Source organism: Streptomyces sp. NPDC057702 (assembly GCF_042799315.1).
Classification (GTDB): domain Bacteria; phylum Actinomycetota; class Actinomycetes; order Streptomycetales; family Streptomycetaceae; genus Streptomyces.
The window spans coordinates 123677-181347 of the sequence record NZ_JBHVJC010000009.1 but is presented as its reverse complement, the minus strand read 5'-3'; the positions used below and the strand labels follow the sequence as shown (position 1 = coordinate 181347).

General features: G+C 73.3%; 36 protein-coding genes (1 of these 36 cut by a window edge). 19 read left to right on the top strand and 17 right to left on the bottom strand.

Annotated features, from left to right (window positions below):
• The 7 genes from ACFVFR_RS09160 to fabG form a co-directional block, all read left to right on the top strand.
• Nucleotides 1-2405 carry the 3' portion of an SDR family NAD(P)-dependent oxidoreductase gene (locus tag ACFVFR_RS09160; RefSeq protein WP_383699066.1) on the top strand. The gene continues 9523 nt to the left of window position 1, outside the view, so only the last 2405 of its 11928 coding nucleotides appear in the window; the start codon falls outside the window, past its left edge; its stop codon occupies nucleotides 2403-2405.
• An 8-nt stretch (nucleotides 2406-2413) separates the two neighbouring features.
• Nucleotides 2414-10807, top strand: coding sequence for an SDR family NAD(P)-dependent oxidoreductase (locus ACFVFR_RS09155; protein WP_383699065.1), 8394 nt, complete (start codon nucleotides 2414-2416; stop codon nucleotides 10805-10807).
• Nucleotides 10804-15723, top strand: a complete 4920-nt coding sequence (locus tag ACFVFR_RS09150) for a beta-ketoacyl synthase N-terminal-like domain-containing protein (protein WP_383699064.1) — start codon at nucleotides 10804-10806, stop codon at nucleotides 15721-15723. Before ACFVFR_RS09155 ends, ACFVFR_RS09150 begins: the two co-directional genes overlap by 4 nt.
• A gap of 41 nt (nucleotides 15724-15764) precedes the next feature.
• Nucleotides 15765-17030 (top strand): hydroxymethylglutaryl-CoA synthase family protein, encoded by a 1266-nt coding sequence (locus tag ACFVFR_RS09145; protein ID WP_383699063.1) that lies wholly within the window; start codon nucleotides 15765-15767, stop codon nucleotides 17028-17030.
• On the top strand, nucleotides 17027-17788 hold the full coding sequence (locus tag ACFVFR_RS09140) for a polyketide synthase (RefSeq protein ID WP_383699062.1): 762 nt from the start codon (nucleotides 17027-17029) through the stop codon (nucleotides 17786-17788). Before ACFVFR_RS09145 ends, ACFVFR_RS09140 begins: the two co-directional genes overlap by 4 nt.
• A gap of 93 nt (nucleotides 17789-17881) precedes the next feature.
• Nucleotides 17882-18124, top strand: a complete 243-nt coding sequence (locus ACFVFR_RS09135; protein WP_383699061.1) for a phosphopantetheine-binding protein — start codon at nucleotides 17882-17884, stop codon at nucleotides 18122-18124.
• Nucleotides 18121-18864, top strand: coding sequence for a 3-oxoacyl-[acyl-carrier-protein] reductase (gene fabG, locus ACFVFR_RS09130; RefSeq protein ID WP_383699060.1), 744 nt, complete (start codon nucleotides 18121-18123; stop codon nucleotides 18862-18864). The genes ACFVFR_RS09135 and fabG overlap by 4 nt, the downstream gene beginning before the upstream one ends.
• A 56-nt stretch (nucleotides 18865-18920) precedes the next feature.
• Here fabG and ACFVFR_RS09125 read toward each other — a convergent pair whose 3' ends face one another.
• The 5 genes from ACFVFR_RS09125 to ACFVFR_RS09105 form a co-directional block, all read right to left on the bottom strand.
• Entirely contained in the window at nucleotides 18921-19811 is an 891-nt protein-coding gene (locus ACFVFR_RS09125; protein ID WP_383699059.1) for a universal stress protein, read from the bottom strand.
• Nucleotides 19812-20001: 190 nt separating this feature from the next.
• Nucleotides 20002-21582, bottom strand: a complete 1581-nt coding sequence (locus ACFVFR_RS09120; RefSeq protein WP_383699058.1) for a S41 family peptidase — start codon at nucleotides 21580-21582, stop codon at nucleotides 20002-20004.
• Nucleotides 21579-23132, bottom strand: a complete 1554-nt coding sequence (locus ACFVFR_RS09115) for an amidohydrolase family protein (protein WP_383699057.1) — start codon at nucleotides 23130-23132, stop codon at nucleotides 21579-21581. Before ACFVFR_RS09115 ends, ACFVFR_RS09120 begins: the two co-directional genes overlap by 4 nt.
• Complete coding sequence (locus ACFVFR_RS09110; protein ID WP_383699056.1) at nucleotides 23132-23899, bottom strand: hypothetical protein; 768 nt, start codon at nucleotides 23897-23899, stop codon at nucleotides 23132-23134. The genes ACFVFR_RS09115 and ACFVFR_RS09110 overlap by 1 nt, the downstream gene beginning before the upstream one ends.
• Nucleotides 23900-24370: 471 nt before the next feature.
• Nucleotides 24371-25567 (bottom strand): serine hydrolase domain-containing protein, encoded by a 1197-nt coding sequence (locus tag ACFVFR_RS09105; protein WP_383699079.1) that lies wholly within the window; start codon nucleotides 25565-25567, stop codon nucleotides 24371-24373.
• Nucleotides 25568-26015: 448 nt separating this feature from the next.
• On the opposite strand from ACFVFR_RS09105, the gene ACFVFR_RS09100 reads away from it, so the two are divergent.
• Nucleotides 26016-26807, top strand: a complete 792-nt coding sequence (locus ACFVFR_RS09100) for a BTAD domain-containing putative transcriptional regulator (RefSeq protein ID WP_383699055.1) — start codon at nucleotides 26016-26018, stop codon at nucleotides 26805-26807.
• Between the two features lie 65 nt (nucleotides 26808-26872).
• Here ACFVFR_RS09100 and ACFVFR_RS09095 read toward each other — a convergent pair whose 3' ends face one another.
• Nucleotides 26873-27817 carry a beta-ketoacyl-ACP synthase III gene (locus ACFVFR_RS09095; protein WP_383699054.1) on the bottom strand — a complete coding sequence of 315 codons (945 nt, stop codon included), beginning with the start codon at nucleotides 27815-27817 and terminating at the stop codon, nucleotides 26873-26875.
• A 393-nt stretch (nucleotides 27818-28210) separates the two neighbouring features.
• On the opposite strand from ACFVFR_RS09095, the gene ACFVFR_RS09090 reads away from it, so the two are divergent.
• The 6 genes from ACFVFR_RS09090 (at nucleotide 28211) to ACFVFR_RS09065 (ending at nucleotide 39847) form a co-directional block, all read left to right on the top strand.
• Nucleotides 28211-29098 (top strand): TauD/TfdA dioxygenase family protein, encoded by an 888-nt coding sequence (locus ACFVFR_RS09090; RefSeq protein ID WP_383699053.1) that lies wholly within the window; start codon nucleotides 28211-28213, stop codon nucleotides 29096-29098.
• Between the two features lie 65 nt (nucleotides 29099-29163).
• On the top strand, nucleotides 29164-30366 hold the full coding sequence (locus ACFVFR_RS09085) for a cytochrome P450 (protein WP_383699052.1): 1203 nt from the start codon (nucleotides 29164-29166) through the stop codon (nucleotides 30364-30366).
• Between the two features lie 4 nt (nucleotides 30367-30370).
• Complete coding sequence (locus ACFVFR_RS09080) at nucleotides 30371-30856, top strand: acyl carrier protein (RefSeq protein ID WP_383699051.1); 486 nt, start codon at nucleotides 30371-30373, stop codon at nucleotides 30854-30856.
• A 69-nt stretch (nucleotides 30857-30925) separates the two neighbouring features.
• On the top strand, nucleotides 30926-37390 hold the full coding sequence (locus ACFVFR_RS09075; protein WP_383699050.1) for an SDR family NAD(P)-dependent oxidoreductase: 6465 nt from the start codon (nucleotides 30926-30928) through the stop codon (nucleotides 37388-37390).
• 4 nt (nucleotides 37391-37394) lie between these two features.
• Nucleotides 37395-38840 carry a polyketide synthase gene (locus ACFVFR_RS09070; protein ID WP_383699049.1) on the top strand — a complete coding sequence of 482 codons (1446 nt, stop codon included), beginning with the start codon at nucleotides 37395-37397 and terminating at the stop codon, nucleotides 38838-38840.
• Nucleotides 38841-38977: 137 nt separating this feature from the next.
• Nucleotides 38978-39847, top strand: a complete 870-nt coding sequence (locus ACFVFR_RS09065; protein WP_383699048.1) for an alpha/beta fold hydrolase — start codon at nucleotides 38978-38980, stop codon at nucleotides 39845-39847.
• A gap of 70 nt (nucleotides 39848-39917) precedes the next feature.
• Here the strand turns inward: ACFVFR_RS09065 and ACFVFR_RS09060 are convergent, their stop codons facing one another.
• From ACFVFR_RS09060 to ACFVFR_RS09050, 3 genes are all read right to left on the bottom strand, one after another.
• Nucleotides 39918-42338: an ATP-binding cassette domain-containing protein gene (locus ACFVFR_RS09060; RefSeq protein ID WP_383699047.1), complete on the bottom strand. Its 2421-nt coding sequence runs from the start codon at nucleotides 42336-42338 to the stop codon at nucleotides 39918-39920.
• A 99-nt stretch (nucleotides 42339-42437) separates the two neighbouring features.
• Complete coding sequence (locus tag ACFVFR_RS09055; protein ID WP_383699046.1) at nucleotides 42438-42851, bottom strand: VOC family protein; 414 nt, start codon at nucleotides 42849-42851, stop codon at nucleotides 42438-42440.
• 10 nt (nucleotides 42852-42861) lie between these two features.
• Nucleotides 42862-43305: a helix-turn-helix transcriptional regulator gene (locus ACFVFR_RS09050; RefSeq protein WP_383699045.1), complete on the bottom strand. Its 444-nt coding sequence runs from the start codon at nucleotides 43303-43305 to the stop codon at nucleotides 42862-42864.
• 776 nt (nucleotides 43306-44081) lie between these two features.
• Here ACFVFR_RS09050 and ACFVFR_RS09045 point away from each other — a divergent pair.
• The 4 genes from ACFVFR_RS09045 to ACFVFR_RS09030 all read left to right on the top strand — a co-directional run bounded on the left by ACFVFR_RS09045 (nucleotide 44082) and on the right by ACFVFR_RS09030 (nucleotide 47865).
• The gene (locus ACFVFR_RS09045) at nucleotides 44082-44237 is read left to right on the top strand and encodes a hypothetical protein (RefSeq protein ID WP_383699044.1); all 156 of its coding nucleotides are present in this window, start codon (nucleotides 44082-44084) and stop codon (nucleotides 44235-44237) included.
• A 226-nt stretch (nucleotides 44238-44463) separates the two neighbouring features.
• The gene (locus ACFVFR_RS09040; protein WP_383699043.1) at nucleotides 44464-45729 is read left to right on the top strand and encodes a hypothetical protein; all 1266 of its coding nucleotides are present in this window, start codon (nucleotides 44464-44466) and stop codon (nucleotides 45727-45729) included.
• A 26-nt stretch (nucleotides 45730-45755) separates the two neighbouring features.
• The gene (locus tag ACFVFR_RS09035) at nucleotides 45756-46268 is read left to right on the top strand and encodes a hypothetical protein (protein WP_383699042.1); all 513 of its coding nucleotides are present in this window, start codon (nucleotides 45756-45758) and stop codon (nucleotides 46266-46268) included.
• 487 nt (nucleotides 46269-46755) lie between these two features.
• Entirely contained in the window at nucleotides 46756-47865 is a 1110-nt protein-coding gene (locus ACFVFR_RS09030) for an ABC transporter substrate-binding protein (RefSeq protein ID WP_383699041.1), read from the top strand.
• Nucleotides 47866-47984: 119 nt separating this feature from the next.
• Here the strand turns inward: ACFVFR_RS09030 and ACFVFR_RS09025 are convergent, their stop codons facing one another.
• Nucleotides 47985-49112 carry an IMP dehydrogenase gene (locus ACFVFR_RS09025; protein ID WP_383699040.1) on the bottom strand — a complete coding sequence of 376 codons (1128 nt, stop codon included), beginning with the start codon at nucleotides 49110-49112 and terminating at the stop codon, nucleotides 47985-47987.
• A 303-nt stretch (nucleotides 49113-49415) separates the two neighbouring features.
• Nucleotides 49416-49799: a hypothetical protein gene (locus ACFVFR_RS09020; RefSeq protein ID WP_383699039.1), complete on the bottom strand. Its 384-nt coding sequence runs from the start codon at nucleotides 49797-49799 to the stop codon at nucleotides 49416-49418.
• 505 nt (nucleotides 49800-50304) lie between these two features.
• On the opposite strand from ACFVFR_RS09020, the gene ACFVFR_RS09015 reads away from it, so the two are divergent.
• On the top strand, nucleotides 50305-50856 hold the full coding sequence (locus tag ACFVFR_RS09015; protein ID WP_383699038.1) for an FABP family protein: 552 nt from the start codon (nucleotides 50305-50307) through the stop codon (nucleotides 50854-50856).
• A gap of 22 nt (nucleotides 50857-50878) precedes the next feature.
• Here the strand turns inward: ACFVFR_RS09015 and mnhG are convergent, their stop codons facing one another.
• The 6 genes from mnhG to ACFVFR_RS08985 are packed head-to-tail and all read right to left on the bottom strand — an operon-like array spanning nucleotide 50879 to nucleotide 57188.
• Nucleotides 50879-51223, bottom strand: coding sequence for a monovalent cation/H(+) antiporter subunit G (gene mnhG, locus ACFVFR_RS09010; RefSeq protein WP_383699037.1), 345 nt, complete (start codon nucleotides 51221-51223; stop codon nucleotides 50879-50881).
• Entirely contained in the window at nucleotides 51220-51531 is a 312-nt protein-coding gene (locus tag ACFVFR_RS09005) for a monovalent cation/H+ antiporter complex subunit F (RefSeq protein ID WP_383699036.1), read from the bottom strand. Before ACFVFR_RS09005 ends, mnhG begins: the two co-directional genes overlap by 4 nt.
• Nucleotides 51528-52142, bottom strand: coding sequence for a Na+/H+ antiporter subunit E (locus ACFVFR_RS09000; RefSeq protein ID WP_383699035.1), 615 nt, complete (start codon nucleotides 52140-52142; stop codon nucleotides 51528-51530). The genes ACFVFR_RS09005 and ACFVFR_RS09000 overlap by 4 nt, the downstream gene beginning before the upstream one ends.
• Nucleotides 52139-53728 carry a Na+/H+ antiporter subunit D gene (locus tag ACFVFR_RS08995; RefSeq protein WP_383699034.1) on the bottom strand — a complete coding sequence of 530 codons (1590 nt, stop codon included), beginning with the start codon at nucleotides 53726-53728 and terminating at the stop codon, nucleotides 52139-52141. The genes ACFVFR_RS09000 and ACFVFR_RS08995 overlap by 4 nt, the downstream gene beginning before the upstream one ends.
• On the bottom strand, nucleotides 53725-54294 hold the full coding sequence (locus tag ACFVFR_RS08990; protein WP_383699033.1) for a Na(+)/H(+) antiporter subunit C: 570 nt from the start codon (nucleotides 54292-54294) through the stop codon (nucleotides 53725-53727). Before ACFVFR_RS08990 ends, ACFVFR_RS08995 begins: the two co-directional genes overlap by 4 nt.
• On the bottom strand, nucleotides 54291-57188 hold the full coding sequence (locus ACFVFR_RS08985; protein ID WP_383699032.1) for a Na+/H+ antiporter subunit A: 2898 nt from the start codon (nucleotides 57186-57188) through the stop codon (nucleotides 54291-54293). The genes ACFVFR_RS08990 and ACFVFR_RS08985 overlap by 4 nt, the downstream gene beginning before the upstream one ends.
• Between the last annotated feature and the right edge of the window lie 483 nt (nucleotides 57189-57671).

Sequence of the window (57671 nt, the reverse complement as noted above, 5' to 3'; positions counted from 1 at the left end):
GCGTCCACCACGCCTTGGAGGACGCCGGCTACAGCCGACGCTCCCTCACCGGCAAGCCCGTCGGCGTCTACGTCGGCGTGATGTACGAGGAGTACCAGCTCTACGCGGCCCAGCAGCAGTTGCGCGGTGAGCTGGTCACCCTCACCGGCAGCGCCGCCTCGATCGCCAACCGCGTCTCCTACCAGTACGGCTTCCACGGGCCCAGCCTGGCCGTGGACACCATGTGCTCCTCGTCGCTGGTCGCCCTCCACCTGGCCGCCCAGAGCCTGCTGTCGGGCGAGTGCGAGGCGGCGATCGCCGGCGGCGTCAACCTCTCGCTGCACCCCAACAAGTTCCTCATGCTCGGCAGGCACCACTTCGCCTCGACACGCGGCCGGTGCGAGTCCTTCGGCGACGGCGGCGACGGCTACGTGCCCGGCGAGGGTGTGGGCGCCGTCTTGCTCAAGCCGCTCGCCCGGGCCGAGGCCGACGGCGACCACATCTACGGCGTCATCAAGGGCACCGCCGTCAGCCACGACGGCAAGACCAACGGCTACACCGTCCCCAACCCGCACGCCCAGACCGCCGTCATCCGGCGCGCGCTGGAGCGGGCCGGCGTCCAGGCCGACCAGGTCTCGTACGTGGAGGCGCACGGCACCGGCACCCGGCTCGGCGACCCCATCGAGGTCTCCGCGCTGACCAAGGCGTTCGGCGCTGAGTCCACCGAGGCACGCCGCTGCTACCTGGGCTCCGTCAAGTCCAACATCGGCCACTGCGAGAGCGCCGCCGGCATCGCCGGCGTCAGCAAGGTGCTGCTCCAGATGCGCCACGGACAGATCGCCCCGTCCCTGCACTCGACCACCCTCAACCCGGATATCGACTTCGCGGCCACCCCCTTCACGGTCCCGCAGGAGGTCACCGCCTGGGAGTCGCCCACCGGCCCGCGCGTCGCCGGCGTCTCCGGCTTCGGCGCGGGCGGCACCAACGCCCACGTGGTCATCGCCGAGTACCAGCCACCCACCACCCCCACCCCCGCCCCCGAGACCGCGAGCGGACCGCTGCTCGTGCGCCTGTCGGCCCGACGAGAAGACCAACTGCGCGCCGTGGCCCAGCGGTTGCTGGACTGGTCGCGTGACCACCGACTGAGCGCGGCCGAGCTGGCCGACGTCGCGTACACCCTCCAGGTGGGCCGCGACGCCTACGAGGAGCGCATCGGCTTCGTCGTCAGCAGCCAACACGACCTGGAGAGGGGCCTGGCCGACTTCCTGGCCGGCCACCGCGCCCCGCACCAGGGCACCGTCGAGACCCCCGTGCCCGCGCCGCGCGGCGCGGCCGGCGACGCGCTGCGCGACCAGTACGCGGCGGGAGAGTACGCCGCGCTGCTCGACCTGTGGGTGGGCGGCCAGGACCTGGACTGGGAGGCGTTCACCGCGCCCGGCACCCGCCGCCGGCGCAGCCTGCCGACCTACCCCTTCGCCCGCCCCCGGCACTGGCTGCCCCCCAAGGACACGGCCGTGCCGCTGGCCGCGCCGACCGGCGCGCCGGCCCCCGAGCGGCTGGCCCCGCTGCTGCACCACAACCGCTCCTCCCTGTTCGAACAGCGCTTCACCACGACGTTCACCGGCCACGAACCCTTCCTGGACGGCCACCGCGTCGCCGGCCGCCGCGTGCTGCCTGGCGCCGTGACGCTGGAGATGGCACGGCTGGCCGGGACGCTGAGCCTGGAGCGGGAGGTGCGCGCGGTACGCGACGTGCTGTGGCGACACCCCATCGAGGTCGGCGAGGAGCCCGTCGAGGTGAGCGTGCGCCTCCTCCCACACGAGGACTTCGTTCTGGTCCGGGTCGGCCTGGACCACGGGCCACAGGCCGCCCGCGTGTGCGTGGAGGCCCGGATCGACCTGACGGACGCGCCGCACCAGGCCCCGGCCGACGCGCCCCCGCTCGACCTGGCCGACGTCCTCGCCCGCTGTGACCGCCAGTTGACCGGCCCGGCCGGCTACGCGGCCATGGCGGCGGCCGGCCTGGACAACGGACCGGCCTTCCAGGTCATCGAGGAGGTGCTGTACGGCGACGGCGAGGCGGTGGCCCAGCTCGCGCTGCCACCGGCCGCCGACCGCGACGAAGCCGAGGTCCTGCGCCCCGCGCTGGTCAACGGCGCCTTCCAGGCCGTCATCGCGCTGATGGCGGACCCGGCGGGACACGAGCGCGAGAGGCGACTGCTGCTGCCCTTCTCGGTGGCCGCCGTCGACGTCCGCGGGCCGCTACCCGAGGAGTGCGTCGCCTACCTGCGCCGCCTGGGCGACACCCCGCCCGGCGCCGGCGTCGACCGCTTCGACATCACGCTGACCGACCTGACCGGCAAGGCCCTCGTGGTCGTGAAGGACTACGCCCTGAAGTCGTTCGTGACCGGGGCCGAAGACAGGTGAATGAGGAAATGACCGAGCACGTCCGGCACTGGACCCCCCAGTGGCAGCCCACCCCGCCAGCGCCCCCCGGGTCCGCCGACGCGCCCAGCGCCAGCGGCCACATCCTGGCCCTCGCCCCGCGGGACGAGGCCGAAGCGGCCCTACGCCAGGCCGTGGCACGCCAGGCCACCGGCGCCACGCTGCGCGTGGTGCGCACGGCCGACCACCTGGTCCCGGCCCTGCGCGAGGGCCCCGCGCCCACCCGCGTGCTGATCTGGCACGGGCCCACCGCGCCCCGGCACACCGGTGACGTCACGGTCGCGCACGCCGCCGAGCGGGAGTACGTCCTGCTGCACGAGCTGACCCAGGCGCTGCTGCGTGAGCGCGCGGAGCACGACGTCCGCCTCGTCCACGCCTTCACCGAGGACGCGGACGGCGACAGCCCGCACTACGCCGCCGTCGGCGCCTTCGCCCGGGTGGTCGCCCTGGAGAAGCCCGCCTTCGACTACCGCAGCGTGGCCCTGACCCCGCGCCCGGCCGACGCGGCGGCGGCCACCGTACTCGCCGAGTTCGACCAGCCGGCCGGGGCGAGCCAGATCCGCTACGACGGCGAGCGCCGCACCGTACGCGGCCTCGCCGCGCTGCCCACCCCGACCGGCGCGCTGCCCGACCCGGTACGGCCCGGCGCGACCTACCTGATCACCGGCGGCCTGGGCGGTCTCGGACTGGTCTTCGCCCGCGAACTGGCCCGCCGCGCCCCGGTGCGCCTGGTCCTCAGCGGGCGTGGCCCGCTGGACGAGCGGGGCCGGGCCGCGCTGGCCGACCTCACCCGCGAGGGCGCCCAGGCCCGGTACGCGCGGGCCGACGTGAGCTCGGCCGAGGGCGTGGCGACGCTGGTGAGCCAGGCCCGCGACGCCTTCGGGCCGCTGTCCGGCGTCCTGCACTCGGCGGGCGTCATCCGCGACTCCTTCCTGCTGCGCAAGACCCGCGAGGAGGCGGCGGCCGTCCTCGCCGCCAAGGTCACCGGCACCGCCCTGCTGGACGAGGCGCTGCGCGGCGAACCGCTCGACTTCTTCGTCCTCTTCTCCTCGCTGGCCGGCACGCTCGGCAACCTCGGCCAGGCCGACTACGGCTTCGCCAACGCCTACCTCGACCACTACGCGCACCGCCGAGAGGCGCTGCGCCGGCGCGGTCTGCGCACCGGCCGCACCCTGGCCGTCGGCTGGCCGCTGTGGGCGGGAGTCGGCGCCATGCACGCCGGGGACGCCGCCGAGGAGCGGGCCAGGACGGAGCTGGGCCTGCACCCGCTGACCCCGGACGAGGGCGTGAGCGCCCTGTTCACCGCGCTGGCCGGCGACGCGCCGCAGGTCGTGGTGGTCAAGGGCGAGCCGCGCACCTGGGAGCTGCTGGAGTCGGCGACCGGGCGCCCCGCGCCCCGGCCGCGCACCGGCCCCGCCGCGCCGTCCGCCACCCAGACGGCGGAGCCCGGCGCCGACCCGGTGCTGCGTGGCCGCACCCGTGACCACCTGGTGCGCCTGGTCTCGCGCTTCACCAAGCTGCCGACCTCCGAGATCCGACCCGAGGTCTCCTTCGGCCGCTACGGCGTCGAGTCGATCCTGATCATCAGCATGACCCAGGAGCTGGAGGAGGACCTGGGCCCGCTCGCCAAGACGCTGTTCTTTGAATACGACAACGTCAACGAGCTCACCGACCACCTCGTGCGCACCAAGGGCGCCCGACTGAGCGCCCTCTTCGGGCTGGCCGCGACCACCCCCACCCAGCCCGCCGTGGCACCGGTCCCGGTCGCCGCCCCCACCCCGGCCCCCGCGCCGACCGCCGCCACCCCGGCCAGGACGCTGACCGGCAAGTGGGCCCTGCTCACCGGGCGCGGCCGGGCCGACCAGCCCGCCACCGCACCCCCCGCCCCCGCCGCCACCCCGGAGCCGGCCGCGCCGCGCGCACCCGCCGCGCGGCCGGCCGCCGCGCGGGACATCGCCATCATCGGCCTGGCCGGGCGCTACCCGGGCGCCGCGGACCTCGACGCCTTCTGGGAGAACCTGCGCACCGGCGCGAACAGCGTCACCGAGGTCCCGCACCGCCGCTGGGACCACAGCGCCTACTACAGCCCCGAGCGCGGCAAGCCGGGCACCACCTACAGCCGGTGGGGCGGCTTCCTGGACGGCGTGGAACTCTTCGACCCGCTGTTCTTCAACATCCCGCCCGTCGAGGCCGAGTTCCTCGACCCGCAGGAGCGCCTGTTCCTGGAGACCTCCCACCAGGTCATCGAGGACGCCGGCTACGCCCCGGGCGCGCTGGCCGGCAAGAAGGTCGGCGTCTACGCCGGCGTCATGTTCGGCCTCTACCAGCTCCTGGCCACCGACAAGCACGGCGGCTGGCTCAACGGCAACTCCTCGTACGCCTCGGTCGCCAACCGCGTCTCGTACTTCTTCGACTTCCACGGGCCGAGCATGACGGTGGACACCATGTGCTCCTCGTCGCTGGTCGCCATCCACCAGGCGTGCGCGGCCATCCGTGGCGGCGAGTGCGAACTGGCCCTGGCCGGCGGCGTCAACGTCATGTCCCACCCGGCCAAGTACCTCCAGCTCGGCCAGGGCGGCTTCCTCTCCAGCGACGGCCGCTGCCGCGCCTTCGGCGAGGGCGGCGACGGATACGTGCCCGGCGAGGGCGTGGGCGCCGTCCTCCTCAAGCCGCTGGACCAGGCCCTGGCCGACGGCGACCACGTGTACGCCGTCATCAAGGGCTCGGCCGTCAACGCGGGCGGCCGGACCAGTGGTTACTCCGTACCCAACCCGCACGCCCAGGCCGAGGTCATCAGCGAGGCGCTGGCCCACGCCGACGTCGACCCGCGGTCGATCTCCTACGTCGAGGCGCACGGCACCGGCACCTCGCTGGGCGACCCCATCGAGATCACCGGCCTGACCAAGGCGTACCGGAAGGCCACCCAGGACCAGCGGTTCTGCGCGATCGGCTCGGTCAAGTCGAACATCGGTCACCTGGAGTCGGCGGCCGGCATCGCCGCCCTGACCAAGGTGATCCTGCAACTGCGGCACCGCCAACTGGTGCCCTCGCTGCACGCCACGCCCCTGAACCCGCTGATCGACTTCGCCGAGACGCCCTTCACCGTCCAGCGCGACCTGGCGGACTGGCAGGCCCCGACCACACCCGACGGCCGGGAGCTGCCGCGCCGCGCGGGCGTCAGCGCCTTCGGCGCCGGCGGCACCAACGCCCACCTCGTCATCGAGGAGGCCCCGGCGCCGTCCCGACCGGCGCGCCAGGAGGCGCCGCGCGAGCAGCTCTTCGTGCTCTCCGCGCAGCAGCGCGAGGGCCTGACGAGCGCCGCCCAGCGACTCCTGGCCCACCTGGACCGTCACGCCACCCCCGCCCCGGCCGCCCACCAGCCGGCGACGGCCCAGGCACCCACGGCCCTGACACCCGAGACGGCGCGCGCCGAGACCCGCGCGGCGGTCGCCCACGCGCTGGGCCTGCGCCCGGCCGACATCGACGACCAGGAACCGTACGCCGACCAGGGCCTTGGCGCCTACGAACTGGTCGCCTGCCACGAGCGGTTGCAGGAACGACTGGGCCTGGCCTTCCCGGCCCAGGTGCTCCGCGAGCGGCCCACCGTGGCCGGTACCGCCGCCCACCTGGTCGACCTGTACGGCAGCGGACCCCTTGCCGCGCCCGAAGCCCCGGCGGCCGCCGCGCCCGCGCCGTCCCTGGCCGACCTGGCGTACACCCTCCAGACCGGGCGCGAGGCGATGGCCGAACGGCTGGCCGTGCGCGCCGGTGACCTGGACGGCCTGCGCCGGGGGCTGCGGGACTTCCTGGCGGGCCGCGCGGACGCCCCGGGCGTGTGGTCCGGCTCCACCGAGGACCACGACCGCCGGCTGCACTCGCTGCTGCACCACGACGTCACCCAGAAGTACACCCGCCAACTGCTGGCCGAGGGCCGGTTGGACGAGACCGCCGAGATGTGGGTCATGGGCGCCGACGCGGACTGGGCACCGCTGTGGCAGGGCCAGGCCCGGCGACGACTGCCGCTGCCCACCTACCCGTTCGCCCGCGAGGTGCACTGGATCGTCCCGGTCGGTCCGAACGACCCGCTGGTGCCCGCCTCGGCGCTGGTCGGCGCCCCGGGCGGCCCACCGGCCGCCCCCGCCGCGCCGCTCGCGCCCGCCGGGCCGGTGGCCCCGCGCCAAGCCGAGGCCGCCGCGCCGCGGGCCGCGCCGCTCAGTGGCGCGGAGTTGCACGCCGCTGTCCTGGCGGACGTGCGGCACCGCTTCTCCGACGTGCTCAAGATCCCTATCGACCGGCTCCGGGCCCACACGACGTTCGAGGACTACGGCGTCGACTCCGTCCGGATCACCCAGCTCAACCGGGCCCTGGAGGCGTACTACGGCCCGCTGCCCACCTCCCTGCTGTTCACCTACAAGGACCTGGAGTCCCTGGCGCGTCACCTGGCCACCACCGACGCCGCCCGGGAACTGGGCCGCCCGGCCCCCCGCGCCGCGATCGCGACACCGGCCGCGCCGGCCCCCGCCGCCCTCGTACCGGCCACCACGGCGACCGGCTCCCACGCCGCGACCGGCTCCGGGGACATCGCCATCGTCGGCCTCAGCGGGCGCTACCCGCAGGCGCCGGACCTGGCGCGGTTCGCCGAGAACCTCGCCGCCGGCAAGGACGCCATCACCGAGATTCCCACCGAGCGCTGGGACCACCGCGACTTCCCTGACATCGACTGCCGCTGGGGTGGCTTCCTCGACGACGCGTTCGCCTTCGACCCCGCCTTCTTCAACCTCTCGCCCGGCGCCGCCGCCTACATGGACCCCCAGGAGCGGCTGTTCCTGGAGGCCGTCTGGCACTGCCTGGAGGACGCGGGGCACACCCCCGAGTCCTTCGCCGACCCGCACGCCGGCGACCGGCGCGGCAACGTCGCCGTCTACGCCGGCGTCACCTTCAACGAGTACGGCCTGCACGGCGCGGCCGACCTGGCCGCCGGCAAGGACGTGCCGATCGACTCGCAGCTCTACTCGGTGGCCAACCGCGTCTCCTACCTGCTCAACCTGCGCGGCCCCAGCCTGGTCGTGGACACCGCCTGCTCCTCCTCGCTGTACGCCATCCACCTCGCCTGCGAGGCGCTGCGCCACGGCGAGGTCGAGGCCGCCATCGCCGGCGGCGTCAACCTGAGCCTGCACCCCAGCAAGTACCTGACGCTGGGCATGTTCAACTTCCTCTCCGCCGACGGCCACTGCAAGAGCTTCGGCGAGGGCGGCAACGGCTACGTGCCCGGCGAGGGCGTGGGCGCCGTCCTGCTCAAGCCGCTCGCCCGGGCCGAGGCCGACGGCGACCACATCTACGGCGTCATCAAGGGCACCGCCGTCAACCACGGTGGCAAGACCAACGGCTACACGGTGCCCAACCCGGTCGCCCAGGCCGAGGTCGTGCGCGCCGCGCTGACCAGGGCCGGCGTCGAGCCGGGCAGCGTCAGCTACCTGGAGGCCCACGGCACCGGCACCTCGCTGGGCGACAGCATCGAGATCGAGGCGCTGGCCACCGCGTTCGACGGCTTCCCCGACGACGGGCGGCACTGCGCCATCGGCTCGGTCAAGTCCAACATCGGCCACCTGGAGGCCGCCGCCGGCATCTCCCAGGTCACCAAGGTCCTGCTGCAGATGCGCGAGGGGCGGCTGTTCCCCAGCCGGCTCAACTCCGAGCGGCTCAACCCGAACATCGACTTCGACCGCACCCCCTTCCGGGTCCAGCTGGACGCCGAGCCCTGGCAGCCCCCGCAGGGCCAGCCGCGCCGCGCCGGCGTCAGCTCCTTCGGCGTGGGCGGCGTCAACGTCCACCTGGTCCTGGAGGAGTACACCGCCCGGCCCCGCCCGGCGGCGCCCACCAGCGGCCCCCACCTGGTGCCGCTGTCCGCGCGCGGCCCCGAGGCACTGGCCCGCTACGCCGCCGACCTGCACACCCACCTGGAGGGCGCGGCCCCCGACGCGCTGCCGGAACTGGCCGACGTGGCGTACACGCTCCAGGTCGGCCGCCGGCCGCTGGCGCACCGGGCCGCCTTCCTCGCCACCGACCTCGCCGACCTCGCCGCCCAGCTCAAGGGCTTCGTGGCCGACGGGCGGGTGGCCACCGAGCGGCTCGACACCGTCGCCCGGCAGTGGGTCGACGGCGAGGAGGCGGACTTCGAGGCCGCCTGGCGCGGGCGCCCGGGGCGCCGGGTCCCGCTGCCCGGCTACCCCTTCGAGCGCGATGCCCACTGGCTGTACCAGAGCCCCTTGCGGGTGGCCGCCGAACCGGCCGCCGCGCCGCCGGAGGCGGCCGACGCGCTGCCCGACGGCGTGGACCACGCGTTTCTGGGCCAACTGGCCGAGGCGTTCCGGGGCGAGCGCGCCGAGCTGATGGCCGGCTACCTCCAGCGCCGCGTCGCCACCCTGCTCGGCTTCGCCGAGGGCAAGCTGCCGGAGACCGACCGCGGCTTCTTCGAGCTGGGCATGGACTCCATCACCTCCACGCAGCTGCACAACCTGCTGGAGCAGCTCTTCGGCCACAGCCTGGACCTGCAACTCATCTTCAACTACCCGACCATCAACGACGTCGGTGGCTACCTGCTGGGCCTGCTGGACCAGGCCGGCGACCCGCGCGCCGCCGAGCCGCCCACGACCCCGGACACCGACGAGGACGCCCCCGTGTGGCTGTTCACCCGGGACTGGGCCGAGACGGACACGGCCGCCACGACCGAGGCCGGAGGCACCGTCGTCCTCCTGGACACCGGTGACAAGCTGCGGACGGCCCTGCTGGGCCTGCCGGCCACCCAGCGCCCCGAGCGCGTGATCCTGGTGCGCCCGGGCGAGCACGGGTTCCGCTCCACCGGGCCGGACGAGTTCGAGCTCGACCCGCTGGCCAGGGCCGACTACGAGCGCCTGCTCGACGCGCTGGCCGAGCGCGGCGCCCGCGTGGAGCGCGTCATCCACAACTGGTCGGCCCCCGCCTCCGACGCCGACCCCGACCGCGTCGAGGCCGCCCTGCACCACGGCGTCTACGCCCTGACCGCCCTCAGCCAGGCCGTGCTGGCCAAGCTGCCCGGTCAGCGGGTGCGCCTGGTCTACGCGTACGCCACGCGCGGCGGCGCCGCCGCGCCCGAGAGCCAGGGCATCGGCGGTTTCCTGCGGGCCGTGCGCATGGAGAGCCCGCTGCTGGTCTACAAGTCGCTTGAGTTCACCCGGGCCAACCTCAGCCGGGCCCGCGCGGCGGCGGCCCTGCTCGCCGAGTTCGGCCACGACGACCAGGACGTGGAGCTGCGACACAGCGGCAGCCGCCGCTGGACGCGCTGCTTCCACCCGGTCCCCGCCGGCGAGATCGAGGCCGCCCGGCCCCGCTTCGGCGACGGCGGCCGGTACCTGGTCACCGGCGGCCCCGGCGGCCTGGCCGGGCTCTTCGCCCGCTACCTGTGCGAGGAGCACCAGGCCACCGTCGTCCTGGTCGGCCGGCGCGAGGCCACCCCCGAGCGGCTGGCCGAGCTCGCCTCCTGGGGCGGCGATGGGGCCGGCGCGCACTACCTGCGCGCCGACATCGGTGACCGGCAGGCGGTCGCGGACCTGGTCGCTGAGGTGCGTGAGCGCTTCGGCCCGGTCACCGGCCTGATCCACTCGGCCGGCGCGCTGCGCGACGGCTCGCTCCAGAACAAGCGCCCCGAGGAGATGGCGGAGGTCTTCCGGGCCAAGGTGTTCGGCACCCGCCACCTGGACGAGGCGCTGCGGGACGAGCCGCTGGAGTGCTTCGTGATGTTCTCCTCGCTGGCGGCCGTCCTGGGCAACTTCGGACAGAGCGACTACTGCTTCGCCAACAGCTATCTGGACGCCTTCGCCGAGTACCGCGCCAAGCAGTGCGAGCGCGGCGAGCGCAGCGGTCACACCCTGTCGCTGAACTGGTCCTTCTGGCGTGACGGCGGCATGGAGACCAGCGACGCGATCCTGACCTGGATGCGCAACCAGTTGGGCACCGTCGTCCTGGAGGGCCCCGAGGGCTGGCAGGCGCTGCGTACCGCCGTCGGCCTGGGCCACCCGCAGGTCGTCACGGTCAAGGGCGACATCGCGAAGATCACCCGCATGTTGGGGGTCCCCGAGCGCGAGGTCGAGGCGACGCTGCCGGTCGGCGCGCCCGAGCTGCCTGGCGCGGCGGCCCCGGCCGGCGTGCCGGAGCCGCAGGCGCCCGCGGGCCCCGCGCCCGCCGCCCCGGCCACCGGGCTCGCCGTCGACGACGGCCCCCCGGGAGCGGGCGGCTTCGAGGGCTCGGACGACTCGTCCGATCTCGACGGCATGGGCGAGGACGACCTCGTCGCCCTGCTGCGGAAGGAAATCGAGCTGAGTGAGAACGAGGGGCTGGATGTTTCATGAGTGAGCAGGCCAAGAGCAGCACCACCGAGGTACTGAAACAGTCCGTCCTGACGATCCAGAACCTGCGCCGCCAGTTGGCCCGCAGCCGTGCGGCGGCCCAGGAGCCGGTCGCCGTGGTCGGCCTGGCCTGCCGCTTCCCCGGCGGGTGTGACACCCCCGAGCGGTTCTGGGACTTCCTGCGCGCAGCCGGCGTCGGCGTGCGCGACGTGCCCGAGGGCCGCTGGCCGGTCCAGGAGCACTACGACCCGACGCCCGGCAAGCCCGGCAAGATGTACATCCGGCAGAGCAACTTCCTGGCCGACGACGTCTCGACGTTCGACGCCCGGTTCTTCAAGATCTCGCCGCTGGAAGCCAACGCGATGGACCCCCAGCAGCGCCAGTTGCTGGAGGTGTGCTGGGAGGCGTTGGAGAACGCCGGCCAGCATCCGGAACAGCTGCGCGGCAGCTCCACCGGCGTCTTCGTCGGGATCTCCAGCAACTCCGAGTACGCCCAGCTCGTGCGCGACTCCGCCGACGTCAACGAGTACATCGGCACCGGCACCACCTCCAGCATCGCCTCCGGACGCATCTCCTACGCGTTCGGCTGGAACGGCCCCGCCCTGTCCGTGGACACCGCCTGCTCCTCGTCGCTGGTCGGCCCGCAGCTGGCCGTGGACGCGCTGCGACGCGGGGAGTGCGACACGGCACTGGCCGGCGGCGTGAACATGATGCTCTCGCCCGGCGTCATGTCCTCGCTGTGCATGATGAACGCCCTGGCCGCCGACGGCAGATCCAAGCCCTTCGACGCCTCGGCGGACGGCTACGGCCGGGGCGAGGGCGTGGGCATGGTCGTCCTCAAGCGCCTCTCGGACGCCCAGCGCGACGGCGACACCGTCTACGCCCTCATCCGGGGTGGCGCCATCAACAACGACGGCGAGAGCAGCGGCCTGACCATGCCCAACGGCCAGGCCCAGAAGGCCGTCCTGGCGCGGGCGTTGGAGAACGCCGCAGTGGCCGCCGAGGCCGTCGACTACCTGGAGACGCACGGCACCGGCACGCTGCTCGGTGACCCGATCGAGATCGACGCCATCCACCACGTCTACGGCCACGAGGCGCGCCCGCTCACGCTCGGCGCGGTCAAGGCCAACATCGGCCACCTGGAGGCCGGCGCCGGCATCGCCAGCCTCATCAAGACCGTGCTGTGCCTGCACCACGGCGAGATCCCGCCCATCGCCGGACTCAGCGAGCTCAACCCACGCCTGACGCCGCTCAGCGACTCCTTCACCTTCCCGCGCACCACCCTGCCCTGGCCGGCCGACCCCGACCGGCCCCGGTACGCCGGCATCAGCGCCTTCGGATTCAGCGGCACCAACGCGCACCTGATCCTCTCCGAAGCCCCCCAGGGCACACCGGAGCGCGTGCCCGAACACCCGCCGCTGGCCTCCTCGTTGCTGACCCTCAGCGCCACCGACGAGGAGAAGCTGGTCCGCCAGATACGCGACTTCGACGCCTACCTGGCCAGCGACCCCGACGTCCCGGTCGAGGACCTGTGCTTCACGGCCAACGCCTGTCGCACCGCGTTCACCCACCGCGCCGTCTTCCTCGGCACCACCGCCGCCGAACTGCGCGCGGGCTTCGCCGCCGTGCTCGCGGCGTACGAGGAGGAGGGGACGCTCTACTCGGACACCTCGGTCATCCTGGGCAGCAGCCACGGCCGGGACCGCTGGAACGCCAAGCGCACCCTGTTCACCCAGCACGCCGGCGGCCGGGCCTTCGCCGCGCGGACCGACGAGAAGATCCAGCCCAAGCTGGCCTTCCTCTTCCACGGCGACACCGGCCACACGGTCGAGGTCGCCCGCGCCCTGGCCGCCGCCTTCCCCGTCTTCCGGGGGGCGCTGGCCGAGTGCCTGACCCACTTCGAGGGAGCCTGCGGCCCCCAGCTCGCCGCGCTGACCACCGAGGGCGCCGCGCCCGCGACGCCGCAGGCCGCCCAGGCGTGGCTGTTCGCCGCCGAGTACGCCCTGTGCCAACTGCTGGCCTCCTACGGCGTCCTGCCCGAGATCACCTTCGGCGAGCGCACCGGCTCCCTGGTCGCGGCCGTCGTCTCCGGCGTGCTGAGCCTGCCGGCCGCGGTCGAGCACCACGTGGCGCTGGACGCGGCGCGCCGCTCGGCCGAACCGGTCGCCTTCGCCCGGGTGCTGCTGGAGCGCGAGACGTTCGAGGAGGTCATGCGCGACTGGCAGGGCCAGGCCCACCTGTCGGCCGTCTACGGCCCCGGCGAGCGCGTGCTGTCCGCCGCTCCCACGGCGCTGCGCCAGGTCACCGACGCGCTGGCCGCCGCCGGCGCCGAGATCGTCCCCGAACCGGACGCCACCTGGCCCTCGGCCGCCTACGAGGACCGGGCCACCACCTGGCGGCACGCCGTACGCGCGGCGGCCTACCAGCAGCCCGCCAGCCGCTACCAGTCGCCGCACACCCTCCAGACCAGCCACAACCCCGAGGCGCTGCGCGCCGACTTCCACGACCACGCCCTCACCTCCCCGATCCGCTACGACGAGGGCCTACGGGAGCTGTACGACCAGGGCTACCGGTTCTTCGTCGAACTGGGCGCGCCGCGCACCGCGGAGGTCCTGGAACGCGAGGACGTCGTGGTGCTGCGGCTGACCGACCGGGCGGCGGCACTGGACTCGCTGCTGCGGGCGCTGGCCCGGCTCTCCTGCCTGGGCTCCTCGCTGACCTGGCGGGACCACTACGCGGGCCGCGGCCGGCGCAAGCTGATGCTGCCCAACTACCCCTTCGAGTCCACCCGGCACTGGCTGGCCCACTCCGGCACCGACCAGGACACGGCGGAGCTGACCGGGCGCCTGGGCGGACGCCTGAGCCGGGAGGGCCTGCGCGGCGAGGAACTGGGCCTGCCGGTGCGGCAGAAGCAGTACCTGTACACCTTCGCCCACCAGAACTTCCCCGAGCTGGTGGACAACTCCGGTGTCGTGCACGTGGGGTACTACCTGGAGATGCTGCGGGCCGTGCTGGCCGAGCGACACCCGGGCCGGCTGTGCCGGGTGCGTGACATGCGCTTCACCGCCCCCCTCATGGTCTTCGCCGAGGAGACCAAGGAGGTGCTGCTGGTCCTGGACCCGCGCGAGTCCGGCGACGGCTCCTTCGACTTCCAGTTCCACAGCAAGGAGGCCGACGCGGCCCAGTGGAGTCTGAACGTCCACGGCGTCGTCGGCCCGACCGACGAGAGCACCACCACCGACGCCGCCCCGCTGGAGGTGGCCGCCATCCAGCGCGCCAGCCGCCGCGTGGTGCCCCGCGAGGAGTTCTACGAGCCGCTGGAGCAGGACCGGGGCTTCTACTTCGGCCCGGCCGTGCGCTACGTGGACGGGGCCTGGTGGCGCGAGGGGAACGAGGTGCTCGTCAGTTTCGCCGCGCCCCAGGGGGCCACCGCCGACCGTGACTACGCCCTGGGCTTCCACCCCGGCGTCCTCGACAGCTGCGCCCAGACCTGCAACTACGTGGCCGTCGAGCGCACCCCCGGCGGGCGTAAGTACATGGTGGCCGAGATGGACGAGGTCGTCCTGGGCCCCTGCTCGTCGGCCGAGGGCCTGCACGCGAGCGTGGCCGTCCCCGAGTTCGACGCGGACCGCCAGGAGATCACCGGCAGCATCCGCCTGGTGGACGCCTCGGGCACCACGGTCGCCTCCGTCGGCCACATCCGGCTCAAGGAGTTCGACGAGAAGAAGCTCGGCGAGCTCAAGGCCATGATGGACGCCGCCACCCTGGACAAGGAGGGCGAGGACCGCGACTTCCTCCAGCGCTACGGCTACGCGAACGCCGAACGCAAGCGGGAGATGGTCCTGGAGTACCTGGGCCGGCTGCTCGCGCACATCCTGGAGATGGAGCCCGAGGAGGTCGACCCCGACCAGGCGATGAGCGACTTCGGGCTGGACTCGATGACGGGCCTGCGCTTCTTCCACAAGACGGGCACGCTGCTGTCGGTGGACATCTCCTTCGCCGACCTGGTCCAGAGTGACACCCTGCGCGACCTGGCGGGCAACCTCACGGACCTGCTCCCCGGCGGCAGTGGGCTGCGCGCGGCACAGACCAAGCCGTACGAGGACAACCTGACCCCCGCGCACTGGGTGCACCGCTACCAGCCGGCGCCCGAGGCGAAGGTGCGGCTGTTCTGCTTCCCCAACGGCTACCGGGACGCCGACCTGTTCGATGACTGGCGCGAACACCTCGGTCCGGAGGTCGACGTGTGCGCGATCAAGCTGCCGGGGATGGACACCAAGCGGCTGGACGAGCGCGCCCCCTCCGACATCGACGCGTTCATGCGCACCATGGAGCGGGTCGTCGATCCCGCGCTGCTCGACCTGCCCTGCGCCACCTTCGGTCACAGCTGGGGCGCCCTGTTCTCCTTCCGGCTCTCCCAGCGGCTGGGTCTGAACCCGAGCGCCCGGCTGGTCAAGACCTTCGTCTCGGGCTTCGCCGCCCCCAGCGGACCCAACCCGAGCATCCAGGACATCCTGGATGAGCTGGCGAAGAACGGCATGAAGCAGATCCCCACCTACGAGGAGATCCGCCAGGACCCCGAGGCCGTCGAGGTCGTCGTCCGTGCCTACGGCGACGCCTGGAGCTACGGCGAGGTCGAGACCCGGGCGACGCTGCCGCAGCTGCTGGCCGCGTGCAGCCTCATCGACCGCTACACCTACGACCCCCACGAGACCTTCGCCGCCCCCGTCACGGCCTTCCACGGCGTGGACGACTGGGTGGCGTCGGAGGAGACCAAGCTGTGGGAGGGGCTGACCACCGGCCCCTTCCTCCTGCACACGATGGCCGGCGACCACCAGTTCATCGACGCCCACCAGTCCCAGAGCCGTCTGCTGGCCATCATCCGGCAGGAACTCCTGGACGCGGTGGGCCGGTCATGAGCGGTGGGTTGGACGGGAACGTGAAAACGAGGAGAGAGACTATGCGACCGCGCGCGGCCGGCATCGAGGCGATCAACTTCTACGGGGGTTCGGCCTATCTCGACGTACAGACCCTGGCCGAGTACCGGGGGCTGGACAACGAGCGGTTCGAGAACCTGCTCATGCGAGAGAAGTCGGTGGCCCTGCCCTACGAGGACCCGGTCTCCTTCGCGGTCAACGCCGCCAAGCCGATCGTGGACGCCCTCAGCCAGGAGGAGCGGGACAGCATCGAGGTCCTGATCACCTGCACCGAGTCCGGCATCGACTTCGGCAAGTCGCTGAGCACCTACGTACACGACTACCTGGGCCTCAGTCGTGGCTGCCGGCTCTTCGAGGTCAAGAACGCCTGCTACGCGGGGACGGCCGGCTTCCAGAACGCCGTCAACTTCGTCCTCTCGCAGGTCTCCCCGGGCGCCAAGGGCCTCGTGGTGACCACCGACATCTCCCGCTTCAAGGCCACCGAGGGCGGCGAGGCGCTCCAGGAGGACTGGTCGTTCGCCGAGCCCAGCGGCGGCGCCGGGGCCATGGCCATCCTGGTCAGCGACACCCCGCACGTCTTCAGCGTCGACGTCGGAGCCAACGGCTACTACGGCTACGAGGTGATGGACACCTGCCGCCCCGTGCCGGACAGCGAGGCGGGCAACGCCGACCTGTCCCTCATGTCCTACCTGGACTGCTGCGAGGCGGCCTACCGCGCGTACGCCACCAAGGTCGAGGACGTCGACTACGCCTCCACCTTCGACTACCTCTCCTTCCACACCCCCTTCGGCGGCATGGTCAAGGGCGCCCACCGCACGATGATGCGGCGCATGTGCAAGGCCCGGAACCCCGCCATCGAGGCCGACTTCGAGCGCCGGGTGCTGCCCGGCCTGTCCTACTGCCAGCGGGTGGGCAACGTCTTCGGCGGCACGGTCTTCCTCAACCTGCTCGGCACCATCGCCCACGGCGACTTCAGCACCCCCAAGCGGGTGGGCATCTTCTCCTACGGCTCCGGCTGCTGCTCGGAGTTCTACAGCGGCGTCGTCACCCAGGACAGCCAGGAGCGGGTGCGGGCGATGAACACGAACAAGACCCTGGACGACCGGTACGAGCTGAGCATCGAGCAGTACCTGCGGCTGACCAAGGAGAACGAGGTCATCGAGTTCGGCACCCGCAACGTCGAGCTGCGGCTTGACCTCGTCCCCGAGATCCTGGACACCGTCTCCGGCACCGGCCGCCTCTTCCTCAAGCGCGTCAACGAGTTCCACCGGGAGTACGCGTGGGTGTGAGCGACGTCGTCACGGTGACCGAACCCCGCCCCGGGGTCGCCCAGATCACCATGGCCGACCAGGAGAACAAGAACACCTTCACCGGCGACCTGCTCGCCGGCCTGGGCCGGGCGTTCCAGCGGATCGAGGCCGACGAGCGGTACAGGGCGGTCATCCTCACCGGCTACGGCAGCTTCTTCTGCTCGGGCGGCACCCGCGAGGTGCTCCTCGACATCCACGCGGGGGAGTCGACCTTCCAGGCCAAGGACGACGGCGTGCCCAACGCGTACTCCCTGCCCCTGGAATGCCCGGTCCCGGTCATCTCCGCGATGCAGGGACACGCCATCGGCGGCGGCCTGTCCATGGGCCTGTTCGCCGACTTCGTGATCCTGTCGCGGGAGAGCATCTACACCGCGAACTTCATGAAGTACGGTTTCACTCCCGGCTTCGGGTCGACCCGTGTCTTCCCCGCGAAGCTGGGTCTGGCCCTGGCCCAGGAGTTCCTGCTCACCGGCCGCACCTTTCGGGGCGCGGAGCTGGCCGAGCGGGGCGTGCCCTACCCGGTGCGGCCCCGCAAGGACGTCCTCCCGGCGGCGCTGGAGCTGGCCGAGAGCCTGGCCGAGAAGCCCCGGCGCTCGCTGGTCCTCCTCAAGGAGCACCTCGTCCGCGAGCTGCGCGAGCAGCTTCCGGGGGTGATCGAGCGAGAGTTGGCGATGCACGAGGTCACCTTCCACCAGCCCGAGGTCAAGGAACTCCTCCTGAGCCGCTACGGCGCCTAGCCGGACCAGCACGCCCCACCCGCCGCGTCAGCGGCACGTCAGCCCGGCCGCGCCAGCGGCCCGCACCACGCACAGCGCGAGAGAGAAGAGAGCATGACGCAGGACGAGATCTTCAAGGCCCTGATTTCCGTCTTCTCGGAGATCATCCCGGAGGTTGACCTGAGCGGGGCCACCCCGCGGGACAGCCTGCGCGACCTGGGGGCCAACTCGATCGACCGGGCCGACATCATCACCGAGACCATGGAGGCCGCCGGCGTCTCGCTGCCCATGGTGAGGTTCGCCGACGCGCAGAGCATCGGTGACATCGTCCGCGTCATCGACGAGGCCCGCGCGTGAGCGGGCCACTGGCCGGCAAGGTGGCCGTCGTCACCGGCGGCTCCCGTGGCCTGGGCCGGGCCACCGTACTCCGGCTGGCCCGGGGCGGCGCGAACGTGGCCATCGTGTACGCCAACGACGAGGCCAGCGCGAAGGAGACCCAGCGCGAGGCCGAGGCGCTGGGCAGCACGGCGCGGATCTACCGCTGCGATGTGGCCGTCTCCGAGCAGGTCAGCCAGACGGTGAAGGCGATAACCGGCGAACTGGGCCCGGTCGACATCCTGGTCAACAACGCGGGCATCATCCGCGACGGGCTGGCGGTGTCCATCAAGGACGAGGACTTCGACGCGGTCCTGGACACCAGCCTCAAGGGCGCCTTCTACTTCATCAAGAGCTGCTACTTCGGCTTCATCCGCCGTCGCACCGGCTCGATCATCAACATCTCCTCGGTCGCCGGCGTCTTCGGCAGCGCGGGACAGGCCAACTACGCCTCGGCCAAGGCCGGGCTCATCGGTCTGACCAAGACGATCGCCAAGGAGCTCGGCGAGCGCAACGTGCGCTGCAACGCCGTCGCCCCGGGGCTGATCAGCACCGACATGACCGAGCACCTCCAGGACGACACGCAGCGCCTGGGCCCGGTGCCCATGGGCCGCTTCGGCCGCCCGGAGGAGGTCGCCAACCTGGTGGCCTTCCTCGCCAGCGAGGAGAGCTCCTACATCACCGGCCAGGTCGTGTGCGTCGACGGCGGCATGGCGATGTGAGCGCGGCGCCCCGCGCCGGGCTCTGGCCCGGCACGGGGCGCACGCCCGCGCCCCGCTCAGTCGTGCGGGACGACCGCGACGGGGCAGCGGGCGTGGTGCAGTGCGGCGTGCGCCACCGAGCCGATCCGCGTACCGACGGGGGAGCGGCGCACCCGCCGCCCGACCACCAGCAGCCGCGCGTTCCCGGTCTGCGCGAGCAGCACCTGACCGCCGCTGCCGATCTCGACGTGCTCCACCACGGGCACGTCGGGGAACTCCTTGCGCCACGGCGCCAGCGCCTCGGTCAGCTGCTCCCGCTCGTAGGGCTCAAGACCGCCCGCCTCGTCCGCCAGGCGCAGCGTGTCGGGGCGTACGGAGTAGATGGGCGGCAGGCTCCAGGCCCGTACGGCGCGTACCGTCAGGCCGTGTGTGGCGGCGGCCTCGAACGCGAAGCGCAGGACCGCGTCGCTGTCCTCGGCCGAGCCCTGCTGGCCCACCACGACCTCGCCGCCTCTCGTCTCCTGCCCGTCGGCCCCCGCCGCCTCATCCTCCTCGGGGGCCCGGACCGAGACGACCGGGCGGGTAGCGCGGGCGATCACCTGCTGGGCGTGCGAGCCCAGCAGGAAGCCCAGCAGCGCGCCGTGCCCGCGCGTGCCCAGCACCAGCGTGTGCGCGTCCGCGCCGGCCTGCTCCAGCGCCGGCACGGGCTCGGCGTCCAGGACCTCGGCGACGATCGACAGGTCCGGGTGGCGGGCGGCCAGGCGCTGTTCGACCTCGCGCACCAGGTTCCGCGCCCACGCGGCCTGTTCGTCCGCGGCGCTGGCCACCGGCGTGGTGAGCGGCTCCCAGTGCCAGGCGTGCACCACGCGCAGCGGCAGCCCGCGGCGCACGGCCTCGTCGGCCGCCCAGTCGGCGGCGGCCAGGCTCTCTGGCGAGCCGTCCACTCCCGCGGTGATCGGACGAGTCATGGTCGGCCTCCATAGCGTTCGACGTACGAGAGCGGGCCCGCCCTCGTGATCAAGCATCGCAAACGCCGCTACCCGCAGGTCAGGGCCGTTAGTCCCGGTGGGCTGACGACATGTGGTAAGTCTCAGCGCGCCGCCGTGCGGTGCCCGGCCGTGGCGGCGCCCTGCACCGCCCGTGGCCGGCGGGGCGTGCTCAGGCCAGCAGCGCGGTGGCCGCGGCCAGCAGGTCCTGGTTGTGCTCGGTGACATCGCGCCGGGTCAACGCGTGCGACGCGTCCGCCTGTACGCCGAGGTCCTCCAGCGGTACGTCCACGTTGCCCCGGGCCCGCGTGGCACGCCGCAGCGCCACGCGGAAGCCCGCCCCGCGCGGCAGCTCCCCCAGCAGCTCCGGCAGCCACACCCGCAACAGCTCGTGCGTCCACACGTTGGCCCCGCCGGCTCCGGTGCGGCGCGCGGTTCCCAGCACCGGGCCGAGGCCGTTGTCCTGGAAGCCGGCGGCGAAGATGTCGGCCGCCGAGTACGAGAGCGCGTCGGTGATCAGCACCGTGGGGCCGGCGTAGCGCGGCAGGTCGGCGGTGAGCGCCTCGGGGTCGGTCAGCGGGAAGCCCTGCGAGTACACCTCGCCGGTCTCCACGGCCGCGCGAATCGAACTCGTCCAGGTCCGGAAGTCCGAGTGCGCCCGCGCGAGCGTCAGCGCGGCCCGCGTGGTCGGCAGCGAGAAGCTGACCGGGGTCACCGGCCGCTCGCTCAGCACCTGCAACGCGGACTCCGCCGCCGGGACGTGCCCGCCGGGGTTGCCCCGGATGTCCACGACCAGCCCCGCCGTGGGCGCGCGCGCCGCGATCTGCGCCACCTGCTCGGCGAAGGACCGGGCGCCGGGCACGTTGAAGGAGAACACGCGCAGGTACCCGTACGAGCGACCGCGCAGCCGCAGCGTCCGGTGGGCCAGCACGCCGCGCGGGGTACGGGGGGCCGAACGCCGCGCCGGGGCCGGGGCGAACAGGCCACGCTTGACCTGGCGGGCGGTCTCGCTGCCGACGTCGATGCCCAGGCTGGTGCCGAGTGTGGGAACGGGGTCCTGAGCCCGCCCCGCCTGCCACTCGGCCGCCCGCACTCGCCACGGGACGCGCGTCTCGCGCCGGCGCCCGGCCCGGGTGCGGTAGGAGAGCAGCACCTCGCGCTCGTCGGGCGGCGGGCTGGTGCGCAGCGGGCGCAGCGTCAGGGACTCCACGCCGCGCGCCAGGCGCGCGTCCAGGTGCGAGCCGGCCTGGAGGGCCGCGTGCCGCTCGACGGCCCGCTCGATCGGTACGCCGTTCCAGGTTTCCAGCTCGGCGCCGACGTCGAAGCCGGCGTGCACCAGCGAGCGGTCGATCTTGGAGACGATGTGGTGCGTCGCCCCGTCGGCGTCCGCGTAGCGTTCGACGAGAAAGCCCAGCGTCGCCACGTGGCCACGGTAGGGGGCGGGCAGTTGGTAGACGGTGTGCAGGTCCCGCAGGGACCGGAAGACGTCCGCGAGCTCGGCGTGGAACTGCGGCTCGCTGAGCGGGGCCAGCCGCCGCTCCAGCAGGCGCAGCCGCTGCACCGGGTCGGTGGCGTGCATCGCCCGCTTCAGCGGCAGGTGGACGTAGAGCTCGTCGAGCAGGACGCGGGCGGCGGCCACCAGTTGGTAGCGGCCCGCCAGCGGCAGCGGGTCGGCCTCGGCCTGGCGCAGGAAGGCGTCCAGTCCGACCGAGTCCGGCAGGGCGCGGGGCGGCTGTGCCACGGCCCGGCTCACCGGTAGTACTCCCTCAGGTGCTGGAGCTCGGGCGCGCCGGCGCGGGCCACGGCGGCGAAGTAGGCCGCGTCGTGGGTCAGCGTGTCCAGCGGCGGGACGCGCAGGCCCGTGGGCACCTCCCCGGCGGCGGCGAACGCGCCCACGTCACCCTCGGGCATGTCGCCGAAGAGCACCAGCGGCGCGTCCGGGTCGTCCAGCGGCCCGCCCCAGGAGGCCAGCGCGTCCTGCGCGCCGCGCCAGGCCGCCACCGGGTCGGCGCGGACCCGCTCCAGCGCGCGCCGCACCCCGGGCCAGTCGAGTCGCGCGTCGGTCCGCCCCGGCTGCCGCACCGCGACCCGACGCCGCAGCCCGGCCACCGTGATCGGGCTGGTGTCCGTGGCCCCGGCGGCCGTCATCAGCGCGGGCGTGCCGTAGAAGGGCCGGCCACGTACCAGCACCAGCCGCACATGGCGTTCGGTCGCCTCGATCAGGTTGCGGTACGGGTCCCGGGCCGGGGCGTGGCGTTCCAGGACGAGCAGGTCCGCCGCGCCGCCCCGGGTCAGCCGCCCCACCTGCCGCCCCCACGCCGTGGCCAGCGCGTCGCCGGGGTTCGCGGTGACCATGTCACACAGTTCGCGGTCGCTGAAGTGCCCGTCCAGGCGATGGCGGTTGACGGCGTCGGCGACCTTGAGTTCGCCCAGCACGTGCTTGGTCCCCGAGGGCGCCCAGTCCGAGCCCAGCGCGATCCGCAGGCCCTCGCGATCGGCGCTCACCACGTCGGTGGTGTCGTGGTAGAGCCAGTAGTTGGAGAACGGCGACCAGACCACCGTGGCCCGCTGGGCCGGGTCGATCGCCCGCACCGCGCCCTGCCAGGCCGCGAAGTCCTCGCCGGTCAGCGCCGTGCCGTGGACGCCGATCAAGCCCGGTCGCCAGCACGGCCGCAGGTCCTCGAACTCGCGGTGGACGATCGAGCCCACCCGCCCCTCCGCGACGTGGTAGACGAACACGCGCGTCCCGTCCAGCTTGGGCGCCCGCTCCTCGCGCAGTTCCTCCGGGTCGAGTTGCAGCGCGGCGGTCATCACCATGTCGCGGCCGGCGGGCAGCTTCTCGGTGTCGATGATCCGCAGCAGCCAGCCGTCCACCGCGCGCGTCGCGATCGGCGCGCCCTGGAGCGCGGTGGTGCCCCCGACCAGCGCCTTGACCTCGACGTACTTGATCAGCGCCTCGGGCGCGGCCTGGGCGAGCACCTTCGCCGGCCAGGTGACGGTGGTGGAGTAGTCCGGCGCGTGCTCCTCCTTCACCCAGCGGTCGTGGTGCTGGTAGGGAACGCCGGCCGCCTCCCACAACGGGAGGGTGTTGTACGTCATGTGGCTGTGCAGGTCGACCAGACCGGGGAGGATCAGCGCGTCGGTGTCGATACGCGGCACGTCGGCGAACCCCGTCGGCGGGCCCTGTCCGGCCGCGCGCACCGCCGCCAGGTGGCCGTCGTCGTCGACGTAGACGACGCCGGGGTCCAGGACGCGGTGTTCCGCGTCGAAGGTGACGACCGTGCCACCCAGGGCCAGCGCCATCAGTCCGGCGCCTTCCAGATCAGCGTGTGCTCGTCGTCCGGGCGCGGGCGGCTGACGGAGTTCTGCGCCCCACCCGGCCGGGCGCGTACCCAGGCGTCGTCGCCGAGGAAGGCCGGCGCGCCGAAGGGCAGGTCGCGGTGGGGGATCGGCGCGTAGTCGGACTCCTGGAAGACCTCGCCGTAGTTGGGGCCGGTGTTGTCCCCGTCCTCGTCCGGTGGCACGACCGTCCGCAGCAGGGTGATGGCCGCGCGCCAGGCGGCGAGCAGCTCCGCCTCCTCGGGGTTGGACGGGTGGGGGACGTCCACGAGGGTGACCCCGGGCGGCGGGGTCCACAGCCGGACCGCCTCCCGGGCCATGAACCCCATCACGACGACGGCCCGCAGCGCGGCGCCGGTGGCCTGGTCGAAGACCGCGTTGCGCCAGCTTCGCTGGTCCTGGTCGGCCAACCGGCCGGCCATCGCGCGCGCGTCCCCGGGGTGGACGGCGTAGGCCCACGCGTTGAGACACACGTAGGAGCGGGTCAGGCCGAGCTTGGCGAGGAAGCCCTGGACGCGTTGGCCGGCGTTGCCGACCAGGCTGCGGCCGGCGATCCGCTCGGTGGGCCCCGGGTCGGAGGCCACGACCAGCACGCGGGCCGAGCCGTCGAGGCGGCCACGGTAGAAGATCGGCCCCCAGTCGGCCCAGAAGGCCGACGCGTCGGGTGGGTCGGGCACCTGGGCGAACAGGTCGGCGAGCGGGGCGGACGGCCCGCGGTCGAACTCCACCATCGCTCAGCGCCGCCGAACGGGCCGGGCCGGATGCGCATGCCACTTCACGGGGGACCTCCACGCTCTCGTGCCGGGTGGGGCGCGGGCGTCCCCCGGGGGCGGTTCCCCACGGGCAGTGAGAGCCTGGCGGCCCACCACGGGCCGACGACGCGCCGGCGTGCCGGCGTTCGACCCCATGGATCACTCGACGACGCCCCGCCCAAACCGCGACACGCCCAACTGGCCCAGCAGCGGCGGAGGTCGGACGTCGCTGGGGGTCACCCTGGCGGCCGACGCCCACCGGAGCACCCCGCGCGGGCGGGCGACGGCGCCGGAGCGCGGATTCCGGGGTCCGGGCGGAGTCCGGAGCCCGAGCGGGGCGCGGAACGCGACCGGGGTCCGGGACGTGTCGCTGTCCCGGACCCCGTGGTGCCTTCGGTGGGTGGCGGCCCACCGCGGCGCACCGGCCGCGTCAGGTGGCGATCGGCGGCGTCAGCCGTTCTCGGGCAGGTCCGTCTCGGCCGTGGTGGGCGCCGCGAAGCCGCGCTTCTGCGCCTTCTGGGTGCCGCAGAAGGCCGCCTCCAGCGTGCCGCCGAGCGCCGTGTTGGCCGCCCCCCGGTTGGAGGTGTTCGCCATCGCCGACAGCGCGCGCTTGCCGTCCCGGGTGGTGAAGGCGTACGTGTAGTAGCCCTGCACGGTGCCGGTGTGCCCGTAGACCCGGGTGCCGCACGACAGGTCGTAGCGGCGCAGCCCCAGCCCGTAGAAGCGGGTGTTGGTCGCGTCGGCCGGGGTCATGGTGAGCATGGCATCCAGCGTCTTGGCCGGCAGCAGGCGGCCCCGGAGCAGGGCGGACATGAAGGTGTTCAGGTCGGCCTCGTTGGAGATCATCGCGCCCGCGGCCTGCGCCCAGGAGACGGTCTGCTCGGTGGAGTCGACCAGCGCCCCGCCCTCCTCGTCGGGGTGCAGGTAGCCGCGCACGTGGGTGCCCTTGATGGCGGTGGCCGGGTGCACGTACGAGGTGTTCCTGAGCTTCAGGGGCTTGATGATGCGGCGCTCGTACTCCTTGGCCACCGGGTTCTTGGTGACCTTCTCGATGATCATGCCCACCAGCACGAAGTTGGTGTTGGAGTACCGGTAGGCGCCGCCGGGCTCGGTCGTCCTGGGCTCGCGCAGCGAGAGCTGGACCAGTTCCCTGTTGCCGAAGACGCGGTCGCGGACGGCCTCGAAGCCGGGGACGGTCTTGGCGAACATCGCGTTGGTGTAGTCCGAGAGTCCGCTGCGGTGCGTCAGCAGGTGCCGCACCGTGATCCGGTCGTCGGGCAGGGTGCCCGGCAGGTACCGGGTGACCGGGGCGTCCAGCGCGACCTTGCCCTCGGAGACCAGTTGGAGCAGCACCACGGAGGAGAACGTCTTGGTGACGCTGCCGATGCGGAAGCGGGCGTTCGGGTCCATCGCCGCCCCGGTGGCCCGGTTTCGCACCCCCTCGGTGCGGGTCTGGGTGCCGCCGGGCCCGGTGAAACGGGCCATCGCGCCGGGGGCCCCGGCCTTGAGCGTGTTCCGCAGGGCCTGGGTGAGGGCCTGGGTGTCGGGGGCCGCGACCGCTGCCGCGGCGGCCGGCGCGTTCGCCGGGGCGGGCGAGGCCAGCGGGGTGGCAGCGGCGGCGGTCGCCGGGGTGGCCGTCACCGCCATGACGAGTAGGGCGGCACCGAGCGTTCGGCGTCGGTCGATGGTCAGGCGCACAATGCTCCTCAAGTGGGTCAAGGCGGGGAGGCGTTCACAAACCCCGCACTCCCGGGCGCTGAGCCTACTCATGATCGGCAACGGCTTCGGTACCGCCGCGTGAACGGGTCGCTCGCGTCCCCCGGGACGCGCCTGGCGCGGACGGACACGGCGGCGTCAGGCCCCTTCCGGGTGTCCCCTGGTCGGGGGAAGGGGGAATTCCCGAATGGTGGCCGTGGTGTGTCGACGCCGTGCAGGTAGACAATCCGCCGCCACGCCAGAAGCATGAGGACTCGCCACCCGAGAACACTCGGACCCTGGCCCACAGGTACCTGACGCCGTCTCCGAATGACCGATCTTGGAATGCGCCGTACGGGGGGCGAATCGTCATGTCACGGAGAACACGGGGGTGTCGCGCATGCTGGTCCGCATTCTGGGGCCGCTGGCCATCGAGAGGTCCGACGGGGAAAGCGTCGGCCCGTGGGCACCGAAAGTCAGCGCCGTCCTGGGCTATCTCGCTTACCACAACCGCACGGCGATCCCCTCGGAGCGGCTGATCGGCGCCATCTGGTCGGACACACCGCCGCGCAGCGCCCCCACGGCGTTGCACGTGTACATCTGCCAGCTCCGTAGCCACTTTCGCGCCTTACGCCTGGACCCCGCCGTGCTGACCACCCGGCCCACCGGCTACCAACTCCAGCTTCCGGCGTCCTGCCTGGACCTCCACCACTTCGAGGCGTACGTGGCCACCTCGCGGGACCTGCAACGCCAGGGCGAGCTGGACGCGGCCTCCGCCGCGCTGGCCTCGGCCGTCGGCCTGTGGCGCGGGCCGGCCCTGGAGGGCTTCCGTGGCCTGCCCGCCTTCGACGGCATCGGCCGCCTCCTCGACGAGAAGCGGGTCTACGCCCAGGAGCGGCGACTCCAGCTCGAACTGGGACTGGGGCGGCACCACGCGCTGATCAGTGAGCTCTATTCGCTCATCGAGGCCCACCCGACCTGGGAATCGCTCTACGGCTATCTCATGGTTTCCCTCTATCGCAGCGGCCGTACGGTGGACGCGCTGCGTGCCTTCGACCGGATACGGACCGTTCTCGTCGACGAACTGGGTCTCGAACCGGGACCGCAGCTCCAGGACATTCAACGCTCGATTCTCGCGCGCGATCCCTCACTGGAATGTCAGGTGAGAAGCCGGGTCTTCTACGCGCTGTGAGGCCCGGCGAAGGAATGCGGGAGCGAAAAGGAGGGCGGGAAGCGAGCGGGCGGGTATTGCGGGTTTCAGGGGCAGCGGACGATCTGACCGGCGTAGGAGAGGCCGCCACCGAAACCGAAGAGCAGCACGGGGGAGCCGGGGGTCAGTTCGCCGCGTTCGACCAGCTTGGAGAAGGCGAGCGGGATGCTGGCCGCCGAGGTGTTGCCGGAGTCCACGACGTCACGGGCGACGACCGCGTTGACCGCGCCGATCTTGCGCGCGATCGGTTCGATGATCCGCAGGTTGGCCTGGTGGAGGATCACGCCGCCGAGCTCCTCCGGCCGGACGCCCGCGCGCTCGCACACCCGCAGGATGATCTCCGGGAGGCTGGTCGTCGCCCAGCGGTAGACGGACTGGCCCTCCTGGGAGAAGGAGCCCTCTCGGCCCTCGATGAGGACGGCCCGGCCCATCTCGGGAGCCGACCCCCACACCACGGGGCTGATGGCGGGGGAGTCGCCCGCGTCGCCGCCCACGACGACGGCCCCCGCTCCGTCGCCCACCAGCACGCAGGTGCTGCGATCGGACCAGTCCACGAAGTCCGTGAGCTTCTCGACACCGATGACCAGGGCCCTGGTCGCCGAGCCGCCCCGGATCGACAGGTCGGCCATGGCCAGGGCGTGCGGGAATCCGGAGCAGGCCGTGTTGACGTCCAGCGTCGCCGGCGTGGGGATGCCGAGCCGGTTGGCCACGCGCGCCGCCACGTTGGGGGAGCGGTCGTGTGAGGTGCAGGTCGCCACGATGACCAGATCGATGTCCGCACCGGCCAGCCCCCCGTTCGCCAGGGCCTTCTGAGCGGCCTCCGCGGCCATGTCCGCGACCGATTCATCGGCCGCCGCCATATGCCTGGTGCGAATGCCGACCCGGCTCTGAATCCACTCGTCGCTGGTGTCGACCAATTTCGCGAGAGCGTCGTTGGTGAGCACCTTTTGTGGTTGGTAGTGGCCGAGAGTCAGGATGCGCGTTCCGCTCATGAACAAGTCCTCTTGATACAGGTGGGTTTGACTGCGCGACACCCTAGCCGTATCGGGTGTCCGACAAGGGGCGCGGCGGGCCGCGTTCCACCCCGCTGACGGCGACCCGACGGAAGCGTCAGGTCCTTTGTTCGAAACGGCGTCAGGCGCGTAGGCCGGGGCCGCGCGACTTTCGATACCCGACCGGTTTACGGGACCGCGTGGGGCCGTCGCGCGCGGCGCGGGCGCGAGCGCTCCAGCCGCCGGGCGCGACGGGTCGTCCGGTCTCAAGACGGCGCCGTTCAGGGGCCGTTGTAAGTGGATCTTAAGGTCCCGCTAAGTGTCCACAAATATCCTGCTCGACACGTGTTCGTGAAGCGAATCGTGCGTTTTTGACCGAGGGGAGGGGCGAGAGTGAAGATCACTCGACAGCCCGACGCGGAAATCGGCTCCGTGGTCGAGGACTTCCGTCTCGAATCGGCGTCGGCGGCCGACTTCGCGGAGATCAGGAACCGGGTCTACGCCGACAAGATCGTCGTTCTCAGGGGACAGGACCTCACCCCCGAGCGGTTTCTGCGTCTGGGCCGGGGACTCGGTACGCCGGAGACGTACTACGAGCCGATGTACCAGCATCCCGACGTGCCGGAGATCTTCGTCTCCTCCAATGTGCGACACGACGGGGTGCAGATCGGCGTACCCAAGACGGGCAAGTTCTGGCACGCCGACTACATGTTCATGGCCAGGCCCTTCGGGCTCACCCTGATCTACCCGCAGGTCGTCCCCGAGCGAGACCGTGGCACGTACTTCATCGACATGGGTCGCGCCTACGCGCACCTGCCCACGGACCTGCGGGCCACCCTGGCGCGCGCCGTGGGCGTGCACAGCGTGCGGCGGTACTTCAAGATCCGGCCGCACGACGTCTACCGGCCCCTGTCCGAGATCCTGCGGGAGATCGAGACGAGGACCCCGCCCGTCCTGCACCCGGCGGTCTTCGCGCACCCCGCCACCGGCGAACAGGTCCTCTACGCCAGCGCCGGCTTCACCGAAAGCCTCCAGGACGCGCACGGCGACCCGCTCGACGCCGAGGTGCTCCGCCAGGCACTGGACGCCGTCGGCCAGTTGGACGAGTCCTGCCAGCACAAGAACATCCACCTCCAGACCTTCGACCGGGGGGACCTGCTGATCTGGGACAACCGCAGCCTCGTCCACCGCGCCCGGCACACCAGCACACCCGAGCCCACGGTCTCCTACCGCGTCACCGTCCACGACGGTCTCCCCTTCTACGAGGGACTCCCCGCCTGACCGGGCGGCCCGCCACCCGAGCCGCCCCGCGCCTCCTCCCGTCACCCACCCGAGAAGGGGTTGTCATGACCGCCGCGCAGTCCGCGCCCCGGCACCCGTACCCGTTCGACGAGCGGTACTTCAGGAACCCGTACCCGACCTACGCCGCGCTGCACGAGACGGGCCGGCCCGTCCACCGGGTCTCGCTGCCCGACGGCAACGACGCCTGGCTGATCACCGGCTACGCGGACGCCAGCGAGGCACTGAAGGACCGCCGCTTCGTACGCAACCGGCGCCACGCCGGCCCCGACTACCAGAGCGAGATCCTCCCCGAGATCGTCCGCTCGGGGAACCTGCACATGGAGGACGGCGAACTGCACACCCGGCTGCGCCGCTTCATGAACTGGGCGTTCACCCCCAAGCGGGTGGAGGCCATGGTCCCGAGGATCGAGCGAGTGACCGGGGAGCTGCTGGACGCGCTGGCGGCCACCGGCGGCGGCGACATCATGAGCGGCCTGGCCGCGCCGCTGCCCATCACCATGACCACCGGCCTGCTGGGCGTGCCGGACGACCAACGCGGCGACTTCCGCTACTGGAGCGACGAACTCCTGGGCGGCGAACCCGCCCAGGCCCGGGCCGCCGCCGAGAAGCTGCTGGAGTACGTGCAGGGACTGATCGACCTCAAGCGGCGCGCGCCCGACGACGACCTGATCTCCTACTGGGTGACGGCCAGCGACACCGAGGGCAAGCCGCTCACCGACCAGGAGATGGTCGGCATGACCTTCTTCCTGCTGCTCGGCGGCTACGACACCACCGTGGGCCAGATCGGCGCCTCCGTGCTCGCCCTGGCCCAACAGCCCGACAAGGCGCGGGAGCTGCGCGAGAACCCGGAGCTGATCCCGGACGCCGTGGAGGAGCTGATGCGCTGGGACGGCTCCACACACAGCGGCATCCGACGCTTCGCCGCCGAGGACGTGGAGATCGGCGGGGAGCGGATCGCCGCCGGCGACCTGGTGCTGATCTCCCTCGGGGCGGCCAACCGCTGCCCGATGCGCTTCACGAACCCGGACGTCCTGGACTTCGAGCGGCCGGACAACTGGCAGCTCGGCTTCGGGCGCGGCCCGCACCACTGCCCGGGCAAGGAGCTGGCCCGCTACGAGCTGCGCATCGCGCTGGGCGAACTCGTCCGTCGCTTTCCGAACCTGCGGCTGGCCGTCCCCGCCGAGGAGATCGCCTGGCGCACCTCGTACCTCATCCGCGTGCCGCGCCGCCTGCCCGTACGGTTCTGACCCCGTGACCACGACACCCTTCACCGAGCGCCTACGCGGTCTCCCCGACGCCGAACGGCGCGCACGCATAGCGGAGTTGGCGCAGGAGGAGTTCCGCGCGGCGCTCTTCATGGAGCCGGGCGAGGAAGTGCCGCTGGACGGCAACTACTTCGACCTCGGCCTGTCCTCGCTCCGGCTCGCCGACATCAGGCAGCGACTGGAGGAGGAGCTGGGCCACACCGTCGAGACGGCCGCGCTCTTCGCCAGCCCGACCCTGGGCCACCTCGTGGACCACCTGGCCCGCGCCGTGTCACCCGCCCCGCCCGACCCCGCCACGGCGCCCGCGCCCGACGACCACGACAGCACGGCCCCCGCCCCGGCCGCGTCCCCGCCCGCCGACGCGACCGGGCCCGGGGACAGCGCCGCGCCCCGCGACGCCGCCACGCCGGCCGCGTCCCGGACCCGGCAGGCGCTGGTCGCCGACCTGCTCGACGACCTGTACCGGCCCTGACCGCCCGCACGGCACGCCCGACCACCACCTATCCGGGGGCGCAGCGGCCTCCGAGCGGAGGAAACCACCATGTCCCACGCGCGCCCGGACGTACACCAGGAGTTGGCCGCCGCGCGCCGGGCCCTCCACGAGCAGGGCCAGGTGCTCAGGGAACTCCTGCTGGAGAAGTACGAGCCGATCGCGATCGTGGGGGTGGGCCTCAGGTTCCCCGGGGGGAACGACACGCCGGCGGGGTTCGCCGAGTTCCTCGCGCGGGGCCGCTCGGGCACGGGGCCGATCCCCGCCGACCGCTGGGACGTGGCGGGCTTCTCCTCGGACGGCGCCGACGACCGGGGCAGGGTCCGTACGCGCGGGGGCGGCTTCCTGGACCAGGTGGACCAGTTCGACGCCCCGTTCTTCAACGTCTCGCCCAAGGAGGCCCGGTTCGTCGACCCGCAGCAACGGCTGGCGCTGCACACGGCCTGGGAGGCGCTGGAGGACGCGGGCCTGGACGCGGGCGCGCTGCGCGGCACGGACGGCGGGGTCTACCTCGGCGTGTCCACCGTGGACTACACCATCGAGGCGGACGCCCTGGACTTCGCCGAGCTGGACGCGAGCATCGGCACCGGCACCGCGCACTCGGCCGTCCCCGGCCGTCTCTCGTACTTCCTCGGCTGGCGCGGCCCGAGCCTGGCGGTCGACACGGCCTGCTCCGCCTCGCTGGTGACGCTGCACCTGGCGGCCGAGGGGCTACGGCGCGGCGCCTGCGACATCGCCCTGGCCGGCGGCGTCAACGTCATCCACCACCCGCGCAACCACGTCGTCTTCTCGCGGGCGAACATGCTCTCCGCCGACGGCCGGTGCAAGACCTTCGACTCGGCCGCCGACGGCTACGGCCGCAGCGAGGGCTGCGGCATCGTCGTCCTGAAGCGGCTCTCGGACGCCAAGCGCGCCGGCGACCGGATCCTCGCCCTGGTCCGCGGGTCCGCCGTACGCCAGGACGGGGAGAGCGGCGGGCTGACGGTGCCCAACGGCTTCGCCCAGGAGGAGGTCATGCGCGCCGCGCTGGCCAGCGCGACGCTGGAACCGGGCGACGTGCAGTACGTGGAGGCGCACGGCACCGGCACCCCGCTCGGCGACCCCATCGAGATGGGCGCCATCCAGGCCGTCTTCGCCGCCTCGCACACCACCGAGCGGCCCGTCCTGGTGGGCTCGCTCAAGACCAACGTCGGCCACATGGAGGCCGCGGCCGGCATCGGCGGTGTCATCAAGACGGCGCTCCAGCTCCACCACGGGCGCGTCTACCCGCACCTGCACCTGGAGAGCCCTTCCGAACACATCCCGTGGGAGCGGTACGCGGTGCGGGTGCCGGTGGCCGACGAGCGCTGGCAGGCGCCCACCCGCCGGGCCCTGGTCAACTCCTTCGGGTTCGCCGGCACCATCGCCAGCGCGGTGCTGGAGCAGGCGCCCCCCTACCCGCCCGCCGAGCCGGCCGCCGCCACCGGCGGCCACGTGTTCACCCTCTCGGCCCGCACCGAACGGTCCCTGGCCCGCCAGGCCGAGCGCTACCGCCGACACCTGGCCGACCACCCCGACCAGAGCGTGGCCGACATCTGCTACACCGGCAACGTCGCGCGGGCCCACTTCGGCAGCCGCCTGGCGGGTGTCGTACACGACCGGCGAGAGCTGGCGGAGCTCCTCGACCGCGCCACCGCCCCCACCACCGGGCCGGCCCCCACCGGCCGGGACATCCGCGAGGTCGCCTTCCTGTTCACCGGCCAGGGCGCGCAGTACGCGGGCATGGCCGCGCCGCTGTACGAGGCGTTCCCCGTCTTCCGGGAACACCTGGACCAGTGCGACGCGCTGTTCGCCGAGCACCCGGGTCACTCCGTGCGTGACCTGCTGCTGGGCACGGACACGGACCCCGAGCGCGTCCACCAGACCCGGCTGACCCAGCCCGCGCTCTTCGCCCAGGAGTGGGCCACCGCCCAACTCTGGCGAAGCTGGGGAGTCGAACCCGGCGTGCTGTTGGGCCACAGCATCGGCGAGGTCGTCGCGGCGACGGTGGCCGGGCTGTTCTCGCTGCCGGACGCCGTGGCGCTGGTGGCGGCCCGCTCGCGGCTGATGCAGTCGGTGACGACACCCGGCGCGATGCTGGCCGTGCACGCGGCCCCGGGCACGGTCGCCGACCTGGTCGACGCGTACGACGACCTCTCCTTCGGCGCCTTCAACGCGCCCGAGCACTGCGTGGTGTCGGGCGGCGCGGACTCCGTGGCGGCCGTCGCCGCGCGCTGCGTCGAACGCGGCGTGCGCACCAGGCCGCTGGCGGTCTCGCACGCCTTCCACTCGCCCCTGATGGCCGAGGTCCGCGACGCCTTCCGCGCACAGATCGCGCACCTCACCTTCCGCGAGCCACACATCGCCCTGGTCTCCAACGCCACCGGCGCGCTCGCCGACCCGGCGGAGCTGGCCACCCCCGACTACTGGGCGCGCCACATCGTCGAACCGGTCGACTTCGCGGCTGGCCTGGCCACCGTCGCCGCCCGTGGCGGCCACGCCTTCATCGAGGTGGGCCCCGCGACCACACTGCTCAACCTGGCCCAGCGCACCGCCGTCCGGGCCGACCACCTGTGGCTGAGCAGCACGGCCCGCGACGACCCACACGCCACGGTGATCCGCCAGGCGCTGGCCGCGTACTACGCCGCCGGGCTGCCCGTCGACTGGGCGGGCCACCACCGGGGCCGGGGCGGGCGACGCGTCCCGCTGCCGACGTACGCCTTCGACACCCGCCGCTACTGGCTGCCCATCACCGGCGACCGGCACGCGGGGCGCCGGGGCGGTGCGGGCCAGGACCACCACCCGCTGCTCGGCGCCGAGACCACCACGGACGGTCAACGTACCGACGGCACAAGGGAGTTCGTCACCGCGCTCGGACCGGAGCGGCCCGGGTACCTCGCCGACCACGTCGTCATGGGGCAGCCGGTGTTCCCGGGCGCGGGGTACGTCGAGACGCTGCTGGCGCTCCAGGACGCGGTCTTCGGCGAGAACGGCCGCCCCCTGACGGACCTGACCATCCACGAACCGCTCATCCTGAGCACCGAGCGGCCCACCCCGGTACACACCCGACTGCGACACCGGGCCGACGGCGGCGCCGACGTCGAGATCCTCAGCCGGCTCGACGGCGGAGACCAGGCCATCGAACGCCCCCACGCCACGGCGCGCATCGCACCCCCGGGCGCGCCGTCGCCGACCCTGGCGGAGGCGGCGGCCGAACTGGAGCGCCGGGCGGCGGCCGACGGCCCCACCCACCCCGCACGCCGACCCGACGACCTCTACGCCGACTTCGCCGCCCTCGGCCTGGAGTACGGGCCGGCCTTCCAGGGCATCGAGCGCCTGACCCGACAGGGCCGCGACGTGGCGGTGGGGCTGTTGCGCGGCTGCGCGGCCGGCCCGCTGGAACACCTGCCCCCGGTCCTCCTCGACCACGTGACCCAGTCGCTGGCCGGCGTCCTGGACACCGAGCGCACCTACCTGCCCGTCGGCATCGACCACTTCCACCTCCTGAAGAAGCCCAGGGGCCGGCGGTTGCGCAGCCTGGTGCGGCTGACCGGCCAGCGGGGTGCCGAGGGCGAGCTCACCGCCGACATGCTGCTCACCGAGGACGGCCGGCCGGTGTTCGTGGCCCGTGGCCTGCGCCTGGCGCCGGTGGCCGCCCCCGCCGCCCCGCGCCGGCGGCTCTTCCACGCCCCGCACTGGGTCAAGCGGTCCCTGGTCCGCGCCAGCGGCGCCGAGCGCGAGCGCCGCGTCCTGCTGGTGGGCGGTGCCACGCGGGAGCTCGCCGCCACCCACGCGCACCTGCGGGACGCCGACGCGCTGGTGCGCCAGGTCGCCGACGCCGCCGAGGCCGTCCCGCTGCTGGCCGAGGCACCCACCGACGTCTGCTGGCTGTGGACCACCCACCCGGGCCCCCCGGACGACGCGCGCCTACGGGCCGAGTGCGAGGCCAACTACCGCGACCTGCTCGCCCTGTTGGCCGGCCTGGAACGGCACGGCTTCGGCCCCGGCCAGCGCCTGTGGCTGGTGACCGAGGGCGCCCAGTGGCCGCGCGGTGACGGCCCCGGGCGCTGGGGCCGGGCCGAGCCGGTCGCGCCGGCGGCCACCCTGTGGGGCCTTGGCCGCACCCTGGGCGCCGAGTACCCCGCCTACGACACCACGCTGGTCGACCTGCCCGTCGGCGGCGACGGCCGGGCGCTCGCCGAGGAACTGCTGGCCGCCGAGGCCGACGAGTTCCAGGTCGCCTACCGCGCCGGACACCGGCACGTGCGCCGCCTGCGCCCGGTACGGCCCGAGGCCGAGAGCGAGACCAACGTCGCGCTGGCCATCCGGGAGTACGGCGAGTTCGCCCACGTCCACCAGGTGCCCTGCCCCGACGTGCCCCCCGAGGGCGACCAGATCCAGGTCCGCGTGCGGGCCGCCGGCCTCAACCTCAAGGACGTCCTGAACGTGCTGGGCCTGCTCAGGGACCACGCGCGGGCCAGCGGCGCCGCGCACCGGCCGCTCGACCTCGGCTTCGAGGGCGCCGGCACCGTCGTCGCGGCCGGACCCGACGCCGAGTTCGCCGTCGGCGACGAGGTCATCGTCAGTCACCCGGGCTGCCTGCGCCGCCACGTGACCCTGCCGTCGGCGATGGCCGCCCGCAAACCCGCCTCGCTCGACATCGCCGAGGCGGCCGGCGTGGCCACCGCGTACGTCACCGCCTTCTACGCCCTGCACCACCTCGCCGGCCTGCGGGCGGGCGAGAGCGTCCTGGTGCACGCCGCCGCCGGCGGCGTCGGCCAGGCCGCCGTGCGACTGGCCCAGCGCGTCGGGGCGCGGGTGTTCGCCACGGCCAGCCCGCGCAAACACGACCTGCTGCGCGCCCAGGGGCTCACGCACGTCTACTCCTCGCGCGACCTCGACTTCGCCGACCAGATCCTGGCGGCCACCGACGGCCGGGGCGTGGATGTCGTCCTCAACAGCCTGAACAAGGACTTCGTGGCGGCGGGCATGCGCGCCCTCGGCACGGGCGGCCGGTTCGTCGAGCTCGGCAAGATCGGCATCTGGACGCCCGAGCGGGCCGCCCGGGCCCGCCCGGACGTCGCCTTCCACACCTTCGACCTCAGCGAGTTCGCGCCCCACGACCTGCGCCAGATCAATCGGGAGATCCTGCGCACCATCGCCGACCTGCTGGAACGCGGCGAACTGCGCCCGCTGCCGACCACCACCTACCACCTGGACGAGGTCGAGGAGGCGTTCGCGGTCCTGGGCCGGGGCGCCAACGTCGGCAAGCTCGTCATCGACTTCGAGGCAGACACGGCGCCACCGCGCCGGATCAGCGTCGACGGCGACCACACGTACCTGATCACCGGCGGGCTGGGCGCCCTCGGCCGGGTCACCGCGCGCAAACTGGTCGACCTCGGCGCCCGCCACCTCACCCTCGTCGGCCGCCACGTACCCGAGCCGGCCGAGACCGCCGCGTACGCCGCCGAACTGGGCCAGGGCGTGCGCCTCACAGCGGTGCGCTGTGACGTGGCCGACCCGGACGACGTCCGGCGCCTGCTGGCGCGGCTGCGCGCGGCGCCCCGGCCGCTGGGCGGCGTCCTGCACGCGGCCGGCGTCCTGGCCGACACCCCACTGGCCGCCCTGACCTGGGAGGACATCGACACGGTGTTCCAGGCCAAGGTGTACGGAAGCTGGCAGCTGCACCGGGCCCTGACGGAGCTGCCCGGCCGGCCCTTCCTCGTCGCCTTCTCCTCCGTCGCCTCGGTGGTCGGCCCGGCCGGCCAGGGCAACTACGCCGCCGGGAACGCCTTCCTCGACGCCCTCGCCCAGGGGCGCGCCGCCCAGGGCCTGCCCTCGCTCAGCATCGGCTGGGGCCCGTGGGCCGAGGTGGGCATGGCCGCCGAACTCGGCGACCGGCTGGCTCGGGGCATCACCGCCCAGGGCATGACGTTCCTGCGGCCCGCCGAAGGCGCCCGAGCCCTGGCCACGGCGCTCGACCTGGCCCCCGCGCACCTGCTGGTCGGCGAGGTCGACTGGGCCCGCCTGGTCGCCGGCCGGCCCTCGGCGGGCGCCTTCTACCGGGAGGTCGCCGGCGACCAGGGGGCCGGGCAGCGCGCCGTGGACCTGCCCGCGCTGCTGGCCCTGCCGCCGGCCGCGCGCCGGGCGGCGGTCAACGAGGTCATCCGCGCCCGGATCGCGACCCTGCTGCACTTCGAGAGTGGCGACGACATCGCGCCGGACGCGCGACTGCTCGAACTGGGCCTGGACTCGCTGACCGCCGTGGAGCTCAAGAACGCGTTGGAAGCCGCCTTCCAAGTGCCGCTGTCCGCCGCCATCGGTTTCGACCACCCCTCGGTCGCCCTGCTCACCGACCACCTGACCCAGGCCCTGACACCGCGCGCGGAACCCGCGCCACCACCCGCGCGCCCGCGCCCCGGGGACGAGGTGGGCGCGCTCTCCGACGCGGCGGCCGAGGCCGAACTGGCCGCGTTGGTCGCGCGGTCGAGGGAGTGAGCCGGTGAAGGAGTACATCGCCTCGCTCCAGCAGCTCACCAAGGCCCAACTCGTGCTCGCCCTGGCCCGTCAGCGACTGCGGGAGACCGAGGGCATCGCGGTGGTCGGCCTGGCCTGCCGCTTCCCCGGCCGCATCGACACGCCCGAGCGGTACTGGCAGGCCCTGTTGGCCGGCCGGGGCCTGGAGGAGCGGCGCGAGATCCCCACCGACTCCACCGGCCGACCCCGCTGGAACGTACGCGCCCCGGACCTGGCCCCGCTGGCCCGCGTCCTTCGCCAGGGCGCCTACCTGACCGACATCGACCTCTTCGACGCCGAACGCTTCGGCATCCCGGACGAGGAGGCCGACCACATGGACCCGCAACAACGGCTGCTGCTCACCTGCGCGGCCCAGGCGCTGGAGGAGACGACGCCGCCGGACCGCTCGGCCCGGGTCGCGGTCTTCGCCGGGGTGAGCACCGTGGAGTACGGCTTCGCCCGGCTGCGCAACGGCCTCGACGTCGCCGGACTCTCCCCGTACATGGGCACCGGCGGAGCGCTCAGCGCCAGCGCGGCCCGCGTGGCCACCGGGCTGGGCCTGAACGGCCCGGTGCTCACTGTGGACACGGCCTGCTCGTCCGCCCTGGTCGCGGTGCACCTGGCCGCCGCGTCACTGCGGAGCGGCGAGTGCGACATGGCCCTGGTCGGCGCCTGTCACCTGCTGCTCGCCCCCTTCACCACGGGCGTCTTCGAACGGGCCGGCATGCTCTCCCCGACCGGTCGCAGCCGCCCCTTCGACGCCGCCGCCGACGGGCACGTACGTGGCGAGGGCTGCGGGGTCCTGGTCCTCAAGCGCGAGCGGGACGCCACCGCCGACGGCGACCGCCCGTACGCCCTCATCACCGCCAGCGGCGTCCACCAGCAGGGCGCCCGCCCCTCCCTCGCCGCCGGCTCCGCCGCCTCCCAGCGCCATGTCATGGCCCAGACCCTGGCGAGCGCCGAGCTCGACCCGCGCCGCGTCCAGTACGTCGAGGCCCAGGCCAACGGCTCCAGGCTCGGCGGCGTCAGCGAGGCGGAGTCGATCGCCGACGTCTACCGGCCCGCCGGCCAGCAGGCCCCGCCGCTGTACATCGGCTCGGCCAAGGCCAACCTCGGATACCTGGAGACCGCCTCCGGCGCGGCCGGGCTGATCAAGGTCGCGCTGGCCCTGCGCCACCGCACCATCCCGCCCCAACCGGGTGTGGACCAACCCGACCCCGCCATCCCCTGGCACCGGCTGCGCCTGCCGCGCACCGCGCTGCCCTGGCCCGAGGCCGAGCCGCCGACGGCCGCCGTCAGCTCCTTCGGGTTCACCGGCACCAACGCCCACGTGCTGATGCGAGCGGTGTCCGACCCCGGGCCCTGGCCCACACCACGGCGCGTGACCACCCGGGGGCGCGCCCACTGGCCCGCCGACCACCGCTGGCACTGAGCCCCGGCCGGACCGGGCCCAGGACCTCCCCGGCCGTCGCTTGCGGCGGCTCAACTGGGCTGGTACGGGAGTCAGTTCAGTACGATGTCGAGGTGCCGCAGCCGCCGTGGCCCGGCGCGAACCCCCGAGGTGGTCCCATGAGCGAGTCCCTCACCGCCGTACGCGCCGTCCTCAACACCGCCTCGTACCTCTCGCCGCGCCTGCTCGGCGGGTACGTCCACCGCCTGTTCCTCGCACCACGGTTCCGCGACCGGGTGCGGGAGGCCCAGCGCCCCGTCCACGAGCGGGCCGAGGTGGACGAGCTGACGGTGAACGGCCGCCGGCTGGTGAGCTACCGCTGGGGCCAGGGCGAACGACCCGTCCTGTTCGTGCACGGCTTCGGCGGCCGGGCCGCCAACTTCGCCGGCTTCGTCCACGGCCTGGACCAACTGGGCCTGCCCGCCGTGGCCTACGACGCCTTCGGCCACGGCGACTCCGGCGGCACGAGCACCACCATCCTCGACCACGTGGCGCTGATCCGCCTGCTCCAGGAGCGCCACGGGCCGTTCCGGGCGATCGTCGGACACTCCTTCGGCGGCACCAGCGCCTACCTGGCCCTGCGCCGGGGCGCCTCGGCCGAACGCCTGGTGACCATCGGCGCGGTCAGCGACTTCGCCGTGCTGCCCGACCTGTTCTGCGCGCAACTGGGCGTGCGCCCGGTGTACGCCGCCGAACTGCGCCGCCGCACGGAGCGCCTGTTCGCCGCCGAACCCGACTTCTGGCAGCGGTTCTCGCCCGCCGACCGGCCAGGGGAGCTCACCCAGCCGCTGTTCGTGGTGCACGACGCCCAGGACCACGAGGTCGGTGTGGACCAGGGCCAGCTCATCGCCGCCGCCTACGGCGCGCGAGCCCGCTTCCTGCGCACCGACGGCCTCGGCCACCGCCGCATCCTCGGCGACCCCACGGTGATCGCGGAGGTGCTGGCGTTCGTCACGGGGGAGGCCCGTGGCACGGCGCCCCTCGGGTGAGCGACCCGCCCGGCGCCTACCCCTCGCCACCTGCCGTGGCCCCGCCCGACCGCCTGCCGCGCCGCCCCGGTCAGCCGCTGACGTACGCCGCCAGATGCTCGCCGGTGAGCGTGGCGCCGGAGGCGACGAGGTCGGCCGGCGTGCCCTCGAAGACGACCCGGCCGCCGTCGTGCCCGGCCCCGGGTCCCAGGTCGATGATCCAGTCCGCGTGCGCCAGGACCGCCTGGTGGTGCTCGACGACGATGACCGACGTACCGGCGTCCACGAGCCGGTCGAGCAGGCCCAGGAGCTGTTCCACATCAGCCAGGTGCAGCCCGGTGGTCGGCTCGTCGAGGACGTAGATCCCACCCTTGTCGGCCAGGCGGGTGGCCAGCTTGAGCCGTTGCCGCTCGCCACCGGACAGCGTCGTCAGCGGCTGCCCCAGGCGCAGGTAGCCGAGCCCGACATCGGCGAGCCGGCCCAGGACGCGGTGCGCGGCCGTCAGGTTGGCCCTGCCCGCGGTGGCCGCGCACGTCCGCAGCGCGCCGTCGAAGAACTCCGTGGCCTCGGTCACCGACATCGCGAGCACCTCGCTGATGTCGCGACCGTCGAGGTGGTGGTCCAGGACGGAGGTCTCGAACCGCCTGCCCTCGCACTCCTCGCAGACGGTGGCGACACCGGCCATCACGGCCAGGTCGGTGTAGACGACGCCGGCGCCGGCGCAGTTCGGGCAGGCCCCGGCAGAGTTCGCGCTGAACAGTGCCGGCGGCACCCCGTTGGCCTTGGCGAACGCCTTGCGGATCGGGTCCAGCAGCCCGGTGTAGGTGGCCGGGTTGCTCCGCCGGGAGCCACGGATGGCGCTCTGGTCGATCGAGACCACCCCCGCGCTGGCCGGGATCGAGCCGTGTACGAGCGCACTCTTGCCGGCCCCCGCGACGCCGGTGATCACGGTGAGCACCCCGAGCGGAACGTCGACGTCGACCCCGCGCAGGTTGTGCGTGCTCGCGCCACGGATCGCCAGCGCGCCGGTGGGGGTGCGCACCCGCTTCTTGACGCCGGTCCGGTCGCCGAGGTGGCGGCCGGTGCGGGTGTCGCTGTCCCGCAGCCCCGCCACGGTGCCCTCGAAGCAGACGGTGCCACCCGCCGCGCCCGCGCCGGGTCCCAGGTCCACGACGTGGTCGGCGATGGCGATGACCTCGGGTTTGTGCTCGACGACCAGGACGGTGTTGCCCTTGTCGCGCAGTCGTAGCAGGAGGTCGTTCATGCGGCGGATGTCGTGGGGGTGCAGGCCCACGGTCGGTTCGTCGAAGACGTAGGTGACGTCGGTGAGGCTGGAGCCCAGGTGGCGGACCATCTTCACGCGTTGGGCCTCGCCGCCGGACAGGGTGCCCGAGGCGCGGTCCAGGCTGAGGTAGCCCAGGCCGATCTCCACGAACGAGTCGAGGGTGTGCTCCAGCGAGGCCAGCAGGGGAGCCACCGACGGCTCGGTCACGCCGCGCACCCAGTCGGCCAGGTCACTGATCTGCAGGGCGCACGCGTCGGCGATGTTCAGGCCCGCGATACGCGACGAGCGGGCCGCCGCGCTGAGCCGGGTGCCCTCGCACTCGGGACAGGTGGCGAAGGTGACCGCCCGGTCCACGAACGCCCGGATGTGCGGTTGCATCGCCTCCCGGTCCTTGGCCAGGAACGACTTCCGCACCCGGGGCACCAGCCCCTCGTAGGTCATGTTGATGCCGTCGATCTTCATCCTGACGGGCTCGTGGTGGAGGAGGTCGTGCAGTTCCCTCTTCGTGTACGAGCGGATGGGCTTGTCCGGGTCGAAGAAGCCGGAGGAGGCGTACAGCCGGTAGCCCCATCCGCCGGTCTTGTAGCCGGGGATGGTGAACGCGCCCTCGGTGAGCGACAGCGAGTCGTCGTAGAGCTGGCTGACGTCGATGGCGGAGATGGTGCCGCGGCCCTCGCACCGCACGCACATGCCGCCGGTGCGGGTGAAGGTCCGCTTGACGGTCTGGGTCCTCTCGGTGCCCCGGTCGACGGTGAACGCGCCGCTCGCCGAGACCGAGGCGACGTTGAAGGAGAACGCCTGCGGCGAGCCGACGTGCGGCCGGCCCAGTCGGCTGAAGAGGATGCGCAGCATCGCGTGCGCGTCGGTGACGGTGCCGACCGTGGAGCGCGGGTCGGTGCCCATCCGCTGCTGGTCGACGATGATCGCGGTCGTCAGCCCGTCGAGGACGTCGACGTCGGGCCGCCCCGGGGTGGGCATGAAGCCCTGGACGAAGGTGCTGTACGTCTCGTTGATCATCCGCTGCGACTCGGCGGCGATCGTGGCGAACACCAGCGAGCTCTTGCCCGAGCCGGAGACGCCGGTGAACACCGTCAGGCGGCGCTTGGGGATCTCGACGCTGACGTTCCCGAGGTTGTTCTCCCGGGCGCCCTGGACGCGGATCAGGTCGTGCCGGTCGGCGGCGTGCGGCGCCGGCGGGCGCCGGGCCCCTCGCGCGGTGGCGCTCATCGTCTCTCCAGGTCGTGGTGGGGCCGCCGGCGCCGCCCCGTGGCGTACGAGACCGGTCGGGGCGGGGCGCGCGGGTCACACGGAGCGGTGCGGGGTGGATCAGGTCAGCTGCTGGATGCGGATCAGGTTGCCGGCGGGGTCCCGGAAGGCGCAGTCCCGCACCCCGTACGGCTGGTCCGTCGGCTCCTGGACGACCTCGGCGTCGCTGTCCTGGAGCCGCTCGAAGGTGGCGTCCAGGTCGGGCGTGGCCAGGTTGAGGGCGGCGAGGGTGCCCTTGGCCATCATCTCGACCAGGGTGTCGCGCTCGGCGTCGGTGATGCCACAGCCGGGCGCCGCCGGCGGCTGCAACACGATGGCCGTGTCGGGCTGGCCCGCGGGGCCGACCGTGATCCAGCGCATCCCGTCGTACCCGACGTCGTTGCGGACCTCGAAGCCCAGGATGTCGCGGTAGAAGGCCAGCGAGGCGTCCGCGTCGAGGTGGGGGAGGAAGCTTTGGTGAATGGTGATGTTCATGGCGGCCACGCTAGCTCTGGCCCGGAGCCGCCGCTTCTCGATTCCTGACCGGTCTGGTCACCTGTTTCGCCACGCAGGAGGGCATCCCCACCGTGGCGTTTGCCGCGCGCTGTCGGTAGACGCTGGGTGGTGTTCCCACCAGCTCGGTGAAGCGCGTGCTGAAGGTGCCCAGCGAGGCACAGCCCACCGCGAAGCACACCTCGGTGACGCTGAGGTCGCCACGCCGCAGCAGGGCCATCGCGCGCTCGATCCGGCGCGTCATGAGATAGGAGTACGGTGACTCGCCGTAGGCGGCCCGAAACTGTCGGCTGAGGTGCCCGGCGGACATGTTCACACCACGGGCCAACGCCTCGACGTCCAGCGGCTGCGCGTACTCCCGGTCGATCCGGTCGCGCACGCGGCGCAGCCGCGCGAGATCGCGCACATGTCGCTCGGCGGCGGCTTCGCTGGTCACGGTCCCGATGGTGCCACAGGGGCGGGCCCGGCGCGGGTGGGGTGGTGCGCCGACCGGCGGCGGCGTCGGAGCGGTCCGGGGTGTGCGAGGTGGCCCGGGGTGTGCGGGGCGGCCGGGTGGCTGATGGCGGGTGGCTGTCCCGTCGTGACGGGGTGGTCGGGACGGGCGCCGTCGTTGGGCGGGCGCTGGGGTGGACGCCGCCGTCGGGGCGTGGCGGGGTGGCTCGGGTGGGGTTCGTCCCGCGCGTGCGGGGGGCCGGCCGCTCCGGTAGGGCGCCGGCACATCCGGCGAGCTCCGGGGTGTGGGTGGTACTCCCGGTGGGTGGTTTCCCAACAAGCTTGCCGTGTGGGGCGGTTGGCGTATCCCTGTCGGGGGGTGGGCCGGTCGGGGTGCCGTGGGGTGGGGTGTCGAGGCGCGGGCGGCTGGCCGGGGTGGGACTCCCAGGCCCGGCCCGGTGGGGTGGCTGTCCCGCCCTTCGGTGTCGGCGGACTGGGTCGGTCACTGCACGATGGCGAAATCGCAACGCCCCGCCGGTGTCCGGAGTGGTGTCGGGCGGGCGTCTCGTCGGTCCGGTGGTGGTGTGTGCCGAGCGGTCGCGGGGTCGAGGTGACGTCTCCGCGCTGTCCGAAAAACACCTGCTCACGCGGCTGACATGCCATGATGAACCCCCTTCTGCTTTGCCGTTGCTTGACACTGTCTTGAGCTTCGCTTTACCGTCTGACGGCGCGACATCACGCGTGATCATCAACCCATATGTCACCCTTCGGAGGTTCACGATGGAGAAGTTGATCAAGAAGATGACCCAGGACGACGTCTGGCGGAACTGGGTCGCCGCCAACTCGGCGAGCGCCGCCGCGAAGGACGGTTGCATCAGCGCGGCCCCGAAGGCGGGTTGCATCAGCGCCGCGCCCAAGACCGGTTGTATCTCCTGACCGGGCGCTGACCGCCCGTCGGACGGGCCATGGGTGGCGGGGGGGGGGGGGGGGGGCCCCGCCCCCCCCCCCCCCCCCCCCCACCACTCGGCCCCGGCCGGTACCGGCCCTCGACCCTCGTATGTGGGGGCCGGTACCGCGACTGTCGCCGGCGGTCACCCTCCGACTCCCACCCGGGCCCCCGGAACTCTCCCCGATCCCCGTTCGCCTAGCGCAGAGGGTGCACATGCGTGGTCAGCCGACGGCCGAAGTCCTCGACCAGATCAAGGACATACCGATCTACCGCACGTCGATCGAGCGGGGACACTTCCCCGTACTGGAGAAACCGGAGATCGCGCGGGGCTTTCCGGACAACTGGATGACACCGCGCCTGGCCGCCGCGCTGGCCGCCGGCGAGGCCGAGTACGTGCTCTCCACGGGCACCAACCACGCTCGCATGCAGATCATCCGCCCCCCGTACTTCCTGCTCAACTCCTACTACCAGCTGTGGAGCGAGCACCCCGACATCGCGTTCACCTGGGACGCCGGCTGCCAACGCACCTCACTGACCACGGTGTTGGCCACCGAGCACGTCGCGCGCGTCAACGCGGGCAAGCGCGCGGCGCGCCCCACCGACCCCGACCCGGAGCCGGGCCCGGCACAGCGACGCCTCGACGACCGCACCGTCTACCTCAACCTGCGCTTGGACCCGGCGCTGTGGGAGCGCGCGGACGTCGAGCGCATGCTGGACGAGATCCGCGTTGCCCAGCGGGCCCACCCACGGGGCTGGTACCACCTCGACTGCTCCAGCTACCACCTGGCGCATCTCGTGCTCAAGGCCAAGCGATGGGGCCTGTGGGACGACTTCCCGATGCCCGCGAGCATCGTCCACGCCTACGAGTACACCCCGGTCACCGTCCGGCGCTTCCTGCGCGAGCACTTCGCGTGCCCGGTCATCGACCTGTTCGGCAGCACCGAACTCGGCTACCTCTACTACAGCGACCGCGCCGGCCGCTACCACCCGTACCTGGACCAGATGAGCGTCGAACTCCTCCCTGTCGCCCCCGGCAGCGAGCTCTACAGCCTGATCGTCTCCAGTGTCCGCAACCCCCACATGCCCCTCATCCGCTACCGCTCCGGCGACTGCGTCCGCACCACCGACGGCAGCCCCGACCCGACGCGCGTCGACCGCTTCTGTGGTCGGGAGAAGGAACTCCTGACCCCCGGCGCGGCCGGCACCGCGACCCCCGGCCCCATCGCGCAGGGTGACCTGAGCGACCGCGTCGGCGCCGTCGCGCCGAGCGTCTTCGTGCACCAGCTGCGGGCCACGGACGAGAAGGAGGCCCGCCTGCGGTACACCACCTTCGACGGCGACCCCCTGCCACCGGCCCGGGCCACGGACCTGGCGGACGCCGTCAGCACCCTGACCGGACGCCGCTGCCAGGTGGAACACCGCGCGCACATCCCCATCGGGAAGTCCGGCAAGTACGCCTGGCTCGCCACGGACCACTGACCGCCGACCCACCCCAGGGGGAAACCATGACCACCCAGCCGCACGTGTCCGCCGGCGATCTGAGGGCCCTGCTCGGCGAGGAACTGCACGCCGAGGTGGTGGCGTACGCCGCCGACCGGACCGGCGTCCCGGCGGACCTCGCCGAACGCCAGGTCACCGAGTGCCTGCGCTACCTGTACCTCGTCTCGCGCCACCGCGAGCGACTCGGCGGGCTGTTCCTCCCCGTCGAACAGGACATCGACGAGATCTGGCACTACCTCATCCTCCAGACGCGCGAGTACCGCGCGCTGTGCCAGGAACGGCTGCCGGGTGGGTTTCTCATCGACCACCGCAGCATCGCCTACGAGAGCTACCAGCGCGAACCCGGCCGCGAGCAGGCGATGGAGGAGGCACTGCGCTGGATTCCCCTGTACTGCCGGGAGTTCGGCCCCTTCGACGAGGGCGCGCTGCCGCACTGGACCATCGTCCGCTTCCTCCACCAGCGGATGGGCATGTCCCTGGCCGAGATCGCGGCCCTCGAACCCCTGGAGCCGGCGTAACCCACCCCGCCACGGGCGGGCTCCCACCCAACCCACCCCGCCGCGCGTGCGCCAGCGACCCCGCCGCGTGTGCCGACCCAGCCCGCCACGGGTGGGCCCGGTCAGCGTGGGGCGCGCCAGCCACCTTGCCGCGTGCGGGCCAACCACCCCGGTCGCCGGATGTGAGGCCGGCGCCGGTGCCGTGGGTGGCGCGCCCGTGCCAGGTCGCGTACGCGCTCGGGTCACTCACCCGCTCGCGCCTGCTCGGAGCACCCCGCCGTGCGAGGCGACGGCGTCACCCACGGGGCGGCGCGTCGGGATGCCTTCCGTCGGGTGTGTCCCACGGGCCGAAACAGGGTTGTCCGCGCGCGGTGGCGGTGGGTGCAATGGGCGACGCGATCACCCGGCCGGCTCCACCACGGCGGGCCGGACGGTCGCGCACCACCGGGCCGAGCCACCTCGTGTTCCGGCACACCGCGACGTAGTCGCCCTACGGGAGAGGCCACCCATGCGCACGCCACCCCACCACCCTCCGGCAGCGGGCACGGACGGGCCACCCGTGCGGATCGGCGCGCTGGCCCCGCTGACCCGACCCGGCTGGACCGAGGCGGGCCACCACCTGCTCGCCGGACTCGAACTGGCCGTCCACGACGCCAACGACACCGGCGGCATCGACGGACGGCCCCTGGAGCTGGTCGTCCGCGACACCGCGGCCGACCCCCGGCGCGCCGTGGCGGCCGTGGACGACCTGGCCGACCTGGGGGTGAGCGCCCTGGCGGGGGAGTACCACAGTGTGGTCGCGCGCGCCGTCGCCGGCCGGGCCGACGCCCTCGGCGTGCCGTACCTGTGCTCCTCGGCCGTGCTCGACGCCCTCACCGACGCGCCGACACCCTGGGTGGCGCGCCTGCCTCCGGTCCAGTCCCGAGGCTGGCGGATCTACGCCGACTTCCTCCACGACGCCGGCCACCGCCGCGTCGCCGTGGTGAGCCAACCCAGCCTGTACTGGGCGACGGGGACGCGCGTCCTGCGCGACCACCTCGCCCCGCGCGGCGTCACCCTCAGCCCACTCGACGCCGACGCGCTCACCCCCGCGGCCCTGTGCGCGGAACTCGTCGCCCAGCGGGCGACGGCCCTCCTCCTGCTGGTCGGCCTGGAGCCGGCCCTGCCGCTGGTCGCCGCCGTCCGCCGCGACCCGCGACTGGCCAAGATCACCCTCGGCGCGCCGGCCGGCCAGCCCGAGTTCGCGAGCTGGCTCACGTCGCTGGGCCAGGACGGCGCCGGGGTGCCGTTCCTGCGCTACCTCCCCGAGCGGCTCGGGCCGCTCGGCGCACGGGTCGGGGCGGACCTGCGGGAACGGCTGGGCCAGCCACCCTCCTTCGTCGCCTTCGAGGGGTACGACACGGGGGCGGTGCTCACCGAGGCGCTGCGCTCGCACGGCGCGGGCCGGGCGAGTGTCGCCGCCGCCTGGCCGCGCGTGGCCGTCGAGGGCACCCGGGGGACGGTCCGGTTCTCCCGCCCGCCGGGCAGCGACGTGTGGCAGTGGGCCTGGCCCCCGGTCCAGGTCGTGGACCGGGACCCGGCACAGCCGGACCACTTCCGCGTCCGACACCAGGGCTGACCGCTGGCCGGACCCGCCGTGACGGGGGCGCCGGCGCCGTACGACGCCCCGCCGGCGCCCCGGTTCCGGCGACCCCGCGTCCGGTCGCCGGGGGCCGCGCGAGGCCGTGCGGGTACGCGTCAGGCGACCGGGACCGGCGCGTCCCGCAAGGTGACGGTGGCGTGGCTCTCCTGGAAGCTCTGGTCGGAGACCAGCGTCAGCCGGGCCGAGGACCGGAACCGGGGCAGCGTGGTGGAACCGCAGGAGACCATGGTGTTCCTGAGCTTGGCCACGGTCAGCGCCAGCCCCTCGTGGAGGTCGCCCGCGTACGGGACGTAGCCGTCCACGCCCTCCTCGAAGACCAGCCCCTGACCGCCCTGGCCGTAACGCCGCCAGTTGCGGGCCCGGTTCGAGCCCTCGCCCCAGTACTCCTTCACGAAGCCGTCGCCGGTGGGCACCTTCGCGCCGGCCGCCTGGTCGAAGCGGGCGAAGTAGCGCCCCATCATGACGAAGTCGGCGCCCATCGCCAGGGCCAACGCCACGTGGTAGTCGTGCGCCAACCCGCCGTCGGAGCAGATCGGCACGTGCGCGCCGGTGCGTTCGCGAAAGGCGTCGCGGGCCGCCGCCACGTCCAGTACGGCGCTGGCCTGGCCACGGCCGATGCCCTTCTGATCCCGTGTGATGCAGATGGACCCGCCCCCCACCCCCACCTTGACGAAGTCCGCGCCCGCCTCGGCGAGGAAGGTGAACGCCTCCCCGTCGACCACGTTGCCACCGCCGACCGGGATCTGCGGGTACTCCTTCCTCACCCAGGACAGGGCTTGCGCCTGCCAGTCGCTGTACCCGTCGGAGGAGTCGAAACACAACGCGTCCGTACCGGCCGCCAGCAGGGCCGGCACGCGCTCCCGGTAGTCGTGGGTGTTGATGCCCGCGCCCACGCGCAGCGGCCCGGCACCCTCCGCGCCGGCCTCGGCGCGCTTGACCTGGCGGACCGCCGCGACCTGGTCGGCGATCGGCTGGTTGTGATGGAGGAAGCTGAGCCCGCCCTCGCGGGCCAGGGCGACGGCGAGTTCGGGGGTGCTGACGGCCTGCATGATGGCGGAGGTGAACGGGGTTCCCAGCTCGATCGCCGACGCCTCGCCCACGATGTGGCGCACCAGCGGTGTACGCAGGTCGACCGTGGCGGCCGAGCAGTCGGTGCGTGTCCGGTTCGGCAAGAGCAGAAACTCGTTGAACGTCCGTGAGACCTCGTTGATGATCTGTGCCACTCGTTCCTCCTGACCCGTCGGCCGGGGCCCGGCACCCCGCCGTGAGGATCGCCCCCCGTGTCGCGGGGCCCGGACAGGCGGAGATCGGCACGGCAGCCGTTGGCGGCACCATCGAACCGCGGCGAAGTCCGCACCTACCCGTAGCGCGAACAGGGTGCGGTCGTGACCCGGCACCCTACCGGCACACCGGGCGCCGTACGCATCGCGCTCCCACCCACGGCCCCGGACGCGGGTGTTCGGCCGCCGTGGTGACCGTGCCGCCGGCGGCGGGGTGGTCGGCGGACGGGAGTGACGCCGACCGGGTCAGGTGATCTTCCAGGTGATGGCCTCGCGGAACTGCGGCTGAACGGGGTCGATCACCTCGCCGGTGCCACTCTTGCCCCGGCCGGGGAGTTTGCCCGGTGACCCCACGAAGCCCGCCAGGCCGACGACGACCTTGTTGGTCGCGCTGTCGCTGAGGAACGCGACGTCCTGCCCCGGTCGGCCGTCCCAGAGGAAGTCGCCGCCGGTGGAGGGGACGAACACCGACGCCCCGCGCCAGGTGCCGTCCACCTGCTGGGCGCCGGGTGGCACGGTGGTGATGGTCATGTTGACGAACTGCGTCCTGCTCGGGTCCGCCTTGACCGTCAGCTTCACGTCGACGTTGAAGTCGAAGGCATCCGTCGCCGTCTCGTCGCTCTCACCCATGGCCGCCCTGTCCCTTCCGAGTCCGCGCCCCCGGGATACGGCGGCGTCGCGTTCATCATGGGACCGGTGGCGACGGCGGCCTACCGGACGCCCCGTGGCGGCCCACGGAGCGACACCCCTGGCGCAACGCGTGTCACCCACGCGCACGACGCCGGACACGGGCGGTGGCGTGGCCGACGCGTGCGAGGGTGGGTGGGGGCGGGGGCGGGGCGCCGCTGACACCCGGTCCATCCGCGCGGGGCCGAGACCGTGCCCACGGCGGACTGGCCCGCCCCACTCGCGTCGGGGACAGGCCGACAGGCGGCTGTCGAACCGCCCGGATGGGGGTTCGTAGCGTCGTACGCCGCGCTGACGGACTGTGTCACCCGCCGCCGCCCACCGGGCCCCTCCCCGCACCGGTGGGGTGTCCCACCCACGCGTCCGACCGAGGGCCCGCGACCCCGCCCCACCTCGGTGACGGCCTAGGCTGCCACCCGGCACCACCGGCCTCGATCCAGGAGCGCGCATGTCGTTCGACCCCACCCACCCCGCCCCCTTCCCCGACGCCCGGCGGCCGGACCAGGCACCCACCCCGCACCCCCAACTCGCCCCGCTGGTCGGCTTCCTGGGGACCTGGGTGGGACGCGGGCGCGGGGAGTACCCGACGCTGGAGGAGGACTTCGCGTACGCCCAGGAGGTCAGCTTCAGCCACGACGGGCGGCCCTTCCTCCGCTACGAGGCGCGGGCCTGGCTGCTGGACGCGGAGGGCGGGCCGCTGCGACCGTCGGCCCGCGAGAGCGGCTGGTGGCGGATGCGGGACGGGGGACAGGTCGAGGCGCTGATCACCCAGCCCACCGGAATCGCGGAGATCATGGTCGGTCGAGCCGAGAGCGGCGCGGTGGACCTGCGCAGCCATCAGGTGGCGCTCGCGCCCACCGCCAAGGAGGTCAACGCCACCCGCCGGCGCTACGCCCTGGCCGCCGACGGCACGCTCGACTTCGTCCACGACCTCGCGGCGGTGGGCCAGCCGCTCCAGCACCACCTCACGGCGCGCCTGCGACCCACCGGTGGGAGCTGAGCCGGGGCAGGGCGCTGTCGACTCACCGGCGCGGGGCGGAGGCCAGGTCGTCGCGCAGCAGGGCGGCGTCACCGAGCTGCCCCGTGCGGTAGGCGGCCCGGGCCACCAGATGGGCCGCTACGGCGCTGGTCAGCAGCTGGAAGAAGGCCACCAGGGCCAGGGTGCCCAGGTCCACGAAGGAACGCAGCCGCAGCGCGACCCCGGTCACCAGCAGGAGCGTGCCCAGCGTCTGCGGGTTGGTCGCGGCGTGGCTGCGGGTGAGGACGTCGGGCAGCCGGAGCATGCCGATGACACCGGTCAGACACACCGCCGCGCCGGTCAGCAGCAGGATCGACCCGGCGAGATCGGTGACGGAGTGCCAGTTCACGCGCGCTCCTTGAAGCTCTGGTCCGCCCGGAGCGAGGGCCGGTCGCGGACGGCGATGAAACGGGCGATGCCCACCGAACTGGTGAATCCGAGAAACGCGATCACCAACATGATCGACAGGTAGTGGCTGGTGCGGGTGATCGCCGCGTGCACGCCGATGCCGGCCAGGATGAGGACGGCGGCGATGTCCACGGACACGGCCCGGTCCAGCATGGAGGGGCCGCGCCAGACACGTACCAGCAGCAGGGCGCCGGCCAGCACGATCAGCGCCAGCGCGGCGTTGAGCAGGATGTCGTTGGCCAGTCTCATCCGGCGGTGCCCTCTCCCTCGGGTGGCTCGGGTGACTTGGGTGACGCGGGCGGGTCGCTCGGGTCGGTCGGCGGGGGGTCCTTGACGCGGGCGACCTCCTCGCGGGTGCCGAAGGCCCGCACGACGAGGGTTTCCAGGCGCCACACGTCCCTGCTGGCGCGGGTCAGCGAGCGGGGGTCGTCGGCGTGCGAGACGTGCAGGAACAGGGTGGCCGTGGTGCCGCTGACCTCGACCAGGGCGCCGCCGGGCACCGAGGAGACGGCGACCGCCGTCGCCGCGATCATCAGGTCGGTACGGCAGCGCAGCGGCACCGCGATCACGGCCGCCGGGCCCGGCCGGCCCCGCACGATCTGCCAGGTCACACTGATCGTGGACCACACCATGTCGTACAGCAGGTAGCAGGCCAGGCGCACCATGCCCACCGGTCGCAGCCACAGGTCGAGTTCGACGGACGGCAGCGGGAAGACCAGGCACAGCACGATCGCCACCACGACGCCGCTGATGACGTTGCCCCAGGTCAGGCCCGACCACAACAGGGTCCACAGCAAGGTGAGCCAGGCGATCAGCGGCAGGTCCAGGGTGCGCCGGGCGCGCGGAGCGAGGGGTTTCACGACCCGAGCACCGCCTCCACGTAGGGTCCCCGGGCCAGGAGTTCGGCGGCCGAGCGGTCGGCCAGGCCGGTCAGCGGGGTGGCCAGCACCGTGTAGGCCAGCCCGAGGGCGACCGCGACCCCGGTCGCGACGACCATGCCGGGCGGGATGCGGGTGGTGGTGCGTACACAGACGGTGCTGGTCGCGGCCACCGGGCTCTCGTCGTCCGGCGCCGAGTCGGGTGTGTCGCTCTCCTCCAACACGTCCCCCTCCCCACGGGGTTGCTCGACCGGGGCGCGCCAGAACGCCAGGTTCCACACCTTGGCCATCACGTACAGCGTCAGCAGGCTGGTCACGGCCGAGGCCCCGAGCAGCACGTACGCCCACCAGCCGCCGTCCGCCGCGCCCGCCCGCATCAGCCCCAGCTTGCCGAGGAAGCCGGACAGGGGTGGGATGCCGGCGAGGTTCATCGCGGGCACGAACCACAGTGCGGCGATCAGCGGCGCCGTACGGGCGGAACCGCCGAGGCGGGTCAGCTCCGTGGTGCCGTAGCGCTTCTCCAGCAACCCGGCGGCCAGGAACAGGGTGGCCTGCACGGTGATGTGGTGCGCCGTGTAGACGATGGCGCCGCCGATGCCGCCCCGGCTGCCGAGCGCGAGCCCGTACAGCATGAAGCCGATGTGGCTGACCAGGGTGAAGGACAGCAGTCGCTTGAGGTCGGTCTGGGCGATCGCGCCGAGGATGCCGATGAGCATGGACGCGCACGCCACCGCCATCAGCACGGCCGAGAGCCGGTTGCCGGGAAACAGCAGGGTCTCGGCGCGGATCATCGAGTACACGCCGACCTTGGTGAGCAGGCCCGCGAACACGGCCGTCACCGGTGCGGGCGCCGTCGGGTACGAGTCGGGCAGCCAGGCGGCGACCGGGAACGCCGCGGCCTTCACCCCGAACACGGTGAGCAACAGCACTTCGGCCAACGTGCGCACGCCCAGCGGCAGTTCAGGAAGGCGCTGGGCGAGTTGGGCGAAGTTGACCGTGCCCGCCGCCGCGTAGGTCACGGCGATGCCGGCGAGGAAGACCAGCGAGGAGACGATGGAGACGACGACGTAGGTGGACCCCGCGCGCACGCGCGGCTCGGTGCCACCCGCCGTGAGCAGCACGAAGCTGGCCATCAGCATGATCTCGAAGCCGACGTAGAGGGTGACGAGGTCGCCGGCGAGGAAGGTCAGCGACACTCCGGCGACCAGCACCAGGTACGCCGGGTGGAACACGGCGATCGGCGCGTTCTCCTCGCGGTCGGCCATGCCCTGACTCATCGCGTAGAACAGGACGATGAGGGTGACCGCCGCCGAGACGCTCACCATGAGCGCGGCGAGCCGGTCGGCCACCAGCGTCACACCCAGCGGCGGCGCGAAGTCGCCGAGGTGGGCCACGAGCGGGCCGGTGCGGTCGGCCTCGACGAGCAGCAGCAGGGCCACGGCGAGGACCCCGGCCAGCCCGCCGACCGTGATCACCCGGTGCAGCCGGCGTATCCGCGGCCCGATGAACAGGGCCAGGCCACACACCGCCAGCGGCACCACGACGGGCAGCGGAACGAGGGAGTTCACCGGTTCTCCTCCGGTCGGGGTGGGGCGGGGGGCGCTGGGTCGGAGCCGAGGATGTCGTCCCACAGGTCGCCCGACGCGTCCCGGTTGCGCGCCTGGTAGGCGCGGTTGGCGCGCAGCCGCTGACGCTGCTCGCGCCGCTCGTCGCGCCAGGCGCGCGGACCCTCGCCGCGGTGGAGTTCGCGCAGCTCCGCGCGCTCGGCGGAGATCTCCGCGCGCAGCACCACGCGCCGGTCCGCCACGTCGTCGGGGACGAAGTCGGAACCGGTGAGCTGGCTGCTGCGGTAGGCCATCGCCAGGACGAACGCGGTAGTCGCGAAGGTGATCACGACGGCGGTCAGCACGATCGCCTGTGGCAGCGGGTCGGTCACCCGGGAGTGGCGAACGCCCGGGTGCAGGAGGGGCGGGAAGCCGGCCCGCCCGGTCGAGGCGAGGACGAGCAGGTTGACGCCGTTGCCGCACACGATGATGCCGACCAGGACGCGGGTGAGGCTGCGGGTGTGCAGGAGGATGCCGCCGACGGCGATCTGGACGACCGCGCAGGCGAGCAGGGTCAGGCTGACAGTCACCGGCTCCGCACCTCCTCGGCGAGCGCCAGACTCGCCTTGTACTCGGTCTGCTGGTCGATCTTCGAGCCCAGCGCCCGCACGACACCCAGCACCACTCCGAGGACCAGCAGGTAGACCCCGAGGTCGAAGAGGACGGCGGTGCCCGCGTGCCAGTCGCCGATCAGTGGCAGATGCCCGTGCCAGGTCCACGCGTGCAGCACCGTGCCGTCCACGAGGCCCAGCAGCGCGACACCGGTCGACAGGGTCAGGCCCAGGCCGGTGAAGAACCCCGCGTGGACGGGGGCCGCCGCCGTCAACTCGTGCCGCCCGCCCGCCAGATAGCGGATCATCAGGGCCACCCCGGCCACCAGCCCGCCGACGAAGCCACCCCCCGGCAGGTTCTCCGCGCACAGCAGCAGGAAGACCGACAGCATCAGAATCGGGTGGAAGACGAGCCGGGCGACCACCTCGAAGACCAGCGACCGGTGCTCGGGCGCGAGGGTGTCCCCGGCCACCAGCCAGCTCCGTTCGGGCGCGCCCTGGCCGTACTTGGGAGGCACCCGCAACCGCTGCGCGGCCAGCGACCAGGCCGTCACCCCACCCGGCAGGGTGGGCGGCGCACTGGTGACCCGGCCCTGTCGGCGGTGGACGTACAACAGGCTGGTCACCCCCAGGCCGGCGACCGCCAGGACGGCCGACTCACCCATCGTGTCCCAGGCCCGGAAGTCCACCAGGATCGTCGCGACCACGTTCTTCAGCCCGTGGTGGGCCGTCTCCTCGGTCAGGGCGGCACCGGCCGGGGTGTCCCGGCGCGCGCCCGCCGCCAGCCACACCGTGCCCGCCACCACGGCGGCGCTGGCCAGCGCGAGGAGCATGTTCACCCCGGAGCGCCAGGTGCGGTGGGTGTCGCCGAAGTAGACGGGCAACCGGCGCAGCACCAGCACCAGCACCACGGTCGAGACGGTCTCCACGCCGAACTGTGTCAGGGCCAGGTCGGGCGCGCCGTGCCCGACGTAGAGCAGCGCCGTGCCGTATCCGCTCAGGCCGGCGAGTACCGCCGCCTTCATCCGCCGCTGCACCATCAGGCACATCAGGGCGCAGGCGCAGGTCAGCGCCCCCACTGCGGCCTGCCACGGGGAGTCCCACAGCCGGGGCGCGGGCGTTCCGCGCCAGGGTTGGTCGGCGGCCAGCACGGCCAGCAGCCCGGCGCACAGGACGGCCAGCACCGTCGCGACGTACGCGGGCAGCGAGCCCTTCTGCACGGCGCCCGTCACCTGGAGCGCGGCCCGTTCCAGGCCGAGTACGAGCCGTCCGAACACCTCGTCCGCCTTCGGCCACGCCAGCCGCCGCCCGATCCGCACGACCGGCTCCTGGGCCACGAACAGCGCCAGCCCGCCGACCCAGGTGAGCACCGACAGCGCCAGCGCGCTGCCGAACCCGTGCCACAGCGCCAGGTGGTAGGGGTGGTCGGGCAGCGGGTACTGGGCCGCGTACCGTTCGAAGAGGTCCGCGACCCACCCCACCCCCGGCCCCAGCGCCAGACAGCCGGCGGCCAGCAGTGCGGCCGGCGCGAGGAAGGCCGGCCCGACGCGGTGTACGGGGGTGTCCGGGACACCCGGCTTGCGCGCGAAGGCGCCCCACAGGAAGCGCAGCGTGTACGCGGTGGTCAGCGCGGAGCCGACCACGACACACCCGAGCACCCACCACTCGGCCACACCCCCGCGCAGCAGCGCGTCGAACGCCGCCTCCTTCGCCGCGAAACCCAGCAGCGGTGGCAGGGCCACCATCGAGGAGCCCGCCACCACGGCCACCGCGCACACCCACGGCAGCTGTCGCCCCACTCCCGACAGCTTGCGCAGGTCACGCGTCCCGGCCGCGTGGTCGACGATGCCCGTCACCAGGAACAGCGGCGCCTTGAACAGCGCGTGCCCCAGGATCAGCGCGACGGCCGCGAGCGCGGCCTCGTAGCTGCCCGCGCCCGCCAGGACGGTGAGAAAGCCCAACTGGCTGACGGTCCCGTAGGCGAGCAGCAGCTTGAGGTCGTTGAGCCGGGGCACCCGCCAGCCGGCCAGCAGCATCGTCGCCGTGCCCAGCGTCAGCAGCAGCGGTCGCCACGGGGTGACGTCGGCGAAGGCCGGCGCGAACCGCGCCACCAGGTAGACGCCCGCCTTGACCATCGCGGCGGCGTGCAGGTACGCGCTGACCGGGGTGGGCGCGGCCATCGCGTTGGGTAGCCACAGACTCAGCGGCCACACCGCCGACTTGGCGATCGCCCCGGACAGGATGAGCACCAGCGCGACCGACAGGGTGGTGTCCGTCGGCGGTGGTGACTGGAGGATGTGCGAGATGCGGTACGTGCCCGCCGCGTGCCCCAGCATCAGGAACCCGACGAACATCGCGAGGCCGCCCACCGACGTCACCATCAGTGCCTGCAACGCGCTGCGCCGACTCCCGCGCCGCTGGCTGTCGTACCCGATCAGCAGGAAGGACAGGACAGTGGTCAGCTCCCAGAACAGGTACAGGACCATCAGGTCGTCGGCGAGCACCAACCCCAGCATCGCCCCGGCGAACGCCAGCAGGTTGCCACCGAAGGGCCCCAACTGCGGCGCGCCGGCGTCGAAGTAGCGCACGCAGTACAGCAGCACCAACCCGCCGATCCCGGCCGCGAGCACCACCATGACCAGCGCCAGCGCGTCGAGCCGGAAGGCGACCTCGACGTCGTACGCCCTGATCCACCACCACGTCTCGACGCTGGCCGCACCGCCGTCGGCCAGCTCGCCCCACCGTGACATCGCCCAGGCGAACGCGGCGGCGGGTGGCAGGGCCAGCACCACGAAGCCGCGCGTGCCGACCCGGCGGATCAGCGGGGCGGCGCAGAGCGCGACGACGAAGTGAGCGAGGACCAGTACGGTCATAGTCGATATATATCGGCTTAAAAGGGGTATCGAGCGGAGGGCACGCCGCCACCACGGACCCGCGTCCCCACGGAACCGGGCCGCCACCCGCGCGGGCCGGGCGCGACACACGCGACGCGCTCGGTGATCGCGCGAGGCCGCTCCGGTGCGCGGGCGGGTCGGTGGCACGGGTGGGTTGACGCGGCGGGAGGGGGCGTCGTGCGCGCGTGGGTTGGCCGCGCGGGGTGATGTGGTGGACCGGAGTGGTACGTGGTGTGGTGGACCGGGGTGGTACAGGAGGTGCGGTCGCGTGGGTGTCGGTGGGCCTAGCGGATGTGGGTGACGTACGCCCCGGGTGGGCGGTGCCCCGGGTGGAGGGGCGGCGCGCTGTCTGGTCGGGGGCGGGGGGGGGGGGGGGCGGGGGGCGCCGGCCGCCGCGCCCGGGCGGCGCCGCCGGGGGTGGGCGGGTGGGGGCGGGGGTGAGTGGGCGGGGCGCGAGCCCCC

What these genes read in the sequence shown, in the direction of transcription:
- ACFVFR_RS09155 (WP_383699065.1), top strand. Translation starts at nt 2,414, where the DNA reads ATGACCGAGCACGTCCGGCACTGGACCCCCCAGTGGCAGCCCACCCCG.
- ACFVFR_RS09150 (WP_383699064.1), top strand. Translation starts at nt 10,804, where the DNA reads ATGAGTGAGCAGGCCAAGAGCAGCACCACCGAGGTACTGAAACAGTCC.
- ACFVFR_RS09145 (WP_383699063.1), top strand. Translation starts at nt 15,765, where the DNA reads ATGCGACCGCGCGCGGCCGGCATCGAGGCGATCAACTTCTACGGGGGT.
- ACFVFR_RS09135 (WP_383699061.1), top strand. Translation starts at nt 17,882, where the DNA reads ATGACGCAGGACGAGATCTTCAAGGCCCTGATTTCCGTCTTCTCGGAG.
- ACFVFR_RS09125 (WP_383699059.1), bottom strand. Translation starts at nt 19,811, where the DNA reads ATGACTCGTCCGATCACCGCGGGAGTGGACGGCTCGCCAGAGAGCCTG.
- ACFVFR_RS09115 (WP_383699057.1), bottom strand. Translation starts at nt 23,132, where the DNA reads ATGGCGCTGGCCCTGGGTGGCACGGTCGTCACCTTCGACGCGGAACAC.
- ACFVFR_RS09110 (WP_383699056.1), bottom strand. Translation starts at nt 23,899, where the DNA reads ATGGTGGAGTTCGACCGCGGGCCGTCCGCCCCGCTCGCCGACCTGTTC.
- ACFVFR_RS09105 (WP_383699079.1), bottom strand. Translation starts at nt 25,567, where the DNA reads ATGGCGGTGACGGCCACCCCGGCGACCGCCGCCGCTGCCACCCCGCTG.
- ACFVFR_RS09100 (WP_383699055.1), top strand. Translation starts at nt 26,016, where the DNA reads ATGCTGGTCCGCATTCTGGGGCCGCTGGCCATCGAGAGGTCCGACGGG.
- ACFVFR_RS09095 (WP_383699054.1), bottom strand. Translation starts at nt 27,817, where the DNA reads ATGAGCGGAACGCGCATCCTGACTCTCGGCCACTACCAACCACAAAAG.
- ACFVFR_RS09085 (WP_383699052.1), top strand. Translation starts at nt 29,164, where the DNA reads ATGACCGCCGCGCAGTCCGCGCCCCGGCACCCGTACCCGTTCGACGAG.
- ACFVFR_RS09075 (WP_383699050.1), top strand. Translation starts at nt 30,926, where the DNA reads ATGTCCCACGCGCGCCCGGACGTACACCAGGAGTTGGCCGCCGCGCGC.
- ACFVFR_RS09065 (WP_383699048.1), top strand. Translation starts at nt 38,978, where the DNA reads ATGAGCGAGTCCCTCACCGCCGTACGCGCCGTCCTCAACACCGCCTCG.
- ACFVFR_RS09060 (WP_383699047.1), bottom strand. Translation starts at nt 42,338, where the DNA reads ATGAGCGCCACCGCGCGAGGGGCCCGGCGCCCGCCGGCGCCGCACGCC.
- ACFVFR_RS09055 (WP_383699046.1), bottom strand. Translation starts at nt 42,851, where the DNA reads ATGAACATCACCATTCACCAAAGCTTCCTCCCCCACCTCGACGCGGAC.
- ACFVFR_RS09045 (WP_383699044.1), top strand. Translation starts at nt 44,082, where the DNA reads ATGGAGAAGTTGATCAAGAAGATGACCCAGGACGACGTCTGGCGGAAC.
- ACFVFR_RS09040 (WP_383699043.1), top strand. Translation starts at nt 44,464, where the DNA reads ATGCGTGGTCAGCCGACGGCCGAAGTCCTCGACCAGATCAAGGACATA.
- ACFVFR_RS09035 (WP_383699042.1), top strand. Translation starts at nt 45,756, where the DNA reads ATGACCACCCAGCCGCACGTGTCCGCCGGCGATCTGAGGGCCCTGCTC.
- ACFVFR_RS09030 (WP_383699041.1), top strand. Translation starts at nt 46,756, where the DNA reads ATGCGCACGCCACCCCACCACCCTCCGGCAGCGGGCACGGACGGGCCA.
- ACFVFR_RS09020 (WP_383699039.1), bottom strand. Translation starts at nt 49,799, where the DNA reads ATGGGTGAGAGCGACGAGACGGCGACGGATGCCTTCGACTTCAACGTC.
- ACFVFR_RS09015 (WP_383699038.1), top strand. Translation starts at nt 50,305, where the DNA reads ATGTCGTTCGACCCCACCCACCCCGCCCCCTTCCCCGACGCCCGGCGG.
- ACFVFR_RS09005 (WP_383699036.1), bottom strand. Translation starts at nt 51,531, where the DNA reads ATGAGACTGGCCAACGACATCCTGCTCAACGCCGCGCTGGCGCTGATC.
- ACFVFR_RS08985 (WP_383699032.1), bottom strand. Translation starts at nt 57,188, where the DNA reads ATGACCGTACTGGTCCTCGCTCACTTCGTCGTCGCGCTCTGCGCCGCC.